A 57,671-nucleotide genomic window follows, 5' to 3' on the forward strand; every position below is an offset into this window, starting at 1 on the left:
GGCCGTCGAGCACGATGCCGGCGCCGATCCCGGTGGCCAGCTTGATGTACACCAGATCGGTGCAGCCGCGGCCCGCGCCCCACACGTACTCGCCGAGCGCGGCCAGGTTGGCGTCGTTGTCGACCCGCACGGGCAGGCCCAGCCGCGCGTTGAGCTCGTCGGCCGGGCGCAGGTCGGCCCAGCCGGGCAGCATCGGCGGCGACCCGATCCGCCAGTCGCGGGTGATCGGGGCCGGCACGCCGAGCCCGACGCCGACGACGTCGACCCGGGTCGCTCCGACGTCGCCGAGCGCGGCGTCGACGAGTGTCACGGCCAGCTCGAGCGCGTCGGCGGGCCGGTCGTCGATGTCGAAGTCGGTCCGGGCGGCCCGCTCGGCGATGACCGCGTGCCCGAGGTCGGCCACGGCGACCCGCACGTGCCGCCGCCCGATGTCCGCGCCGACCGCGACACCGGCCCGGCGGGTAAGTTGCACGACCGACGCCGGCCGCCCGCCGACCGGACGGGCCGCGGCGCCGACCTTCTCGCTGACGAGCCCGGCCCCGCCGAGGTCGGTGAGGACGGCGGACACGGTCGGCCGCGACAGCCCGCTGAGCGTGACGAGCTCGGCCCGGGTCCGCGGCCCGTAAAGCCGCAAGGTCTCGGCGACCCGCTTGGCGGTCCCGCCGAGATCGCGGCGCCACAGGTCGCGGGGATGCGTCTGCTGCGCCACCACGGCGCGAATCCTTCAGGGCGGTCAATAGTTATGTCAAGGGCTTACCGAACCCCGTCCCCCACAGGCGCCCTTTTGCCCCATGAAAAGGCGCCGCCGGAACCGTGTCGCGGTCCCGGCGGCGCAGCGTGCTGTCGGGTCAGGAGCTCCAGACCTGGAAGGTCGAGAGCTGCCCGGCCGGCCAGCCCGTGTTCGAGGTGAACGTCAGGCGGAAGTACCGCTGGGTGGTGGCCGTGAACGTGATGGTCACGGTGTTGTTGGAGCCCGGGGCGAAGCTGTAGTCGGTGGCCGCCTTCAGCTCCGTGAAGGACGAGCCGTTGGTGCTGCCCTGGACCTGGATGCGCTGCGTGCGGGCGCCCCAGCCGGCGGGGAGCTGCAGGACCACGCGGGACGCGCTCTGGGCCGAGCCGAGGTCGACCTGGACCCACTGCGGGAAGGCGTTGTTCGTGCTCTCCCAGTAGGTGTTCTGGTTGTTGTCGACCACGTTGCCCGACGGGTACACGTCGTTGTGGCTGGACTCGCTCGTCGCCTTGCCCGCGGCCAGGTCGGTCGGGGCACTGCCGGCGCCGGTGCCGCTCAGGGCCACGGTCGTCGGGCTGTTGTTGGCGTTGCTGGTGACGGTGAGCGTGCCGGTGCGCCCGCCCGAAGCGGTCGGGCGGAAGGTGACGCTGACGGAGCACGAGGCGCCGACCGCGATCGAGCCGCAGTTGTTTGTCTGCGCGAAGTCACCCGAGACGCTGACCCCGGAGACCGTGGCCGCCGCGGTGCCGGTGTTGGTGATTGTGACCGACTGGGCCGCGCTTGTGGTGTTGAGCGCCTGCGTGGCGTACGAGAGCGACGCCGGTGAAGCGCTGAGCACCGGGGCGTTCGGCGTGCCGCCGCCGCTGGGGTACACCTCCAGCTCGGACAGCTGCGCGGCCGGCCAGCCCGTGTTGGCGCTGACGTTCACGCGGACGTACCGCACCGAGCTCGCCGGCACCGTGATGGCGACAGTGTTGCCCGAGGCCGGGTTGAACGTGCGGGCGGCCGAGGCGGACAGGGTGCTGAAGTTGGTGCCGTCGGTGCTGCCGGTGACCGACAGCGTCTGCGTGCGGGTCGCCCACGCGGTGTCCGGCGGAAGCTTCAGCGTGACCTTGCCGATGCTCGTCGCGGCGCCGAGGTCGACCTGTACCCACTGCGGGAACGCGTTGTTGGCGCTCTCCCAGTAGGTCGCCGCGTTGCCGTCGGTCACGGTGGCCGGCGTCTGCGTGCCGTTCACCTGGCTGCTGGCGGTCGCGGCCCGGTTCAGCGCGATGTTGGTGTCGGTGCCGATGCCGCTGCCGGAGAGGCTGACGGTCGCCGGGCTGTTGTTGGCGCTGCTCGTGACCGTGAGCGTGCCGGTGCGCGAGCCCGAGGCCGTCGGGGTGAACCTGACGGTCACGGCGCAGGAGGCGCCGACGGCGATGCTGCTGCCGCAGGTGTTGGTCTGGCTGAAGTCGCCCGACGCCGCGATGGCCGAGACGGTGGCGGCGGTGGTGCCGGAGTTGTTCAGCGTGACCGTCTGGGTCGCGGCGGACGTGCCGACGACGGTACCGCCGAAGGTCAGACTGCCCGGGTTGGCGTTGACGATCGGGCCCGGCGCGACACCCGTGCCGGACAGGGGGACCGAGTTGGCGATGCCCGAGGCGGTGATGGACAGCGCGCCCGTGCGGCTGCCCGCGGCCGTGGGCTTGAACGTGACGCTCACGGTGCAGGACGCGCCCGCGGCCAGGCTGCTGCCGCAGGTGGTGGTCTGCGCGAAGTCACCGGTGACGGCGATCGTGCCGATCGGGGCCGACGCCGAGCCGGAGTTGGTCACCGTGACCGCCTGCGAGGCGCTGGTGGAGCCGGTGACGACCGAGCCGAAGCCGAGCGCGCTCGGGCTGATGTTGATGTTCGAGCCGTTGTCGGGCAGGTACGGCGGGAACGTCGGGTTCTGGATGTTGGAGCAGCCCGTGGTGGACAGGCCGCTGTTGCCGCCGCCGTCGGTGAGCGTGAAGCCGACGCCGCAGTTGTAGATCGCGGCCGGGGCCTGGACGCCGGTGGCGGTCGAGTTGCTGATCGTCGCCGAGCCGCCGACCTGCTCCTGGACGGCCCAGGTGCCGGTGTTCTGGATCGTCGCGTTGTTGATCTTCACGTTGGTGATGTTCGAGCCCGAGACGAACTGGATCGCCTCGAACGGGCTCTGCTGGATCAGGATGTTGTCGACGTTCGTCAGGCCGGTCATGCCGCCGTCGCGGGCGTCGAACCACAGCGCGCCCACGCCGAACTGCCAGTTGGGGTCGAGGCTGCCCGAGCGGATGACCGTGTTGCGCAGCACGTCGGTGCGGCCGAGTGTCGTGGAGGCGAAGCGCTGGGCGACGTGGATGCCGCCGCCCTGGGTGAGGCCGGAGTCCACGACCCGGTTGTCGGTCACGAAGTTGTCGTGGCCGCCGTAGATCGCGATGCCGTTGGCCAGGATGGGGTACTGCACCGTGTTGTGGTCGAACGAGTTGTTGGCGTCGGGGTTCTGCTCGGCCCACATCGCCAGGCCGTCGTCGCCGGCGTTGCGCACGTCGGAGTTGGTGACCTTCGAGTTCGTGACGCCGTTGTGGAAGTTGACGCCGTCCGCGGTGAAGTTGCGCAGCCGCAGCCCGCTCATCACCAGGTTGGTGAACGGCCCGTCCATCCAGGCGCCGACCTTGGTGTGCTCGATCCAGACCCGGTCCACGGTGGAGTCGGTGAGCGCGCCGCCGATGCCGTTGACCTGGTCGCCGTCGTTGCGCTCCTGGACGTTGCCGAAGATGGCGAAGTCGGCCAGGTGCACGTTGGTGCTCGGCGTCGGCGCGTAGTTGCCGTAGAAGCCGATGCGGTCACCGGTCGTGCGGGAGCGCCACATGCCGGCGCCCTTGATGGTGATGTTGTTGACCGCGATGTGGCCGAGGACCTTGAACGTGCCCTCGGGGATCCACACGGTGCCGCCGGAGCCGGCCTGGGCGATCGCCGCGTTCAGGGCGGAGGTGGAGTCCTGCACACCCGTCGGGTCGGCGCCCTTGCTGGTGATGGAGACCGAGCCGCTCGGCTGGGCGAGGGCCGGGCCGACGTTCTCGAAGTCGGCGAAGTCGATCGTGTACGACGACGCGGTCGAGTCGGAGTCGACCTGCAGCTTGAACTTGGTGCCGGCCGGGTAGGTCGTCGGGAAGAGCCGGTTGACCTCGTCGTAGAAGTGGTGCGCGTTGCTGCCCGGCTGGTTGGTGAACGGGTAGCCGCCGTAGTACCAGCTGTAGGCGTTGGTCAGCGTGAAGTTGGTGCTGCGGGTGCCGTTGACGTACAGCGAGATCGGCGCCGTGTACACCGAGCCGCTCGCGGTGTCGGGGATGCTGTAGCGAAACACCAGCGAGTTGGTCGCCACCGGCGTGGTGAACTCGACGTACTTGCCCTGGCCCTGCAGCGTGACGGCCTTGCGGTAGGACGCCTCGGCCGGCAGCGTGTTGTAGGCCGCGCTCGGCCCGATGACTGTGCCGTTGGTGGCCGCGTTCTCGGCCTGGACCTGGACGTAGGGCAGTGTCGCGCCGACGCCGCCGGTCGCGGCGGCCAGGGCCGGGGTCGCGACCCAGACGGCCACGCCGGCGGCGGCCAGCGTGGCCGCGGCGACAAGGGCCGCGGTGCGCGCTCTTGGTATGCGCATGGAGTGCCAACTTTCGAGGAGCCCGACGCGGTGGCGGTCGCGGCGGGGCCGGATCGGGGGCGCACCGGTCGGCGGATGGTCGGTGCATCAGGGACCGTAACCCGGCCGACACTCGTGCGCAATATCCAGACACATCTCCGCAAGAGCGTGACGGAACGCCGTCATCCTCCGGGCCGCACAAGCCCGCTTTCATAGGCCAGCACCACTAACTGCACGCGGTCGCGCAGATCGAGTTTGGTGAGGACCCGCCCGACGTGCGTCTTCACCGTGGTCTCGGCGACCCGGAGCCGCTCGCCGATCTCGGCGTTGGAGAGCCCCTCGGCGACGAGCAGCAGCACCTGCCGCTCGCGGTCGGTCAGCCGGTCGAGGCGCACGTCGAAGACCCGGGCCGCGGGGGCCGGCACGACGAACCGGTCGAGCAGGCGCTTGGTGACCCGCGGCGCCACGACCGCGTCGCCGGCCGCGATCACCCGGATCGCCGCGAGCAGGTCGCCCGGCGGCGCGTTCTTCAGCAGGAAGCCGCTGGCCCCGGCCTGGAGCGCGGCGAAGGCGTCCTCGTCGGTGTCGAACGTGGTCAGGACCAGCACCCGAGGGCCGTCGGGCCACGTGGCGATCTCGGCGGTCGCGGCCACCCCGTCCAGCACCGGCATCCGGATGTCCATGACCACCACGTCGGCGGCGAGGCCGCGCAGCAAGCCCAGCGCGACAGCGCCGTCCCCGGCTTCTCCCACGACCGTCATGTCGGGCTGCGCGGACAGGATCATCTTGAACCCGGCCCGGACCAGGTCCTGATCGTCGACGATGCAGACGCGGATCATCCGGACACCGGGATCGTGGCCCGCACCTGCCATCCGCCGCCGTCGACCGGCCCGGCGGCGAACGTCCCCCCGTGCATCGCCACCCGCTCCCGCATCCCGATCAGCCCGTGGCCTTCCGCCCCCGCGACCGATCCCGGGCCGTCGTCGGTGGCGGTGATCGCCAGCGTCCCGTCCGACCGTTCCAGGCGCACCAGCAGCGAGGCCCCGGCCCCGGCGTGACGCAGGGTGTTGGTCATCGACTCCTGCACGATCCGGAACACGGTCAGCTCCTCGGCCGCCCCCAGCTCTCCGGCCGACCCCTCGATCCGCAGGGCCAGCCCCGACTCGGCCAGGTCGGCCAGGCGCGGCCGGCGGCGCTCCTCCACCACCGCTGACGGTCCCCGCAGCACGGCCAGCACCCGCCGCATGTCCGTGAGCGCGGCCCGGCCGGTGGCGGCGATGGTGTCGAGGGCCTGGCGCGCCTCGGCCGGCGAGGTCTGCACGACGTAGGCCGCCCCGTCGGCCTGGACGATCATGACCGACAGGCTGTGGGCGATGACGTCGTGCAGCTCCCGCGCGATGGCGGCCCGCTCGTCGGCCGCCATCAGCCGGGCCAGCTGGTCCCGCTCCTCCTCCAGGGAGGCGATGTAGAGCCGGCGGGTGCGCACCGAGTAGGCGCTGGCCCACACCGTGGCGGTGACCGCGCCGACCACGCTGAACACGGTCCAGAAGCTGCCGGTGTCGCTGCGCCACTCGACGAGGGCCGCGATCAGCACACCGGCGGCCGCCCCGCCTCCGGCGACAATGCCCCAGAGCAGCCTGCGGTGGTACTTCACCACGGAGTACATCGCGATGAGCACACAGACGTCGACCATCCGCACCGCCGGGCGCACCGCCACCTGGACGACCGCCAGGCCGTAGACGGCGGCGGCCACCGGCACCGGGTAGGCCCGCCGCAGCAGCAGGCACAGGGCCATCGCGGTGCCGATGACCAGGATCGGCACCGGGGCCAGGTGCCGCTCGAGGTAGAGCAGCGCCAGGACGCACGCCACCCCCGCCGCGTCGAACAGCCTGGACCTCACGCCGTCCAGACTAGGCACGGGCCGCGCGCTGGGCCGGGAGCACCGCCGCCAGGACCGCGGCGAGGGCGGCCAGGGCCACGAACGCGGCCAGCTGCCCGACCGGCACGCGCAGCAGCGGGTGGATCGCGCCGAAGCCGGCAGTGGCGGTCAGCCAGCCGTAGAGCACGCCGAACGCGACCCCGCCGAGCGCCCCGGTCAGGGCCATGAGCAGCGCCTCGGTCAGCAGCATGCCGCGCAGCTGGCCCCGGGTCAGGCCGAGCGCCCGGACCAGGGCCGTCTCCTGGGCCCGCTCCAGCACCGAGAGTGACAGCGTGTTGCCGATCCCGATGACCGCGATGACGAGCGCAAACCCGAGCAGCGCGGCGATGATGGCGACGATCTGGTCGATCGTGGCGCTGCGCTCGTCGCGGACCTCGGCCAGGTCGGCCACCTGGACCAGCGGATGCTCGGCCAGCACCGCGTCGAGCTCCGGGCGGGTCTGCGCGGCCGCCCGGCCCGGCGCCGCCTTCACCAGCACCATCGCGTCGTTGTGGACGTCGGGGAACAGCGCGGCGAAGTCGGCCTCGGCCAGCACGACGTCGCCGACGAAGCTGGCGCTCTGGGCCACCTCGGCCACTGTCACGCTCAGCTGCCGGCCGCCCGCCACCAGGTCGATCCGCGAGCCGACCGCCCGGGCGCCGAGCGCGTCGGAGGCGGCGGGCACGACGGCCGTGCCGGGCCGCACGGGCATCAGCCCGGCCGCCGGGTCGAGCGTGCCGACCAGGAGGTCGCCGGACCGGCCCTGGCGGACGGGGGCGGCGATCGGGAAGCCGGCCGCGCGCACCTCGCCGGCGACGGCGGACGGCACGAGCTCGCCCGGGACCGACGGCGTGAGGATGTAGTCGACCGGGAAGGCGATGTTGAGCTGCTGCTCGGCCGTCCGGTTGACGGTGGCCGCGACGGTGCCGCCGCCGGCCATCAGCGCCACCCCGATGAGCAGCGTCGCGGTGGTGGCCGCGGTCCGGCCCGGGTTGCGGGAGGCGTTCGCCGCCGCCATCTTCGCCGGCACCCCGAACACCCGCCCCGGCAGCCACCCGAGCCCCCGCACCACCGGGCCGACCAGGCGCGGCGTCAGCAGCAGGAGGGCCAGGAAGTTGCCGATCCCGCCGACCATGACCAGCACCATCGCCTGCAGCGCCCCGCCGGTGCCGCGGACCCCGGCCACGGTCAGCGCGGTGCCGCCCAGCGCGGCCAGCGCCGCCAGGACGAGCGTGAGGCGGCGGAAGGCGCCCGACTCGGGCACCGCCGCCCGCAGCGCCGCCATGGGCCGGACCCGGGCCGCCCGCAGCGCCGGGGCGACAGCGGCGCCGACGGTGACGAGCAGGCCGAGCAGCGGGCCGGCGAGCAGCGGCAGCGGGGTCAGCACGACGTCGCCGGCGGGCAGCCCGACGAGCGAGGACAGCCGGGACAGGCTGAAGGCGACGAGCACGCCGAGGCCGGTGCCGAGCACGGACCCGGCCAGGCCGACCTTCGCCGCATCCGCGAGCACCATCCGGAACACCTGCCCGCGCCCGGCGCCGACACAGCGCAGCAGGGCGGTCTCGCGCAGCCGCTGGGCCATGACGATCGTGAACGTGTTGACAATGACGAACGCGGCGACGAGCACGGCCACCAGCGCGAACAGGCCGATGCCCACGAGCAGCCCGCTGAGCTGCCCGGACGCCTCCTTGGCCAGGTCCTTGCGGAGCTGCTCGCCGGTGCGGGCCAGCGCGGGCGATCCGGCCCCGGCCCGGTCGCGCACGGCCTTCGCATCGGCGCCCGGGCGCAGGGCGGCGACCACCTCGCGGTAGCCGGAGCCGCCGGTGAGCCGGGTCAGCTCGCTGTCCGTGACGACGACTGTCGAGGCCCGGCGGCCCTGGAAGCCGGTGACGTCGACCAGGCCGACGACCCGCACCTGCTGCCGCTGCTCCTGCGCGTCGACGACGGTGACCGCGTCGCCGACGGCCACGCCGATCCGGCCCGCGGTGCGGGTGTCGAGGGCGGCCTCCCCGCCCGCCTGCGGCAGCCGGCCGCTCGTGACGTCGAACGGGCGCAGCACCGCGACCGTGCCGGCGTTGATGCCGAAGCCGGGCTCGCCGAGGTCGGTGACGAGCCGGCCGCGCCGGTCGAGCAGCGGCAGCCGCTCGGCCCGGCGGCCGTCCGCGCCGTCGACGCCGGGATCGGTCCGCAGCGCGTCCAGTGTGGACGGTGGGAGGCGGGTGTCGCCCCGGGCGGTGACGGCGACGCCGACGTTGCGGGCGGCGCGGGCGTACTGGTCGTAGAGCGCGGCCTCGGCGGTGTCGCGGTAGATGAGCGTGCCCGCGACGAACGCGACGGCGAGCGCCACAGCGACGAGGGTCGGGATGAAACGGCGGGTGTTTCGCACGTCAGCCGCCCAGCCGTCGGAGCCCGGCGAGCACCAGATCCGGCGTGGGCTCCGGTATCTCGTCGACGATGCGGCCGTCGGCCAGCAGGACGGCCCGATCGGCGTGGCCGGCGGCCACGGGGTCGTGGGTCACCATGACGACCGTCTGGCCCATCTCCTTGACGCTGCGGCGCAGGAACTCCAGCACGCCGGCGCCGGTGCGCGAGTCGAGGTTGCCGGTCGGCTCGTCGGCGAAGACCACGTCGGGCCGGCTCAGCAGTGCCCGGGCGCAGGCGACCCGCTGCTGCTGGCCGCCGGAGAGCTCGGACGGCCGGTGCCGCAGCCGGTCGGCGATCCCGAGCGTCGTGACGAGCTCGTGCAGCCAGCCCGGGTCCGGCTTGCGACCGGCCAGGTCGAGGGGCAGCGTGATGTTCTGCTCGGCGGTGAGCGTCGGCAGCAGGTTGAACGACTGGAACACGAAGCCGACCCGGTCCCGCCGCAGCCGGGTCAGCGCCCGGTCGGACAGGCCCGTCAGCTCCGTGCCGCCGATGCGCACCGAACCGCCGTCCACCGTGTCCAGCCCGGCCAGGCAGTGCATGAGCGTCGACTTGCCGGAGCCGGACGGCCCCATGACCGCGGTGAACTCCCCCGCCGCGAACTCGACCCCGACGCCGTCGAGCGCGCGCACGGCGGTATCGCCGGAGCCGTACACCTTCACCACATCGGCGGCCCGCACCGCCACGTTGACTGTCACGGCAGTGACGCTAGGTTTCGCGACCGCCCGCGTCGTCTGCGCGAGGTTGTACTACCTGAGGAGGACGAGCGACTCGGCGACGGCGGCCGGGGACGGCATCGCGGCGATCTCGGCGGCCAGCTCGGCCGCGCGGATCTGGTACCCGTCGTCGCCGAGCAGCTTGCCCGCCTCGATGCGCACGGCCGCGGCGCACCGCTGCGGGAACGGGATGCTGCGGGCCGCACCGGCGGCGCTGAGCCGCTCGGCGATGGCGAACTGGTCGCACATCTGGGGCATGAGCAGCTGCGGGCGCCCGGCGGTAAGAGCGGCCATCGAGCTGCCGGAGCCGCCGTGGTGGACGAACAGCGCGCAGCCGGGCAGCAGCTGGTTGTGGGGGATCCAGCCGATGCGCTGCACGCCGGCGGGCAGGTCGGCGACGTTGTGCACGCCCGCGCCCGAGACCACCACCTCGACGTCGAGGTCGGCCAGGCCGTGGACGGCGGCGGTGAGCCCGTCGACGCCCTCGGGGATCGGTACGGTGCCCATCGACACGCAGACCCGCGGGCGGGTCGGCGGCTGCAGGAGCCAGTCCGGGATGGTGCAGGCGGCGTTGTACGGCACATAGCGCATCGGTGTCCCGCCCGGCACTCCCCCGAGGCTGGGCGGGCAGGTGTCGATCGTGAGCGCCGGCGGGTCCACGGCGACGCCGTCGTAGAGCGCATCGAGACGGTGCCGGACGTTGTGCAGGGCCCGCTCGTGCTCGGCGGGAGGAACCGGAAGCCCCCAGTGCTGCAGCACCCAGGGGATGCCGGCCTTCGTCGCGGCCAGCGGCCCGGAATACTCGACCGGCTCGGTGACGACGAGGTCGGGCCGCCAGGCGCGCACGAGCGCGTCGATGTCGTCGCGGGTGCGCTCGGCCAGGGCGACGAACACATCCAGGTCGAGCTCCTCGTTGCCGCCGAGGTCGCGGCCCGGCGGCCACAGCTCGAAGAACGAGGCGTCCCCGCCGACGACGGCCGCGGTCAGCCCGGCCCGGCGGACCTGCTGGTGCAGCGGCTGCGGTACGGCCACGAGCACCTGGTCGCCGCGCAGGTGCAGCGCCCAGGCCAGCGGCACCATCGAGAACAGGTGGCCGGGGGCCGGGTTCATGGTGAACAGGACGCGCATGTGCTCACACTCCAAGCGAGACGGGGAGGTCCTCGATGCCGCGCAGCATGGTGCCGGGCGCGCGGTAGCGGACCGGGCCGGCGATGCGCAGCGTCGGGAACCGGCGCAGCAGGCGGGGGAAGAGCACCTGGGCGTGCAGGCGGGACAGGGCGGCGCCGGGGCAGAAGTGCCGGCCGGCGCCGAAGCTCAGGGCGGCCCGGGGCGGGCGGCGCAGGACGTCGAAGCGGTCGGGGTTGGTGACGTACCCCGGGTCGCGGTTGGCCGCGCCGACGAGCCCGAGCACGGCCATGCCGGGCTGGACCTCGACGTCGCCGAAGCGGGCCGGGGCCATGGCGATGCGCACGGCGATCTGCACCGGCGGCTCGTAGCGCAGGATCTCCTCGACCGCGGGGCCGGCCGCGTCGTCGTCGCCGATGCGGACCAGGGCGGCCTCGTCGGGGTACGACAGGAGCAGCCGCGCACCGAGGGTGACCAGGCTGGCCGGTGAGTCGTAGCCGGCCCCGAAGAGCAGGACCAGGTCGCCGAGGTACTGCTCGCCCAGGTCGGGCCGCAGCCGCCGGACCATCGGCAGCAGCCCGGTCTCGCGCTGCGCGGCCAGGGCCTCGAGCGCGTCGATGAGCTCCTCGCCCGCGGTGGCCATCTCGCTGCGCTGGCGGGGCGTCATGAACGGCTCGAACGCGGCCGAGGCGACCCGGGCCGCCTCCCCCAGGCGCAGCGCGTCGGCGTCGGGGATGTCCAGCAGGCGGCCGGTCACCAGCGACGCGAACGGGATGGCCAGGGCCTCGACCAGGTTGACCGGGGAGCCGTCGGCCAGCCGGGCGGCGAACCGGTCCAGGCACGCCTCGGCGGTGGCGATCGTGTCCGCGCGCAGCTCCTCGGCCCGGCGCGGGACCAGCCGGCGCGCGAGGGCGGCCCGCAGCTCGGTGTGCACGGCGCCCTCGCGCCAGCCGAACGACTGATACAGGCAGCGCACGATCCGCACGTCCTGCCAGTTGTGGGTGAGCCGGGCCGGGTCCTCGCCGGGGCTGGCGAATATCGGCTCCTGGAGCAGCCGGGTCACGTCGGCGTGCCGGCTCAGGACCACCGCGGCCGCCTTGCCGGGCAGGTCGATGCGCAGGACCGGGGTGCGCTCGCGCAGGGTGCGGTAGTGGGCGTACGGGTCGGTCAGGGCCCGGGGCCGGACCAGGTCGACGAAGAGCCGCTCGGCGTGGCGGCGCTCGGCGTCGGCCCAGAACCGGGCCAGGGCGGCGACGGTCAGCCCGGGCTGCTCGAGGTTGGGGCTGTGCGACGCGTCGGGGATGATCTCGAGCTCGGCGCCCATCCGGCCGGCGTAGCCGGCGAAGTCCTGGGCCGACCACAGGCGCTGGTCGCGGTACCCGTGCATGAGCAGCACCGGCAGCCGGGTGGCCCGCAGGTCGGCGCCCCGGTCCGGCTCGGCGGTCAGCGAGCGCAGCGCGCCGTGCAGGAAGGCCAGCCGCATCCCGGCCAGGCGGCGGCGCCAGAACTCGCGGCGGTCGGTGTCCCGCTCGGGGACCAGCCGCCGCACGACCGGCCACATGACGGCCGCGCCCTGCAGGGCCAGGGTCTTGTCGAAGCCGGCCAGGAGCCTGCGGTGCTTGGCCCCGTCCATGCCGGGCCCGGCCCCGATGAGGGTGACGGAGAGCAGCAGCTCGGGCCGCATGAGGGCGGCCGCGCGGGCGACGAACCCGCCGTAGGAGTGCCCGACCAGGTGCACCGGCCGGCCCGCGCTCTCCACCACGGCGACCAGGTCCTCGGCGTGCTTCGCGATGGTGTGCGCCTCCGGCGACTCGTCGGCGAGCTCGGCGTAGTGGCCGTGGTAGTCGTAGGCGTACGCGTGGTAGCCGGCCCGGGCGATCGCCGGCAGCACCGGGAGGAAGTCCTCCTTCGACCCCACGACGCCGGCGCACAGCACCACCGCGGCATTGCGGTCCGTGCCCACCGGCGGGCGGGTCAGCAGCGCGGCGACCGGACCGCGGGCGGTGTCGAGGACGACTTCGGAGTCACTGAGCGTGAGCACAGTACCACAATAAAGGCTTTCGTCCGTTTTGTACGCTTACCCGCCGATCATTTTCCAGGCGCGCGCCCCGCCGAGGACCCCGGCGGTGCCGGCCGCGATCGTCACGTCGTCGCCGAGCCGGGCCACGGACTCGGCGTCGATGAGCGCCGCGTTCCCGCCGCCGATGTAGAGCCGGTCCCACCGGAACACCGGCCGCAGCCCGTCCACGACCCGCCGCACCCGCCGCGACCAGTGCGCGTTGCCCAGCTCCCGGCGCTGGATCTCGCCGATGTAGGTGTCGTAGGTCCTTCGGCGCCGGATCGGCCCGTGCGAGAGCTCCAGGTGCGGGGCGAGGACGCCGTCGTCGAAGAGCGCGTTGCCGAGCCCCGTGCCGAGCGTGATGACCAGCTCCAGGCCGGTGCCGACGACGAGCGCCGCCCCGTGCACCTCGGCGTCGTTGAGCACCAGGACCGGGCGGCCGAAGGCGTGGCTGAGGGCGGCCCGGGCGTCGTAGCCGGTCCAGGCCGCGTAGAGCTCGGGGTCGACGGGCGTGTACGGGCCGGCCCGGTTCACGTAGTGCGGGGTCGCCACCACCCGGCCGTGGCGGATCATGCCGGGCAGGCCGACGGTGACCCGCTCGGCCGGTGGGAGCTGGCGCTCGATGTCGAGCATCGTGCGGATGAACCGCTCGGGCGGGAACGGGTACGGCGTCGCGATCCGGATCGGGCCGCCGGCCAGCGCGTCGGAGTCGTCGACGACGGCCGCCTTCAGCCCGCCGCCGCCGCAGTCGATGGTCAGCGTGTCACCCACCGGTGAAGTGTGCCCCCGCTTGCCGGAAACCGCCGCTCCGATCACCGAAAAGCCACATTGATCACCGCGGCCGACCGCTCGGCGCAGTGGCCGACCGCTCGGCGCGCACGGGTTTACGTCGATTCTCACATCGTTGACAATCAATGCGCCGGCAAACCCCCGCAGACACCTGCACGCCGCCTCCGCCAGGGCGGCGTGCAGGCCATTCCCCCTTGAGGGAGGACTGCTGTGCGACGACTCCTGACCACCGCCGGCCTGATCACCGCCATGATCGCGGCCGCGCTGGGCGCCGCGACGCCCGCCTTCGCCGAGTCCAACGGCGGCGTCAAGGTGATGCCCCTCGGCGACTCGATCACCGACGGCTACAACGTGCCGGGCGGCTACCGCATCAACCTCTGGCAGCGCCTGGCCGCCGGCGGCTACACCGTGGACTTCGTCGGCTCCGGCTCCAACGGCCCGGCGAACCTCGGCGACCACGACCACGAGGGCCACTCCGGCTGGCGCATCGACCAGCTGGACGCCGCCATCGTGGGCTGGCTGCAGGCGTCCGCGCCGCGGACGATCCTGCTGCACATCGGCACGAACGACATGAACCAGGACTACGACGTAGCCAACGCGCCGGCCCGCCTGTCCGCGCTGATCGACAAGATCCGGGCCAACGACCCCGGCGTCGAGCTCTTCGTCGCCCAGATCACCCCGGAGAGCAATGCCACGTACGAGGCCCGGGTGCAGGCGTACAACGCGGCGATCCCCGGCATCGTCGCGCAGAAGGGCGCCAAGACCCATCTGGTCGACATGCACAGCGCCATCACCACCGCCGACCTGGCCGACGGCGTGCACCCCAACGCCGCCGGCTACGACAAGATGGGCCTTCGCTGGTACTCCGCGCTGCAGTCCGTCCCCGCCAGTCTCCAGGGCGGCGGCGTGCTCCCCACCGGCACCGCGGGCGGCGTGACGAACCCCCAGTCCGGCCGCTGCCTGGACGCCTACGGAGCCGCCACGGCCAACGGCACCCAGGTCATCATCTGGGACTGCCACACGGGCACCAACCAGTCCTGGACCCGCACCGCCGCCGGCGAGCTGCGCCTCTACGGCACCAAGTGCCTGGACGTGAACGCCAACGGCACCGCGAACGGCACGAAGATCCAGATCTGGGACTGCAACAACACGCCCGCCCAGAAGTTCACCTTCAACACCGACGGCACCGTCGTGGGCACCGGCTCGGGCAAGTGCCTCGACGTCAACGGCGGCGCCACCGCCAACGGCACCCTCGTGCAGCTCTACCAGTGCAACACCAGCGGCGCCCAGAAGTGGGCCCGCCGCTGACCTCCGGGACGGCGGATGCGGCACCGCTCAGTGCAGGACCGCATCCGCCGGCAGGGTCCACAGCCGCGCGGCACCGGCGAGAGGGGCGTGCTCGCCGAGGCGAGCCGGAAGCACCACCACGCGCTGGTACGTCAGCACCCGCGCGAGCGCCGCCTGCAGCAGCGGCCACAGCGCCGGACGGCCGAGCGCGACGGCGCCGCCGACGGCCACCGCCTCCAGCCCGGCGGCCAGGGCGAAGTTGGCCACGCCGAGCGCGAGGGACTCGGCGTACGCCGCCCAGAACGCCTGATCGTCGACCGACTCCAGCGGCCGGCCGAGGCGCCGCCGCAGCGCGCCGCCGCCGGTAAGCGTCTGCAGGCACCCGGTCTGCCCGCAGTCGCAGGGCAGCGGGTTGCCGGCCACGAGCTGGTGCCCGACCTCGGTGGTCAGCCATACGCCGCCCAGGCGCAGCGCCGCGCCGACGCCGGTGGACAGCGTCAGGTAGCCGCAGCGCTCGAAGCCCTGCAGCGCCCCGGCCAGCGCCTCGCCGACCAGGCCGCAGGTGGCGTCGTGGGCGACCCGCACCGCAACGCCGAGCAGTGCGGACAGGTCGGCGCCGAGGGGGCGGCCCTCGTAGTCGCGCAGGTTCAGCGCCACTCGGACCGTGCCCGCCGCCGTGACCCGGCCGCCGAACGAGACGCCGACCGGGGCGGTGGCGCGCGGCACCGCTTCGGCGAGGCGGGCGAGCTGGTTGTCGTACGACGGTTCCGTGCGCAGGCGCACCCCGGACGAGACACGCGTCCAGGTGCCGCCGATGTCCAAAGAAATCGACACGATTCAGTGTAGAGGCGTGTCGATATGTGTGGGAATCTGGTCGTGGTTCACCCCACCGCCATGGAGGACCACACATGAAACGACGTCCGACCCTCCTCGCCGCCGCCCTGCTCCTCGTCGCCACCCAGCTGATCAGCCCCGGCGCCGCGGCCGCCGCGACCACCGTCACCATCAACGGGACCGCCGCCGGGCGCACCTTCGACGGCGTCGGCGCCATCTCCGGGGGCGGGGGCAACAGCCGCCTGCTGTACGACTACCCGGAGCCGCAGCGCAGCCAGATCCTCGACTACCTGTTCAAGCCCGGCTACGGCGCCGCCATGCAGATCATGAAGGTCGAGGTCGGCGGCGACACCAACTCGACGAGCGGGGCCGAGCCCAGCCACCAGCACACCGCGGGCGATCTCAACTGCAACCGCGGCTACGAGTGGTGGATGGCCGAGCAGGCCCGGGCCCGCAACCCGCAGATCAAGCTCTACGCGCTCGCCTGGGGCGCGCCGGGCTGGATCGGCAACGGCAACTTCTGGTCCGACGACATGATCAACTACTACGTGAAGTTCCTGGACTGCGCGAAGAACAGCCACGGGCTGACGTTCGACTACATCGGCGGCTGGAACGAGCGCGGCTACGACAAGGGCTGGTACGAGCGGCTCAAGGCGTCCCTCACCAGCCACGGCTACGGCAACGTGCAGGTGGTCGCCGACGACACCAGCTGGGCCCCGGCCGACGACGTGGTGAGCGATCCGGCGTTCGCGGCCGCCGTCGACGTGCTCGGTTCGCACTATGTGTGCGGGTACCGCGGGTCGCAGTCGAACTGTCCCAGCAGTACCAATGCGATCAACAGTGGCAAGAAGGTCTGGGCGAGCGAGAACGGCTCCGACGACTACAACCTGGGTGCCGTCGCCCTGGCCCGCGGGATCAACCGCGGCTACCTCGACGGGAAGATGACCGCGTACATCAACTGGCCGGTCATCGCCGCTATCACGCCGAACATCCCGTTCCCGACGATGGGTGTCGCCCTGGCCGCGCAGCCGTGGTCGGGCAACTACTCGATCGGCCGGAACACGTGGGTCATGGCGCACACGACCCAGTTCACCGCACCCGGCTGGCGGTATCTGGACTCGGCGTCCGGATACCTGGGCGGGAACCGGGCCAACGGCTCCTACGTGACGATGCGCGATCCCGGCAGCGGCAACTACAGCGTCGTCATCGAGACCCTCGACGCGACGGCGGCGCAGCCGTTCACCGCGACCGTCACCGGCGGGCTGTCCACCGCAGCGGTCCACGTGTGGTCGTCGCTGCTGTCGAGCACCAGCCCGGCCGACTACTTCACGCAGGGCGCGGCCGTGACGCCGGTCAACGGCACCTTCTCGGTGACGCTGCAGCCGGGCCGGGTGTACACGCTCAGCACGACGACCGGCCAGGGCAAGGGCACCGCGAGCGCGCCGGCCGCCGGCTCCCTGGCGCTGCCGTACTCGGACAACTTCAACTCCTACTCGATCGGCCGCGAGGCGAAGTACCTGGCCGACATGCAGGGCGCGTTCGAGATTGCCCAGTGCGGCGGGACGCCGTGCGTGCGGCAGATGTCGCCGCGGGCCCCGATCACCTGGGACACCCTCAGCGACCCGTACGCGCTGCTGGGCGACCTGGGCTGGAGCAACTACCGGGTCTCGGCCGACGTGCGGCTGGAGCAGGCCGGATACGTCGAGGTGATCGGGCGGGCCGGCACCCAGCACGCCTTCGGGCCCGCGGGCCTCGACGCGTACTACTTCCGGCTCGCGGACACCGGAGCCTGGAGCGTGCTGCGCAACGACGTCAACAACACCATGACGACGCTGCGCAGCGGGACGGTGGCCGCGCCCGGGACCGGCACCTGGCACAACCTCGCGCTGAGCATGTCGGGCACCAGCCTCACCGCCCAGGTCGACGGCGCCACGGTGGCGACGCTCACCGACGCCGCCTGGTACACCGGGCAGGTCGGCATCGGCACCAGCCAGGGCGAGACCGCCCAGTTCGACAACCTTTCGGTCACCGCCGTGGCCGGCCCGCCCCCACCGGTCAGCGGCCAGTTGGTCGGCGCCCAGTCCGGCCGCTGCCTCGATGTGCCCAACCAGTCGACGACGAACGGCACCCAGCTCGCGATCTGGGACTGCAACGGCGGCGCCAACCAGCAGTGGACCCAAACCTCAGGGACGCTGCGGGTGTACTCGAACAAGTGCCTCGACGTGCTGAACAACGCGACGACGGCCGGGTCTCCCGTGGCGATCTGGGACTGCAACGGCGGCGCGAACCAGCAGTGGACCGTCGGCTCCGACGGCACCGTCAAGGGCGTCCAGTCCGGCCTGTGCCTGGACGTCACCGGCCAGGGCACCGCGAACGGCACCCCGGTCGAGCTGTGGACGTGCAACGGCGGCGCCAACCAGCGCTGGACCCGGTAGCGCTCCCCTAGGGCCGGGGCGGCTTCCACCCGGTCCGGTCCGGTCAGGGCTTCGCTATGACCGGGCCGGCCCGGGGCCCGGTTTCGCGGGCGCCCCGGCCAGGAAGCCGGCGACCAGGTCGGCGAGCGCGGGCCGCCCCCGGCACGGCTCGTTGTGCCCCGCGCCCGCCAGCACGTGCGTCCGCGCGTCGGGCATGGCCGCGGCCAGCCTGTCGTTCATCGTCCGGTAGTAGTGCCCGCTCCTGGCCCCGGCGATGAGCAGTGTCCGGGCGGTGACCCCCGAGTAGTCCGCCGCCGTCGTCGGTGTCGCCGCGACCTCCTCGGTCTCCAGCATCGTGCCCGGCAGGAGCCCGCCCATCATCTTGCCGACAGGCGTCTTCAGGAACAGCCGGCACATCGCCACCCGCACACCGAACGGCAGCCCGCCGAGGTTCAGCCCGCCGCTCATGACCGCGAGAGCCCGCGGGATGTCGCCGGCGTCGACGTACGCGCGCATCTGCGGGATGTAGGCCGTCGGGAACACGTTGTCCACGTTGACGGTCCCGTCGTACAGCACGATGGCGTCGAGCGGCAGCTCCAGCGCGGCCCGCATGACGACGAGCCCGCCGAAGCTGTGCCCGAGCACGCTGCGCGCCCCGGTCCGCTCCAGCACCGCGGCCAGGTCGGCGATCTCGTCGTCGACGGTGTAGCCGGGCGGCCGCGGCCCCGCCTCCTCGCGCCCGCGCCGGTTGTACAGGTGGACGTTCACCCGCCCGGCCAGCCGCTTGGCCAGCGGCTCGTAGTACCGCTTCGTGATCGCACCGCCGTGCACCACCACCAGGTCCATGAACCCTCCCATATCTGCGAACGCTGTTTGCAGTTTTAGGGTAGTGTCATGGGAACGCGAGGTCCAGTGCCAGGCTTCAGCCGCGAGCAGATCGTGACGGTGGCCGTCGCGCTCGCCGACGCCGAGGGCCTGCCGGCCGTCTCCATGCGCGCGATCGCCGGGACGCTGGGCACGGGCGCCGGCTCCCTGTACCGCTACTTCCCGTCCCGCGACGCCCTGCTGGACCGGATGGCCGACGCCGTCATCGGCGAGATCCCCCCGTTCCCGGCCGCCGCCGACCCGATCGACGCCCTGCTCCAGGTGGCCCGCCGCCAGCTGACCGTCTACAAGCGACACCCCTGGCTCATCGAGGCCATCCAGCACGTGCAGTCCCTGGGCCCGCACGGCCTGGCGTACTTCGACCACTGCCTCGGCGCCCTGGCCCCGATCCAGGCCACGACGACGGCCAAGTTCGAGGCGGTGGCCATGATCACCGGCGTGGTGGCGATGTTCGCCCGCCCCCAGCCCGCGGGCCTCTCCTTCGCCGGCGTCGACCTGGCGCGGTACCCCAACCTGGCCGCCGCGATCCAGGAGGCGTCGGCCGGGGCGATCACTCCCCCGCCGGACGTCCCCGACCTCTTCGAGCGGACGCTGCGCAGCCTCCTCTCGGGTCTGCTGGCCTGAGCCGGCCCGGCCGATCACTGCCGGCCGGCGCCGCGGGCATCGGGGTCATCCGGGCGGCGGGCCGGCGTGGCGCAGCAGGCGGCGGCCGAGGTCCGCGACCTCGGTGCGCAGCTCGGGCGGGCGCACGACGGTGAAGTCCCAGCCGAGGCCGGCAAGCATCTGGGCCATGCCGCTCAGGTGCTCGGCCCGGCAGGTCAGGCGGGTGGCGCCGCCGGGGGCCGGGGTCGCGGTGCCGGCGGTCGCCGGGACGCGGCGGCGGACGTCCGCGACCGGGGCGTGGAGGAGGACCTCGACCTCGTGGCGGTACGGGACGGCGGCCAGGGCGTCGACCACGTGCGCGGCCGGGTCGAAGGACGGCGGCGGCTCGAAGGTGTCGGCGGTCAGGGCGACGGCCTCGATGCGGTCCAGGCGCAGGGTGCGCAGTTCGCCGCTGCGGTGGTCCAGGCCCGTCGTGTACCAGCGGGCGTTGTGGAACACCACGCCGTAGGGGTCGAAGTCGCGGGTCGTCTCCTCGCCCCGCCACGAGCGGTAGGTGAGGCCGACCCGGCGACTGTCGCGGACCGCCTCGCCGATGGCCAGGAGGTGCTGGACGTCGAACAGGCCGGCCGCGCGGGGCGGCTGGGTGAAGCCGAGAGTCTCGCGGACGGCCCGGACCCGCTCGCGCAGGGCGGCCGGGAGGACCCGCTCGATCTTCGCCAGGGCCGACGCCCGGGCCGGGGCGCCGACACCCAGGCCGAGGCGTTCGGCGGCCAGCAGCCCGAGGACGACCGCGACGGCCTCGTCGTCGCCGAGCATGAGCGGCGGGAGCCGGAACCCGGGCGCGAGCCGGTAGCCGCCGTAGCGCCCGCGCCCGGCCGACACCGGCAGGCCCAGGCCGGCCAGGGCGGCGGCATAGCGGCGCACGGTGCGCTCGTCGATGCCGAGCCGCTCGGCCAGCTGCGGGCCGGTCAGCCCGGGCTGGGCCTGGAGCACCTCCAGCAGCGCGAGCACGCGCCCGGTGGACTGTGACACAGGCCACTCCAATGCCGACACCAATCAGGGCGGGATCCGCCCGGATGCCACTTTAGCGTCGAGCCATGACGAACTTGATCCTGGTCCCGGGCATGTGGCTCGGCGCATGGGCGTGGGACGCGGTGGCCGAGCCGCTGCGGGCGGCGGGGCACGGCGTGACAGCGGTGACGCTCGGCGGGCTGGCCGAGCGGTCGGGCGAGGCCGGCTCGGCGACCCTCGAGTCGCACATCGACGACGTGGTGGCCGCGGCCGGGCGGGCCGCCGGGCCGGTCACCCTCGTCGCGCACAGTTACGGCTGCTTCCCGGTGCGCGGGGCCGTCGAGCGGCTCGGAGACCGGGTGACCCGGGTCGTGTACGTGGACAGCGGCCCGGTGCCCGACGGCGCCTCCCAGGCCGAGTACGGCGGCAGCGAGCCGGACCCGAGCGGCGCCGACGTGCCGCCGCCCTCGTTCGACCCGGCCGACGATCCGCGCCTGTTCGCGGGCCTCGAGGGCCGCTCCGCGTGGATCCGCGAGCGGGCGACGCCGCACCCGCACGCCTCCGTAGCCGCGAAGCTGCACCTGAAACGGCCCGAGCAGCCCGCGACCGACCTGGTCATCTCCACGTTCACCAGGGAGAACGTGGAGCAGATGATCGCCGCCGGGCATCCGTTCTTCGCCGGGCTCGACCGCCGCGACTACCGGGTGCACGAGCTGCCGACCGGGCACTGGCCGATGTTCAGCCGCCCGGCCGACCTCGCCGCGCTGCTCGACCGGCTCGGCTAGTCGGCGCGGGTGTAGACGGTCGAGGCGTTCTCGTCGGTCAGGGACTTGGCGGTCCAGGAGTTCTTCGAGCACTCGTACGGCTGCGGGTTGTTGTGCGGCGCGACGGTGTCGGTCACCGGGTTGGCGCCGTCGATCTTGACGGTCATGGCCACCGTGCTGCCGGTCGAGGTGAAGAGGATCTGGTGGTCGGCCGTCTTGAGGTCCCACTCGTTCTTCCCGGTGAACGACACCTCGACCGCCTTGCCGGTGTCGGTCCGGCCCCGGTACACCGCCTTGCTGAAGTCCTCGGTGGCCTTGCCGTCGACGCCGATCTTCCAGGTCCGCCCGTCGCCGCTGACGACCACGTCGCCGAGCTTCCTGCCGTCGAGGGTGATGCTGCTCAGGTCGATCTCGGACCTGTAGGTCGTCTGCCGCCAGTTGCCGATCAGGCACGAGTCGACCGGGCCGACCTGGGCCGGGGTGGCGCTGGGCGCGGACGCGGCGCTCGTCGCGGCCGGGCCCTGCCCCTTCGGCTCACCGGCCGGCCCGTCCTTCTTCTGCACCACCACGACGATCACCACGGCGACGGCGACGATCGCCAGGACGCCGAGGCTGGCCAGGAGCACGATCAGGCTGCCGCTGCGCCGCGGCGGCCGGGGCGCGGGCGGCTGCGGCTGGGCGTACGGCGGCTGGTAGGGCGGCTGCTGCGGCGGGGCGGAGTACGGCTGGTTCGCGTACGGCGGCGCGGAGTACTGCTGCGGCGGCCCCGGGTAGGGCTGGCCGGAGTACGGCTGCTGCGGGTTGTACTGCCCGGTGTACTCCTCGCCGGCGGGCGAGACCTCGTAATGCTCGTACGGCGGCCCTGGCTGCGTCATGGTTCCTCCCCGTTGTCACACATGCGGATACGAGGATGTCACAGGGGTGCCCGCATCGATGACGGCCGCTCCGTGAAACGTTCAGGGCGCCCGCGCTGGTCCCCGGCCCACCATGCCGCGCGCCATTGAGCTGTATCGAAGCGCTTGCTCTAATCCGGCCAACCGGAAGCGGCGGAGGGAGCGACCATGCGGTGGCGGTTGACGTACGCGGTGGCGGCGGTGGCCGCGCTGCTGGCCGGGTCGGTCGCGCTCGCGCTGCCCGGGTCGGCGGCGGCCGCGGCGGCGGTGCGCATCATGCCCCTCGGCGACTCGATCACGGGCTCGCCGGGCTGCTGGCGGGCGCTGCTGTGGCAGCAGTTGCAGGCGAACGGGTACACCAACATCGATTTTGTCGGCACGCAGGCGCCGCAGGGCTGTTCGGTCCCGTATGACGGGGACGGCGAGGGCCACGGCGGCGCGCTCGTCACCGCCGTCGCCGACCAGGACCAGCTCCCCGGCTGGCTCGCCGCGTCCCGGCCGGACGTGGTGCTCATGCACTTCGGGACCAACGACGTGTGGAGCAACAAGAGCACCGACACGATCCTCGCCGCGTACTCCAAGCTTGTCGACCAGATGCGGGCCGCCAACCCCTCGATGCGCGTCCTGGTCGCACAGATCATCCCGATGAGCCCGCCGACGTGCCCGGAGTGCGCGCAGCGGGTTGTGGCGCTCAACGCGGCGATCCCGGGCTGGGCGGCCGGGAAGACGACGGCGGCGTCGCCCGTCATCGTCGTGGACCAGTGGACCGGCTTCAGCACCGCGACCGACACCGGCGACGGCGTCCACCCGAACGACACCGGCAACCAGAAGATGGCCGCCCGCTGGTATCCGCCGCTGGCCGGCGTCCTCGGCGGCGCACCCGCCAGCCCCGGCCCGTCGAGGAGCACGTCCGCCGGGCCGAGCCCCTCGAAGAGCACGTCGCCGAGTGCCTCCTCGGCTCCCGGCGGCTGCGCGGCGACCTACACGGTGACGAACCAGTGGCCCGGCGGGTTCCAGGGCGAGGTGACGGTGCGCAACACCGGCACCGCCGCGATCGCGGGCTGGACGACCCGGTTCACGTTCACCGGCGGCGCGACGGTGTCGCAGGCGTGGAACGCGACGCTCACCCAGTCCGGGGCCGTCGTCACCGGCACCAACGTGAGCTGGAACGGCGCCCTGGCCGCGAACGGCACGGCGACCTACGGTTTCCTCGGCAACGGCACCGGCGGCACCCCGGCCGTGATCTGCAGCGCGGGCTAGGAGGCCAGGGCGAAGGCGCCCCGGGTCAGCAGCTGCGCGAACTCGCGCTCCGGCACCGCGCGGGAGAAGTGGAAGCCCTGGCCGATCGGGCAGCCCAGGCGGGCGAGCTCGCGCGCCTGGGCCGCGTCCTCGATGCCCTCGGCCACGACCTGCAGATCGAGCGCCTGGGCCAGGTCGAGGATGGCGCGGGCCAGGGCCGAGTGCTCGGGCCCGCGGGCCACGCCGTCGACGAACGGCTTCGGGATCTTCAGGATGTCGATGGGGAAGGCGTGGAGGCGGGACAGGGAGGAGTACCCGGTGCCGAAGTCGTCGACCGCGAGGCGCACCCCGAGCGCCTTGAGCTCGGCCAGGCGGCTCGCGGCGACGTCGGCGTCCTCGCTCAGGAGGGACTCGGTGATCTCGAGCGTGAGCCGGTCCGGGTCCAGTCCGCTGTGGCGGAGGGTCTGCTGGACGTACAGCGTGACAGCCGGGTCCTGCACCTGGCGCGGTGACAGGTTGACGCTGATCTTCTTGTCCAGCGCGGCGGCGGCCCGGCAGGCGATCTCGAGCACCTCGTAGCCCAGCGGCAGGATCAGCCCGGTCTCCTCGGCGAGCGGGATGAACCGGTCCGGCGGGATGAGCCCCTTGGTCGGATGGTGCCAGCGGACCAGGGCCTCGGCGCCGACGATCGAGCCGTCCTGGAGGTCGACGAACGGCTGGTAGTACACGACGAACTCGTGCCGTTCGATCGCGCCGCGCAGGTCCTCGACCAGGTCCAGCTTCTCCAGGAGCCCGGCCTGCATGCTCGGGGCGAAGTACGCGTAACGGTTGCGGCCCTGGCGCTTGGCCATGTGCATGGCGACGTCGGCGTTGCGCAGCAGCTCGTCGGCGTCCGGCGGCCGGTCCGGATCGGGCAGCGCGATGCCGACGCTGGCCTGCGGCTGGATCTCCCGGCCGCCGACGGTGATCGGCCGGCGCACGGCGTTGAGCACCCGCTCGGCCACCCGCGCCGCCTCGGCCGCGTCGTCGAGGTGCTCCAGCAGCATCGCGAACTCGTCCCCGCCGAGCCGGGCCGCGGTATCGGCCGAGCGCAGGCACGAGCGCAGGCGGTCGGCGGTGGTCCGCAGCAGCGCGTCGCCGGCCGCCCGCCCGAGGGAGTCGTTGACCGTCTTGAAGTCGTCCAGGTCGACGATGAGCAGGGCGATGTGGCGGTACGGGGTGCCCCGGCGCTCCAGCGCGTGGTGGATGCGGTCGGCCAGCAGCGCCCGGTTGGCCAGCCCCGTCAGCCCGTCGTGGAACGCCTGGTGCGTGAGCTGCCCCTCGAGCAGCTTGCGCTCGGTGATGTCGCGCGTGGTCAGCAGGTATCCGCTGCCGTCGCCGTCGTCGACCGCGCGCCCGGTGGTCTCGGTGATCACGTACCGCCCGTCGGCCCGGCGCAGCCGGCACTCGACCGGGCCCACCAGCGCCGGGTCCGGGTCGGCCGGCGCGGAGCCCGTCGAGCCGGACCCGGCGATGCCCTCGTCGCGGGTGGCCAGCAGGAGCTGTACCCGGTCGCGATCATCCGGGTGGACCAGTTCGAGCAGCGACCGCCCCTCGACGTCCGCGGCGGTCAGGCCCAGCAGCGACTCGATCGAGGGCGTGACGTACTGGATGACGCCGTCGGGCCGGCAGATCGACACCAGATCGGTGACATGCTCGGTGAGCCGGCGGAAGCGGCCCTCCGCCCGCTGCCGCTGGACCTCGCGCAGGACGTTGACGATGTCGGCCAGGCGGATCAGGACGAGCACGAACAGGACACACGACGCGGTCAGGAAGACGGCGAGCTCGGTCGACGCGGCGGACTTGATGGTGATGACGACCGGGATGAGCAGCGCCGCCACCGCCAGCAGCACCGCGACCCGCCCGCTGGACAGCCGCGGCGGGGCGGCCGGCAGCCGCTCGTCGACGTTGCGCATGTCCGGGTGCAGCGCGGCGCACCCGATGCACACGTAGAACGCGGCCCAGGTCGCGTCGACCCAGCTCCCGGCGTGGAAGTCACCGCGCAGCGCCTGCCAGGTGTACGCGGTGTCGGAGGTGAGCAGGCAGGCGAGCCCCGCGAACAGCAGCCGCAGGGGCGCACCGCGGCTGGTCCGCCCGCCGCCGAGCCGCGCCATCACCGCCAGGACCAGCACGTCACCGAACGGGTAGGCGACCGCCTGCACCCGCTCGGCGACGGTGGTGGGCTGCGTCAGGAAGGGCTCGATCAGAAAGACCCAGGTCAGCAGCGCGAACCCGATCGTCACGATCGTGCCGTCGAGCACCGCGGCCCGGTCACCGCCGGGATTCTGCCGCCGCACGAAAATCGCCAGTGCCGCGGCGAGGCACGGGTACAGCACGAGGTAGAACGCGTCGGCGATCCCCAGCGAGGGTGCGGGCTGCCCGTCGACGAGCTGCGGCCAGTAGAACAGCCACTCGCCGATGCTGTACGACCCCAGCCCGGCCGCCGCGATCCACCACGGCAACGGCCGCGCGGGCCGGTGCACGAGGATCCCGGTGACGATCGCCCCCACCGACGACGTGGCGATGGCGCCCCAGAGCACGGTGCGCAGCGGCGAGTCGGGTGTCGCGAAGTAGACCCCGCCCAGCAGCACACCGATCGCCGCATAAGCCCGCAGCAGCACCCGGCCCCCTTCGTCCCGATCCCGGGAGCCAAATCGGCCGCTTACGGCGCTCCTTTACTGTTCTGCCGGATTCCGGGAGGCCGACGCAGCCCACCGCCGGCCGGCCCGTCACCGGGGCGCCGGCGGTGCTCCCGCTGCCGAGGCGCGGTACGAGACGCCGTGCGGGTCCTCGCAGTGCGGGTCGGCGCCGTCGGGATGGTCCGGCGCGGCAAGCGCGTCGGCGTGGTCCACCTGCAGGGTGCTGTGCGTGATGCGGTAGTCCCGCCGCAGCAGATCCTGGATGCCCGCGCGAACGGCGTGGCAGTCGCGGCCCTCGGCGACGAGCACGTGGGCGGACAGGGCCGGCTCGCCCGAGGTGATCTCCCAGACGTGCAGGTCGTGCACCTCGACCACGTCCGGCACCCCGGCCAGCTGGGCCCCGAGCGCCGGCGGGTCGATGCCGGTGGGGGCCGCCTCCAGGAAGATCCGCCCGGAGGCCCGGATCAGCCCGTACCCCGCCTTGAACATCAGCGCCACCACGACAAGCGTGGCGATGGGGTCGGCCCGGCTGAAGCCGGTCAGCAGGATGACGAGGCCGGCGAGGGCCGCGGCGATGAACGCGAACAGGTCGTTGACGACGTGCTGGAACGCTCCCTCGACGTTGAGGCTGGCCCGGTTGGCCCTGGACATCGCCCAGGCCGCGGCCAGGTTGACCGCGATCCCGGCCAGCGCCGTGGCCAGGACCAGGCCGCCGGCCACCGCGGGCGGGTCGATGAGCCGCCGGACCGCCTCGACCGTGAGCCAGACCCCGAGCAGGATCATCGTGAGCCCGTTGGCCTGGGCGGAGAGGATCTCGGCCCGCTTCAGCCCGAACGTGTACCCGCCCTTCGGCGGCCGGGCGGCCAGCCGCATGGCCACCAGCGCGAGCGCGATGGCCCCGGCGTCGGTCAGCATGTGGGCGGCGTCGGAGAGCAGCGCGAGGGACCTGGCGATCAGGCCGACGACGACCTCGCCGGCCATGAACACGCCGATCAGGCCCAGGGCGAGCGTGAGCCAGCGGCGGTCGGCGTCGGCCGACACACCGTGCCCCGCGTGCCCGTGGTCGTCGTGCCCGTGGTCGTGCCCGTGACCGTCGCCCATGTCGCGACCTTCCCGCCGCCCGACTTATGCGTACTCACGCATATGTTACTACACCCGGGCCCGTCACTCGCGGATCGCGGCCATCCGGGCGGCCGGCGTGCGCAGGGCCAGCGCGGCCGGGATCAGCGCGGCGACGAGCGCGACCACCGCGCACACCCCCGCGATGCCGAGCACCTGGTCCCACGGCACCGCCGGCGTCACCGACGAGCCGTAGGTGCGCAGGTTGGGCACCATCGTGAGCAGCATCAGGCCGGTCACGACCGCGGCCAGGATCAGCCCGGCCGCGGTGGCCAGCAGCGCCTCCAGGCCGATCATGCCGAGCACCTGGCGGGGCGTGGTGCCGGCCAGGCGCAGCACGGCGAGGTCGCGCGAGCGGTCCGCGGTGGCCATGACAAGCGTATTGGCGATGGCGATCGTCGTGTAGAGCAGCGCCATCCCCAGCACCGTGAGCAGCGACAGGTCGTTCATGCGGCGCTGGCCCGACTCCTGGCCGGCGAAGTATCCGGCCGGCGTCAGCACTGTGCCCGCCGCCTCCGGGGCCGGGCCGGTGAGCAGGACGGCGTCCGGGTAGCCGGGGCCGAGCGACCACGGCAGCAGCAGCGAGTCGTCGAGGTCGACCGACGGGTCGAGCACGCCGGCGACGCGCAGGTGCACCGGTGTCGAGTCGCTGAGCCAGAAGTCGGCGGTGCTGCCGGCCTGCCAGTGCATCGCCCCGGCCAGGCCGCTGCCGACGACGACTGTGCCCTCGGCCGGCTCGGCGTCGAGCCGCATCACCCGGCCGAGGCCGGGGCCGGAGAAGACCGCGTTGAACTGCTCGGGGGTCTCGTCGGCGTTGACGTACACCAGGCCGTTGGCCACCGGTACTCCCTCGTCGGGCACGCCCACCGGATCGACGACGACACCGGTGGCGGTGAGCCGGGCGGCGGCCGCGTCGGTCTGGGCCCGCCAGATCGTGGCGGTGACGGTGAGCGTGGACGCGGCGATGCCGACGGTGATGAAGATCGGGGCGACGGTCGAGGCGGTGCGGCGCACGGCCGTGCGGGCGCCGTCGCGGGCCAGGGCCGCCGTCACTCCCGGGAGCAGGCGGCCGGCCAGCCAGGCGGCCCCGGGGGCCAGCAGGGGCGCGAACATCGCCACCGCCGTGATCGCCAGGAGCGCGTCGAGCAGTACCAGCGCGATGCCTTCGGGTCCGCGGACGGGGACCCAGATCAGCATGGCCGCGGTGCCGCCCAGGAACGCCAGGCCGAACACCCAGCGCCCGGCGGTCATGACCCGCGTCTCGACGGCCGCGTCGCGCAGGGCCTCGATGGGGCGGACCCGCCCGGCCCGCCGCGCCGCGACCGCCGCACCGGCGAGCGCGACGAGCAGCCCGGTGCCGAACGCGGCAAGCAGCGGCCACCACACGAACCCGGCCGTGAACCCGGGTGGTGCGAAGCCGTTGTCGGCCATGGAGTGCGCGAACGCGGGCGCCGCCCACAGGCCGGCGGCGCAGCCGACGACCCCGGCGATGGAGCCGACGACGACCGCCTCGCCGAGCACCAGCCGGCGGACCTGGCGCGGCGTGGCCCCGGCCGCCCGCAGCAGCGCCAGCTCCCGCCGCCGCTGCTGCACGGCGAACGCGAACGTCCCGGCGACGACGAACACGGCCACGAACGCGGCGACGCCGGCCGTGGTGCCCATGATCGAAGCGGCCACGGCGAGCAGGTCGGCGTCGCCCTGGACCTCGGCCTCGGCCCGCTTGTCGCCGGTGAGCACGCGCGGCCCCGCGCCGACCGCGGCCCGCACCTGCTCGGCCGTCATGCCGCGGACCGCGATGGCGTCGATGCGGCCCTTGGACAGCTCCTCGGCGGCGTGGTCGGTGAGGTAGACGGCCTCGGGGCCGCCGACGGTACGGGACACCGTGAACTCCCGGCCCATGAGGGCGAACCGCTCGCCGGGCCGGTGCGCGCCGCCGGAGACGACGACCTGGGAATCGCTCGGCGGGCCCGAGTCGGCCGGGATGCCGTGCAGCGCGGCCGCGGACCAGGGGTGGGCGCCGCCGGGCAGCCAGCGGTCGACGATCGCGCCGGGCAGCCCGGCCGCCAGGCCGGCCGGCAGCGGCTGGGAGCGCGGGGTGGCGGTGGTGTCGGAGTGCTCGTCCTCGGTGCCCGGCTCGACCTGCACCGTGATGGTGTTGGGGCCGGCCACCACGACGTCGGCAGTGTCGTACCAGACCGGCTTGCGGTCGCCGCCGACGCTCGAGGCGAGCGTGAGGCCGGTGGTGGTCAGCAGGGTGACGCCGAGCGCGACGGCGATGAAGACACCCGCGAACGAGGTCCAGCGGGCCCTTGCCGTCTGCAGCGCGATACCGAACATGGCCGTCACGCCTCCGCAGCGGTCTCGAACGCGGTCTCCAGGGCGGTCATCCGCTCGGCCACCGCCTGCGCGGTCGGCGCCTTCATCTCGGCGACCAGGCGGCCGTCGCCCAGGAACACCACGCGGTCGGCGTGCGAGGCGGCGAACGGGTCGTGGGTGACCATCACGACCGTCTGCCCCTGGGTGTCCACCATGGACCGCAGCAGGGCCAGGACCTCCCGGCCGGTCCGCGAGTCCAGGGCGCCGGTCGGCTCGTCGGCGAAGAGCACGTCGGGCTTGGTGATGATGGCCCGGGCGATCGCGACCCGCTGCTGCTGGCCGCCGGAGAGCTCGGCCGGGCGGTGCCGGGCCCGGTCGGCCAGCCCGACGGTCTGCAGCACGGCCCGCACGTCCTTGCGCGACGGCTTGCGCCCGGCCAGCCGCAGCGGCAGGGCCACGTTCTGCTCGGCGGTCAGCGACGAGAGCAGGTTGAAGGACTGGAACACGAAGCCGATGCGCTCCCGGCGCAGCAGCGTCAGCCCGGTCTCGCTCAGCGTGCCCAGGTCGGTGTCGCCGACCCGGACCGTGCCGGCGGTGGGCCGCTCGAGCCCGGCGGCCGTCTGCAGCAGCGTGGACTTGCCGGACCCGGACGGCCCCATCACGGCCGTGAACGTGCCCCGCGCGAACCCCAGCGTCACCGAGTCCAGCGCGACGACGCTGCCGAACCGCTTCTGTACTCCTTCGAGCGACACGACGTCCTCGGCCGCGCCCCGTGCTTCGGTCATGCATTGATGAAACCGCGTGCGTCAACCCCCTAGCACGCCCGCCGGCGGGCGTCCTTGGGGTAGGGGTAGCCCTACTGCGAGGGCCTGCGGATCAGCCCGGTACGGGGTACACGGTCCACGGGGCCGACTTGATGCCGCCGCGCGAGTCCATGCCGGTCTTGAGCCGCTCGCTCGTCTCGTGCGAGATGCCCGGCGACTCGAACGTGGGGACCTCGACCGCCGTCGCGGTGAACTTCTGCTTGTCGGTCCCCTTGTAGTCCAGCCGCACCACGGCCGGCCCCTGCACGGTCTCGACCAGGAGGAACACGTGGCCCGGCCCGGCGAGCGGCGGTGTGCGGCGGCCGAGGTCGATGCAGCTGCTGACCTGACCGTACGGCGACGACTGGGCGAACAGCGCGCACGCCTGCTGCTCCTGGTCGGCCAGGAACGACGAGCGCTGCGGGAAGCCCACGGCGAACGGTCCACCGCCACACACCAGCACCACCGCCGCGGCCGTGACCGCCGCCCACCCGAGTCGATTCATGTCGACATTGTTAGCAGATATCCGTGCATCCGTAACGCCGTGGGAGGACCTCGGGTCCGAGTCGTACGGCGAGCTGTGGTCGCGCGGGCCGGGCGACCCGCAGCCGTCGGTGACATTCGATCTCGCCGGCTTCTTCGCCGGCACTGAAGATTTCACGATGGGTACCACCGGCGACCCGTGGGCGCAGACGCCGCAGGCCCACGAAAGCGTGACGGGCGGGCCGCGCGGCTCACGGGCCGGTGGCCGCCAGCAGCCCGCCGGTGGGGTCGGCGGCGCCCAGGAGCACCTCGACCGGCACGCCGAGGTCGTCGGCGGCGTCGATGGTGGCCAGGATGGCGCCGACCACGCGCGGATCGAGGCGGGTCGCCCCGCGCAGGTCGATGACTATCGGGTCGGGGCGGTGGTCCAGGAGCGCGGCGACGAGGCTGTGCTGGGCGGCGGGGGCCCAGGAGGCGTCGATCTCGCCCTGGAATCGGATGGCGACGGGGCTGCTGGGGTCGTGCCGCAGGCTGACCGGGGAACTGACGATTGGGGAACTGCTGACCGTTGAACTCTCGTGCGGCACGCCCGCCTCCGAGGTGTCGGTATCTGATGCACCCGCCGCCACATTAACGAACCGGCACAGCCCTGTGAACAACCAATCTGGTAGCGCTCCCATACCGGGCGTCTGACCTGCGGCGGTAATCGTCAGACCTCACGGTCGGCCACATTTCCATCACGCCGTGATAAAAGGTCCCCCGTTCGGCGCCGGTAAGTGACCGATCGACGCTGGGTAGCAGCTCAAGGTTCCATCAACAAGCACTACAGACGCGCATACCGTCCCCACGGTCGTCGAGGATCGCAGGAGGGGTTTGGCGTGTGGAAGGGTCGGTTCGCGATCCTGGCCATTGTCGTGGTCTCACTGATCTGCGGGCTGTCGATGTTCGCGGTACGGGGCGCGAGCAACGACCAGCTCGAGGTGTACTCGTGGTGGACCGGACCCGGTGAGGAGGAGGGCCTGGCCGCGATGGCCAAGTCCTTCGAGGGCACGAATCCGGGCGTGCGGTTCGTCAACGCGGCCGTGTCCGGCGGTGCCGGCTCCAACGCCAAGGCGATCCTGGCCAGCCGCCTGCTGGCCAACGACCCGCCGGACTCCTACCAGCGCCACGCCGGGCTCGAACTGCTCGACGACGTGCGCTCGGGCAAGGTCCAGGACCTCACCGACCTGTACCGCCGGCAGGGCTGGATGAAGGTCTTCCCCAAGGGGCTCATCGACAACCTCACGATCGACGACAAGATCTACGCGGTGCCGGTCAACATCCACAGGGCCAATCTGCTGTGGTACCTGCCCAAGACGCTCCAGGACCTGGGGCTCTCCGGGCCGCCGAAGACCTGGTCCGAGTTCCTGCAGCAGGCCGAGCAGATCAAGGCCAAGGGCAAGGTGGCGCTCGCGGTCGGCCCGGAGTGGACGCAGAAGCACCTCCTGGAGACGGTGCTGCTCGGCGAGCTCGGCGCGGACAAGTACGAGAAGCTCTGGGAGGGGCAGATCAGCTGGCTCTCGCCGGACGTCTCGCGCGCCCTGGACATGTACGCGAAGGTGCTCGCCGTGTCCGACGTGAAGTCCGCGGCCGGGGACTGGCAGCCGCAGCTCGACCGGGTGGTGTCGGGCTCCGCCGTGTACGCGGTGATGGGCGACTGGACCTCGTCGTACCTCGAGCAGACCAAGAACCTGCGCTGGCCGACCGGCTACAGTGCGGCCGCCTCACCCGGCAGCGACGGCGTGTACGACTTCCTGTCCGACACGTTCACGCTGCCCACTGGCGCCCGCCGGCCCGACCTGGCCAAGCAGTGGCTCATCGAGTGCGGCTCGACCGACGGGCAGAACCTGTTCAACCCGCTGAAGGGCTCGATCCCGGCGCGCACCGACGCCGACGCGGGCCTCTACAAGGACTACCTGGCCTGGGCGCTGCAGCAGTGGCGCGACCCGAAGACCCGGATCGTCGGGTCCCTCGCGCACGGCGTGGTGGCGAACAACGCGTACAACGCGGAGATCGACTCGGCGCTGGGCCTGTTCGTGCAGGACGGCGACCAGGGCAAGTTCGCCCGGACCGCCGACGCGCAGTACCGGGAGACGCAATGAACGGCCCCTCCGCTTCGCTCCGTCAATGGGCGCAGCGTCCGGCCCTGTCACCGGAGGTAGTTGCGTGAGCGGTACGGAGCGCAGCGGAGTGGCCGCTCATCAGTGTTACAGCCCGGGGCTCAGGCCGTCACCGGAGCTTGCGGAGGTGGCGGCATGAGCGGTACGGAGCGCAGCGGAGTGGCCGCTCATCAGTGTTACAGCCCGGGGCTCAGGCCGTCACCGGAGCTTGCGGAGGTGGCGGCATGAGCGGTACGGAGCGCAGCGGAGTGGCCGCTCATCAGTGTTACAGCCCGGGGCTCAGGCCGACACCGGAGCTTGCGGAGGTGGCGGCATGAGCCAGCAGGTTGTGCACCGGGCTCGGCACTCCTCCGAGCCGGATCGGCCCGATTTCCGGCCGAAGCAGCGCCGCCCCCGCAAGCAGCGCGGGCCCCGCTGGCTGCCGGGCCTGGTGCTGGTCTCCCCCTCGCTGATCCTCATCGGCGTGTTCGTCTACGGATTCCTGGGCTGGAACGTGCGCGTCTCGTTCACGAACTGGCGCGGGCTGTCCCCGAAGTACCACTTCGTCGGCCTGGACAACTACTTCGGGCTGCTGCGCGACGAGCGGTTCCGGGCCGACATGCGCAACCTGGTCATCTTCACGTTCGTGTTCGTGACGGGCGCGCTGCTGCTCGGGTTCCTGATGGCGATGCTGCTCGACCGGGGCGTGCGCGGCGAGGGCTTCCTGCGCGGCGTGTTCCTGTTCCCGATGGCCATCTCGTTCATCGCCACCGCGATCGTCTGGCGCTGGCTGCTGGACAACGGCGCCGGCGGGGACACGGCCGGGCTCAACAAGCTGCTCGCCGACCTCGGGCTCGGGTTCCTGCGCAGCGACTGGCACAAGTCCGACTCGGTCTGGGCCATCGCGGCCGTGGCGCTGCCGGCGGGGTGGGCGCTGTCGGGGTACGTCATGGCGCTCTTCCTGGCGGGTATGCGCGGCGTCAACGAGACCCTGCGCGAGTCGGCCCGCATGGACGGGGCGAGCGAGACCCAGGTCTTCTGGCACGTCGTGCGCCCGGCCCTGCGCCCGGTCACGTTCAGCGCCCTGTTGATCATGATTCACATCTCGCTGAAGACGTTCGACCTGCTCTACGCGCTCGACCAGGGCAACCTGCGCATCGACACGCCGTCGCTGTACATGTGGTTCACCACGTTCGACGGCGGCTTCTACGACCGCGGCGCCACGATCGCCACGGTCCTGCTCCTCGGGGTGGCCCTGGTGGTCGGCCCCTACGTCTGGTACAGCCTGCGCTCGGAACGGCGGTAACCGGCCCATGAGTCGTCCGATGGTGCGCGCCACCGCCGTCATCCCCCAGGCCGCCCGGCCCACCCGGCTGCCCCAGCCCGGCGAGACGCCCGAGCGGGAGATGCCGCGCTGGCAGCGCCCGGGGCCGGTGCGCACGACGCTGCGGTACATCATCCTGTGGGCGCTTGCCGCGTTCTTCCTCATGCCCGTCTACGTGCTGATCGTGACAAGCTTCAAGAACCCGGCCGACGTCTCGGTCACCCGGATCTGGGAGCTGCCGACGAGCCTCTCGTTCGACAACTTCGGCGCGGTGCTGCCGAAGCTCTCCTCCGGCTTCCGCAACTCGCTGGCCCTGTCGATCCCGGCCAGCCTCATCTCGGCCCTGCTCGGCTGCGCCAACGGGTTCGTGCTGTCGAAGTTTCGCTTCCCGCTGTCGAACGTGGTGTTCCCGCTGATCCTGTTCGGCATCTTCGTGCCCTACCAGGCCGTGATCATCCCGGTCTCGCAGACCATGACCGGCCTCGGCCTGCGCGGCTCCGGCGACGCGACAGGCGGCCTGCTCGGCCTGATGCTGATCCACATCATCTACGGCCTGCCGATCACGACCCTGATCTTCCGCAACCACTTCGTCTCGCTGCCCGACGCCCTGCTGGAGTCGGCCCGCCTGGACGGCGCGGGGGTCCTGCGGACCTGGGTGGATCTGGCGGTACCGCTGGCGAAGCCGGCCTTCGCGGTCGCCGTCATCTGGCAGTTCACGTCGACCTGGAACGACTTCATGTTCGGCGCGATGATGACCAACCGCGACTCCTGGCCGGTCACCATCGCCCTGAACAACGTGGCCGGCGGCCAGTCGGTCCCCTTCGGCCAGGCCATGGCCGGCGCCCTGCTGGTGAGCCTGCCGACCCTGGCCATCTACGTGCTCCTGGGCCGCTTCTTCATGCGCGGCCTGCTGGCCGGCACCCTGCAGGAGCGTTAGTACTGCAACGGCACTTCGGGTGGGGTTTGTCCGCGTCGGTGGTAGTGGCTGACGCGGGCTTGCCATTGGCGGTGTCGGCGGTGGTAGGACCAGGCCAGGACGTGGTCGGGGTTGGTGCGGCGCGTCAGGGTGAATGCCAGGAGCAGGCGTCGTACCTCGGGTACGGTCAGCGCGATCAGCATGTCTGTTGCGGGGTTGGGTTTGCTTGTGCGGCGAGGGTTCCGGCGGCGGTGAGCAGGGCGTGGGTGGCCATGGACAGGGTGATGTGGGCGTACCAGGCGCGCCAGTCCCGGACTTGGTGCTGATCCAGGCCGGCTTGGTTCTTGGCTTGTTGGAAGCATTCCGCGACCGGCCAGCGGTGCCCGGCGATCTGCGCGAGGCGGGTGAGGGTGGTGCGGGCCGGGGCGTAGCAGTGGTAGTAGGCGATGTCGGTGGGGTCGCTGATCGAACGGCGGGCCAGGACCCAGTGCCCGAACCCGTACGACCATTCGGGTCGCACGTCGAGGCGGGCCCAGTCGTAGAACCGCTGCCCGTGCGCGCCCGGGCCGCAGCTGATCCGTTTCCACTTTGCCGCCGGGAGCGTGGCGAGATCTGCCACGCACACAACCTCGCGCCAGTCCCGGCCGGGTGCTGTGTCATCGCAGCGGGTCGCCAGGACATAGGCGATCTGCTGGTCTTCCAGCCACAGCCGCAGATACGGCACCTGGCCGTTCAGGATGCGGGCGCGGCCGAAGAGTTGGGCGCCGCGGCTGCTGGCCAGGCTTACCAGTGGGGCGAAGACGCCGATGGAGACGCGGGGGTCGGTGGCGATGTTGCGCATCTTCGGGGAGCGGAGAGCGGCGGTGAAGCAGACGGCGAGGCCCTGCGGGTAGTAGCGCACGGGGGTTCGCCAGGGGACCGTCGGGGCCGGTCGTCGCCAGGACGCACATGTTCTGCGAGGACAGCAGGTTGAGGATGCGCTCCTCGAGGCGGCCGCGGTCCAGGGGTTGCTGCGGGGCCGGGCCGGTCAGCCAGGGGTTGGTCAGCGCCATGCCCGACCCGAAGTCAGCGCAGGGTCAGGCGCAGCACGCGGTCGTCGTCCGGGGCCGGGCCCTTGTCGTTGCGGCCGTCGCGGTTCGAGGTGGTGATCCAGACGCTGCCGTCCGGGGCGGTCACCGCGGCTCGCAGGCGGCCGTACCGCTCGGTCAGCGCCTCCATCGGCCGTGCGGCCACGCCCACGCCGGTGCGCCACTGGACGGGGGTGGCGGACGAGGTGGTGGGGGAGGCGGCCGGTGCGGGGGTCCGCCCCAGCGGCACGAGGTAGATGCGCTGGCCGCGCAGGCAGGTCACGACCGCTGTCGAGCCGACCACGGCCACGCCGGCGCTCACGCCGACCTCCGGGTGCCAGGCGACGACCGGGTCCACGTAGCGCGGGTTGCCGCCGATGCCCTCGACCGCCGGCCAGCCGTAGTCGGCGCCGGGGCGGATGATGTTCAGTTCGTCCCACACCGCTTCGCCGATCTCCGCCGAATACAGCGTGCCGTTGGCGTCCCAGGCCAGGCCCTCCGGATTGCGGTGGCCGTAGGACCACACGAGCGAGTGCGGGAACGGGTTGCCGCGGGCCGGCTTGCCGTCCGGCGTCATCCGCAGGATCTTGCCGCCCAGGCTGTCCAGGCGCTGCGCCTCCTCCGTGTGGGAGGCGTCGCCGGTCGTCGCGTACAGGTAGCCGTCGGGCCCGAAGGCCAGGCGGCCGCCGTCGTGGATGCCGCCCTTGGGGATGCCCGTGACGATGGGCTGGGGGCGGGAGTGGCCGTCCAGGCGCAGCCGCGCGATCCGGTTGTCGATCGACGTCGTGTAGAAGACGAAGACCGTCTTGTTCACCTTGTACTGCGGGGAGACCGCGATCCCGAGGAGTCCTCCCTCGTTGTCGGCGGTGGCCTCGGTGATGCGCGTCAGCGGCGAGACGGTGCCGGTGGGCGCCACGCGCACGATCCGCCGCGTCCGGCGCTCGGTCACCAGCGCGCTGCCGTCGGGCAGGAACGCGAGGCCCCACGGAATGTCCAGGTGCCGTGCGATCGTCGCCACGCCCACCAGGCCGTCGGCGCGGCCCGAGGGGTCGGCCGGGGCGTGGCGGAAGTCGGTCGGGTCGGCGACGGGCCGGTCGCGGCCCGCCGCCCGGGCCGGTGAACACCCGGCCAGCAGGCACATCGTCAGCAGCGCAATCCCGGTTCGGCGCACGCAGGCCATCGTGCACCGAACCGGGGTGAGCCGGCCTCACGTCACGAGGAGTACACCTCCAGCTCCGACAGCTGCCCCGCGGGCCATCCGGTGTTGCCGGTGACGGTGATCCGCAGGTTGCGCACCCCGGCCGCGGGGAACGTCAGCGTGACGGTGTTGCCGGTGGCGGGGTCGAAGGCGCAGGCGCGGCTCGCGACGAGGGTGGCTCCGGAGGTGAAGTCGGTGACGGTGACGGTCTCGGTGCGGGCCGCCCACGCGGTGGCGGGCGGCAGGCGCAGGACCACCCGGCTCACCGCGGTCGTCGCGCCCAGGTCGACCTGGATCCACTGCGGGAACGCGTTGTTCGCGCTCTCCCAGTAGGTGTCGGCGCTGCCGTCCACCGCGTTGCCGGCCCCGTAGTTCTGCGTGTTCGACGACTGCGTCACCGGTTTACGCAGCGCCAGGTTGGTGGCGGTGACCGCCACGCCGGTCCCGGAGAGGGCCGATGTCACCTCGGCGTTGGCGGCGGTACTGCGAACGCTGAGCGTCCCCGTGCGGCTCCCGGCCGCGCTGGGGTGGAACGTGACGGTGGCCGTGCAGTTGGCGCCCGCGGCGATGGTGGTGCCGCAGGTCGTGGTGACGGTGAAGTCACCGGTCGCCGTGACGGACTGGACAGTGGCCGGTGCGCTGCCGGTGTTGGTGACAGTGACCGTCTGCCAGTCGCTGTTCGTGTTGACGGCCGTGTCGGCGAAGTGCACCGACGTGGGGCTCAGCGCCAGCGTGGCCGTCCCGCCGCCGGTGCCGTACACCTCGAAGGAGGACAGCTGCCCGGCCGGCCAGCCGGTGTTGCCGGTGATGCTCAGCCGCACATAGCGGGCCGTGACCGTGGCGAAGGAGGCGCTCGCCGTGTTGCCGGTGGCCGGGTCGAACAGGTAGTCGGCGGCCCCGGCCGCGGTGCTCCACTGCGCACCGTCCACACTCGACAGTACGGTCAGGGTCTCCCGGCGGGCGGCCCAGGCGGCCTGGGGCGGGAGGCGCAGCGTTACCTTGCCGACGCTCGCCGCCGCGCCCAGGTCGACCTGGATCCACTGCGGGAACGCGTTGTTGGCGCTCTCCCAGTAGGAGTTCGCGTCGGTGTCGGTCACGTTCGCGGCCGGGTAGCCGCCCTGGGTGGACTGGGCGGTCACGGGGCGGCCGGCGGCCAGGTCGGTGGAGCTGACCGGGGGTACGCCGGTGCCCGTGAGCTGCACCGCGACCGCCCCCTGACCGTCGTCGCCGGTGATGGAGTACACCGCCGACTGGGCGCCCTGGGCGGTCGGGGAGAACGTGACGGTCTGGTGGATGACGTCACCGGGCGACAGCTGCTGGCCCTCGGAGACGGGGGTCGCCGTGTTGAACGCACCGACCGGCGGCGCCGCCTTCGTCAACGTCAGCGTGATGTTGCCCGTGTTGGCGATGTCGAAGGTCTGGGTCGCGGTGGTACCGACCGTCACGGACCCGAACGCGACCGGATTCGGCGTGATGGTGAGGTGGGCGGCCCCGACGACGGCCGTACCGCTGAGCGGCACCGTCACCGGCCCGGCCGAGCTGGTGACCGTGAGCGAGCCGGACTGGGTGCCGGCCGCGGTCGGGGCGTACTGCACGGACACGGCGACCGACGCGCCGGCCGCGATCGTCGTGCCGTTGGCGGGCATCCCGGTGACGGTGAACGGCGCCGCGGGCGGTGTCGAGCCGGTGACGGTGACAGCGCTCGTGCCCGTGTTGGTGATGCTGATGCCGAGGGTCTTCGCCGCCCCCGTCGGGACGGTGCCGAACGACAGCGACGCCGGGGTGGCGCCGAGGCCGGGCCGGGTGCCGGTGCCGTGCAGGTCGAGCGCGACGGTGCCCGCGTCGGTGGTGAACGTCAGGCTGCCGGTCGCGCCGCCGGTCGCCGACGGCGTGAACCGGACCGGGACGGCCAGGGTCTGGCCCGCGCTCAGGCTCACCGGCAGCGCGGGCGGCGTGGTGGCGAACGGCGCGGCCGCGGTGACCGCGGTGATCCGCACGGCCCTGGTCGCGGTGACGGTGACCGTCGCGCTCGCGGTGCTGCCGACGGCGACGCTGCCGAAGTCGGTCGGCGGTGCGCTCAGCGCGGCGGTCGTCGGGCGGCCGAAGCCGAGGATCCGCCCGTCGCGGTTGCCGACGTACACCCGGCCGTTGTCGCTCGCGGGCACCGCGAACTTCGCGGCCGTGCCGATCGGGGCCGAGTACCGAAGATGCAGCTGTCCGCCTGCCGGCAGGGCGTCGTAGGCCCGCAGCTGCCCGTTGGCGCCGGTGGAGCCGTCGCTGTAGACGGCCCAGACGATCGCCGAGCCCGAGGTCGTGCCGGAGGAGGTGACGATCGGCGATCCGGAGGTGTACCCGAAGGTCGCCGGACTCGTCGCGGCGGCGGTCAGGGTGGGCAGGCCGGAGCCGTTGACGCCGTACTTGAAGGCGCGCAGGAAGCCCTGGTTCTCGACCTGGTACACGTAGCCGCCGTCGCCGCCCCACACCGCGGGGTGGCCCCAGACGCCGCTGTAGGGCCCGGCCGGCGGGACGAGGGAGGCGTCGGTGCCCCCCGGCCCCTGGGCCATCCCGCCCAGATTGTCGCGGTCGAGCAGGTACACCCGGCCGTCTTTCCCGGTCTGGACGAGCAGGTGCGGGTGGGCGGCGGTGCCGAAGGCGGCGGGGAGGGCGACCGGGCCGCCGGAGCCGAAGTCGGTGTCGTCCTGGTCGAGCTTGCCGTTGTTGGCCGGGCTGAAGAAGTCGCGGGCGGCGAGCGAGCCGTCGCCGTTGACCTGCAGGCGGATCACGGACTCGGCGAGGGTGCCGGGCGGGCTGGTCCCCGGGCCGGGCGCCGGTGACACGCCGTTGCCGGTGGCCACGATGATCCGGCCGGAGCCGTCGGAGACCAGGCCGCCCCCGGACTGCCAGATGCCGCCCATGCCTGTCGAGCGGCCGGCCTCGGTGGACCACAGCGTCGACATGGCGGGCGTGGTCGTCCTGACGCCGGCGACGTACCCGACGTACGGCCCGTAGTCACAGTGGCTCGCGAACCCCGCGTACACGACGCCGTCGAGCAGCAGCAGGCCCGGCCGCTGCGCGGCGGTCTTCGGGTTGAACGTATTGGACGGGTCGTTCGTCGGCGTCCCCTGGATCGTCACCGGCCAGCCGGAGCGCTCGGCCCCGGTCGCCGGGTTGATGGAGTGCATGTAGAAGTGCGGATGGTTGGCGTCCGCGCCGTCGTTGACCTTCGCCGTGAAGAACACCGACTGGGTCGCCGGGTCGTACACGGGCGTGCTGGTGATCCCGATGTTCGGCACCAGGTCCCCGCAGCCGATGGCCGACGCCGGCCAGGCCGGTCCGACACTGCGTGACCAGACGATCGCCCCGGTCTGCGGGTTGAGCCCGTAGATCCAGTTGTTCTCGGTCGCGGCGATGAGCGTGCCGCCCGCGACGATCGGCTGGGCGTAGACCTGCCCGTTGAGGTCGGTGGCGAAGAGCTGCCCGAAGTCGGCCGCGGAGACCGCCGACGGCCCGAGCGCGGGCTCATTGGCATCCCAGCCGGTGCGCAGGTTGTCGACGGACGCGGTCGTGACGTCCGCACCCGCCGGCCCGGCGACAAGCGTGACGGCGCCGATGGCCAGCAGCGGCGAGAGGAGGGCGGTGACCAGGCGGCGGCGCGCGAGGCCGGCGGGCCGGGCGCCGGCGCGCAACGGCGGGGCGGCGCCGTCGGCCGGGCGGTTCGCGGCGGCGGTGTGCCGGGCGCCGGTGCTGCGCGACATATCGGATTTTTCGCCCGACGGGGTATTCGCGGCTTGTAGGAGCTTTGCCATGACGGCTCCAGGGAGGGGTGGGGGTGGCGCCAGGGGCTGATCCGCAGGGGTCGATTGGATCAGCACCGTAACGCCATCGACATCTGTGCGCAAGATGCCAACGAATGCCAGAAATATTTGCAAGCATGGCTGCAAAAGCCGCCGGACTCGCGTTGTGACAGTCCACCGTCCGTGCGGGTTACAGATCGTTACCCGTATGTGCCGGATGGGTATGACACTCGAACAGAGCACGGCCTTCACCGGAAGGGGACGGAGCGATGACCAGTCCGGCCAGGCGCCCCGGAGTACGCGACAACCGCACCGCGGTCGCCGCCGGCGGGGCCGCGCTCATCGTGATGCTGCTGGCACTGCTGGCGTACTGCCAGTACAACGGCTCGGGCTCCGACAGCGCCGCCCCGGCCGTCTCGGCCTCGGTGTCGGCGTCCGTCTCGGCCTCGGCCAGCCGCTCGGCCGCCGCTTCCCGCTCGGCTGATGCATCCCGTTCGGCTGATGCATCCCGCGCGGCCGCGGCCGCCGCCGACGCATCCCGCTCGGCCGCCGCCGCCCGGTCCGCCTCGGCCGCCGCTTCGGCCGCGGCAGGCTCGGACGACGGCACCGCGGGCGTCGGTGAGGGCGGCGCGGGCGCCGGCGTGACCCCGAGCGGCGCCCCGCACACCGGCGGCGGCGACGGCCTGGGCATGCGCAGCCCGCTCCTGGCCGGCGGCGGCATCGTGCTGCTGCTGACCGCGGCGGCGCTTGTGGTCTTCCGGATGCGCCCGGCCACGGCCCGCCGCTGATGGTCCGGCCGCGCCTGCCCCTGCCGCGGCTGCCCCTGCCGCGGGCGCCCCGGCCCCGCCGGCTGGTCGTCGACGGCCTGACCGCGCTGCTGGCCGCGGGCGGCCTGACCCTGCTCGTCATCGGCGCCTCGCCCGCACCGCCACCGCCGGAGCGCCCGGCCGCGCTCGCGCCCTCCTACGCGCCGCCGGGCTCACCCGTGCCGATCGCCAGCTCCGCCGCCCCGGGGCCGAAGGTGACGCGCGGCCTGGGCGCCTCGACCCCGGTCCGGCTGGCGATCCCGGCCATCGGCGTGGACACGCCCCTCATGTCGCTCGGCCTCAACCCGGACGGCACCGTGGAGGTCCCGCCGGTGGCGGCCGACGCCCCCGCCGGCTGGTACCGCAACCTGCGCACTCCCGGTGAGGTCGGACCCGCTGTCGTCCTGGGCCACGTCGACACCGCCCACGACGGCCCCGCGGTCTTCTACCGCCTGCGCGAGCTCCGGCCGGGCGACCCGATCTCGGTCCGCCGCGCCGACGGCAGCGTGGCGGTCTTCGTGGTGGAGCGGGTGGTGGAGGTGCCGAAGAGCGACTTCCCCACCGAGGACGTCTACGGCCCCGTGGACTACCCCGCCCTGCGCCTGGTGACGTGCGGCGGGACCTTCGACCACCTCCGCCACACGTACAAGGGCAACACGCTCGTCTACGCCCGCCTCCAGCCGCCGGCGGGCTGAGCGCCGCAGCGGGTTCCCCGATACCTTCGCAGCCGATATATTGCCGGGGTGGAGACCCCGCTGCGTGAACCCACGTTCCTGATCCTCACCGCCCTCGCCGGTGAGCCGATGCACGGCTACGGCCTGATCGCCGAGGTGGCCCAGCTGTCCGACGGGCGCATCGCGCTGCGGCCCGGCACCCTCTACGGCGCGCTCGACCGGCTCGTGGACGCCGGCCTGGTGGCCGTCGACCGCGAGGAGACCGTCGACGGCCGGCTGCGCCGCTACTACCGGCTCACGGAGCCGGGCGGCGAGATCCTGACCGCCGAGACCGAACGCATGCGCCGCAACGTCAAGGCGGCGACCACCCGGCTGCGGGCCGCCCGGCTGGGCCCGGGCCTCGCGTGAGCCGCCCGGATCTGGCCCGGCGCTACGCGCGCTGGGTGGCGCTGCTGTATCCGGCCCCCGACCGGCACCGACGCGGCGCGGAGCTGGTCGACACCTACCTGGCCCTGGCTCCGCCCGGCCGTCGGCACCCCACCGCGGCCGACATCGCCGACCTGGCGGCCGGTGGGCTGCGCCGGCACCTGCGGGCCGTGCCCGGGTTCGGCCCCGGTCTGCGCCTCGCCGGGCTTATCGCGCTGACGACCGCGGCCGCGTTCGGGAGCGGGTGGGCGGCCTTCGAGATGCTGGCACTGCACGGCCCGCGGCCCTCCGTGTCCCTCGCCCCGGCGGCGTGGGTGGCCTGGCTGCTGACCGCCGCCGCGTACGCCGCCGCGCCCGGCCGCTGGTGGCGCCGCTCGGCCGTCGCCGCCCTGCTCGTCACCGCGGCCCTCCAGCCGGCCGCACTGCTGACCGGGCGGCCGGGCGCGCCGCTGACCGTCCTGGTGCCCCAGTGCGTCCTCGGCCTCGTCGCGCTCGGCGCCGATGTCCGGCCCGGCCGCCGGACCCGGCTGCTGCCGCTGGCCGCCGCGCTGGTGACCGCGCCGGTCACCGTGGCCGCCGCGCCGCCCGAGGGCGTCTTCGGCAACTACTACGAGCCCGCCGAGACCGTCCTGCCGGTCGTCGGCGTGACGCTCCTGATCACCGCGGTGCTGCTCGCGCTCGCCCTGGCCGTCGTCCGGCCCGACTCCCGCGGCGTCTGGACACTGCTGATCCTGCTCACGCCGATCGGCATGCTCGCACTGAACCGGCTCGGCGGGCTGCTCGACGGCGCGCCCGGCCGGCCGCTCCTGGACACCTGGCCGCTCGTGCCGACCTGGCCGTCGATGGCGGCCGCGGCGGCCGCGGTCGCCACGGTGGGCCCGGCCCTGCTGCTCCTGGCATTGGCCCTGGCCGCCCGGTCCCACCACCGGCCGCCGCCCGGGGCCGGTGGGTGTGCAGGAGTGCGGGAGGAGTTGTGAGTATTTGCAGGTTCCCGAAAACGGGTCATCAGAACTCGATCACGGTTGATACCTTCAGCCCCGCCGCACAAGCGGCTGTCGGCCACCCCCACGGGGTGGCAGAACGGGGGAGGGATGAAGGTTCGCTCGAGGCTGCGCTCGTTCGGGGTCCTGGCGGTCGCGGCGCTCATCGGGATGCTCGGCGGGGTGGTGCCGGCTACCGGCGCCTTTGCGGCCGGCAGCGGGTTCGACGGCACCGTGACCGACGCGCTCACGGGTGCGCCGGTGGCCGGGGCCGGGGTGGTGATCCAGTTCCCGGACGGGTCGCACTGGGCGTTCACCAATGCGGATCAGGCCGGACACTTCGCGTTCCCGGACGCGGCCGCGGGGCAGTACATCGTGCAGATCCAGCGCGGTGACTACATCGAGCAGTGGCTCAACGGCAAGCCCGACCGCTACTCGGCCGACCTGATCACGGTGCCGGGCACTGTCAGCGTCGCGCTCATGCCGATCCAATACGGGGCCATCGCGGGCAAGGTGACCGGCAAGGCCGGCGGCGCGGGACTCGCGAACGTCGCCGTCGAGCTGCGGCGCGGCAGCAACTCGGCCGGCTACACGGCCACCGACGCCCAGGGCAACTACCACTTCGACCACCTGCAGACCGGCACCTACACGGCGAGGTTCACCTACCCCAGCGGGCAGGTGGTCTGGTACGACAACACCGACGAGTGGCACGCGACGCCGATCACCGTCGCGCCCGACGCCACGACCACTGTCAACGCCGTGCGCCCGCCGGTGGGCACGCTCAAGATCAAGGCGCTGGACCGGACGACGAAGGCGCCGATCGCCAACTACTGTTGGTACGTCCAGACGGCCCCGTTCCAGTTCCCGACGACGTGCACCGACGCCAACGGGGTGGCCACGCTGACGGACGTCCCGGTCGGCGACTACTCCGGCGGCGGCTACGACCAGACCAACACCTACGTCAACGGGCTCTTCGGCCCCGTGGCGGTCACCGCCGGCCACACCACGACCACCACCGTGAAGCTGGACAAGACCTCGAAGCTGCACGTCGACTTCGTGGACAGCGCGACCGGTGCTGCGGTCAGCGCCTGCTTCTCGATGACCGACCCGGTCCGCAACGACGTCGGGTACAGCAACCAGTGCGGCACCTCGATCGACATGCCGAACCTGTTCCCGCACGAGAAGTTCCGGCTCTTCGCCGCGCCGTACGACGGCGTGCACGGCGCCCAGTGGGTCGGCCGCAACGGGCTCGGCACCGGCGACCCGGACAAGGCAAAGGTCTACAACCTCAACCCGGGCGAGCAGGCCCAGGTGACGATCAAGCTCGACGGCGCCGGCTCGGTGACCGGCACGGTCAAGGACGCGACCACCGGCGCGGCGTTCTCCGGCAGCATCTGCGCCACCGCCACCGCGCCCGGGTTCAACTACGGCTCCAACAGCCAGTCCGACTGCACGTACCAGAGCAGCGCGTACACCATCCGCAACCTCGGGCCGTACCAGTGGAAGCTGGCGTTCCCGGACTTCAGCGGCGGGCACGCGTGGGTCTGGTCGGGCGGCGCGGTCAACCGGGCCCAGGCCACCTCGGTGAAGATCGTCGCGGGGCAGACGAAGACGCTGGACGTGACCGCCCCGGCCGCCGGCATCATCACCGGCCAGGTCACCGGCCCGGCCGACGCCTGCATCAGGTGCACGACCATCACCGTGGTCGACGCGACGACCGGGGACTACGCGGCCGCCTCGCCGTACGTGAACCCGGACGGCACGTTCACCATCAAGGGCGTCAACACGCAGGACGTCAAGCTGTACTACTCGTACAACGGCGCCACGGTGCAGTACCCGGCAGTGCTGCGCACCACCGCCGGCGCCACCCAGTCCGGCATCACCATCGCGCTGCCGTAACGGCTGACGAGTAGCCGACAGATCACGGCTCCTCCCTCCGGATCTGTCAGGTGTGGGCGACCGCTCCACAGGCTCGACGAGGGAGGAACAATGTCCAGCATGCGACGGATCCTGGTGCTGGTGGCCGCGATGGTGGCCACCAGCACCGGGCTCGCGTTGGCCGGTGCGTCGCCGGCGAGCGCGTGGACCTGGACCAACGGCTCGACCGTGTACAACAGCGGCAACCTGTGCGGGCAGGGTGACGCCGGCATCGACCACGTGGGCGCGACGTTCTCCGGCAACCTGGCCTACGCCAACGTCTACGCCCGGGGCGCGGGCTGCGGCGCCGGCCTGGTCAACAGCTACGCGGCGGTCCGGCTCGACGTGCTCAAGTGGAACGGCTCGGCCTGGTACCTGTGCCGCAACACGGACTGGCTCTACGGCTACACCGGCGTGAACCAGTGGGGCCCGTACGGCCCGTCCCAGGTCTACAACTACGGCGGCAAGGCGTCGTGCGGCGTCGGCTGGTACGCGACCCGCGCCTACGCCTACGTCTCGGACGGCACCGCCTGGCGGGGCGGCACCGTCTGGGCGCAGGAGTACGTCGCCTGACCACCGCCGCTACGGCCCCCCGCCGGATCCGGTGCAGCCGCCGGCGATGCTCCACCAGCGGCTGGACCGGGTCATCGACGGCCCGGTCTCGGCGTCAGCCGGGGACGCGCCGGTCAGCCGCTCAGGTCGAGCTCGGTGCCGGTCAGGAGGCGGGCCCGGTCGGAGGCGGCGAACGCGGCAAGCTCGCCGACCTCGGCCAGGGTCGCCAGGCGGCCGGTGAGCGTCTGCTCGGCGAGCGTCCTGACGAGCTCGTCGCGGCCCTCGAAGTCGGCCGGGATGGTCTCGGGCAGGCCGCTGGTGCGCAGGGTGACGACGCGGACGCCGCGGCGGCCCAGCTCGGCGGCGAGCTGCTTGCGCATCGACTCGACGGCGTCGAAGGTGACGCCCATGCCGCCCACGCTGAACCGGCGGGCCACCGACCAGTCGAAGGAGCCGCCGAAGTACAGGATCAGGCCGCTGCCCTGCGCGACCATGACGCGGGCCGCGGCCCGGGCGGTGATGAACTTCGCGGTGACCGAGGTGACGATCGGGCGCAGGTAGTCGGCGACGGCCATCTCGGCCATCGGGGTGCCCTGGACGTCCCCGTCGCCTATCACGTTCACCGACACGTCGAGGCGCCCGGAGCGCTCCATGACCGCGGCCGTGTGCGCGTCGACGGCCCGCTCGTCGAGGGCGTCGACGACGTCGGCGTAGGCGGTGCCGCCGGCCGCCGCGATGTCGTCGGCCACCGCCCGCAGCGTCTCCCGGGTGCGCCCGGCCAGGTGCACGGTGGCCCCGTGGCGGGCGAACGCCCTGGCCATCGCGCCGCCGACGTTGCCGCCGCCCCCATAGACCACCGCGGTCCGGCCCTCCAGCATCATGCGCCCCAACATAGCGGGGATCGCCACCGTCGCTGCGGCTAATACTGCAACGGCACTTGGGTAGTGTCGTTTCTGCTGGTTAGCGTTGGATGGTTGTGGGTGTGGTCGATCAGTGGCTGGCTGAGCTTGATCGGTTTTGTGTGCGGATCGGGCCGCGGTTCGGTCGTGTCGAGCCGCGGTCGCGGGCTGCGCGGTATATGTGCGGGCTGGCCGCTGGGTTGGATCGGCGCAACGGGTGGACGATTGCTGAACATGCCGGTGAGGTGAGCCCGGACGGGATGCAGCGGTTGCTGCGCCGGGCGGAGTTCGACGTCGACGGAGTCCGTGATGACGTGCGTGACCTCGTGGTGGGACACCTGGCCGATCCGGACGCGGTGCTGGTCATCGATGACACCGGGTTTTTGAAGAAGGGCCGCCGGTCGGCCGGGGTGCAGCGGCAGTACTCCGGGACGGCGGGACGGACTGAGAACTGCCAGATCGGGGTGTTCATGGCCTACGTCGCCGCGGCCGGTCATGCCCTGATCGACCGGGACCTGTATCTGCCCGAGTCGTGGATGGGGACCGGGCTCGCTGCCGGCAGGCCGGGATTCCCGACGAGGTCGGGTTCGCGACGAAGCCGCGGATGGCCATCACGATGCTGCAACGGGCGGTCGATGCCGGGGTGCCGTTCGGGTGGGTCGCCGCCGACGAGGTCTACCCCGGCGACCCGGACCGCCCCCACTACTGGGAGGCCTTCCGCTGGGAGAACGAGCACGCCGAACGCGGCCGCCCCCTGGCGGACCCGCCCCAGGACCCGCTCGTCGTCGTAGTGCCCGACCGCATCGTCTACACCGAACACTGGCTGCGCCGCGACGGCTACAACCCTCGCCAATTCTGGCACCGCACCTGACCGGCCAGGGGCCCGGCAGCGCTCACGGGCGTCCGGCGCCGGGCGCTCGAACCGGTCGCCGGCGACGGTCGGGTCGAGAGACGGGTTGGCCGGGCGATCCGGCCCGGGGCGCAACGCTCAGCCGGTCCGCGGTGTCAGGTGAGGTGGGCGAGGACGTCGGCGGTGGTGGGGGTGGCGGCGCAGGCTTTGGCGGCATAGTGCAGGGCCATGGCGTGGTCGGCGGCGGTGAAGTCGGCTACCGCGTCGGCGATCAGGAAGGGCTCGATGTCGTGGGCGTAGGCGTCGGCGGCGCTCAGGAGGCAGCCCAGGTGGGCGAAGACGCCGCAGATGAGGAGTTGGCTGCGGTTCAGGGAGCGCAGCCTCGTGGCCAGTGGGGTGCGGAAGAAGGCGCTGTACCGCCACTTCGTCACCACCTGCGCCCCGTCGGACGGGAACACCAGGCCGCGGCTCCCCGGGTCGTCGGTCATGCCCTCGCCCCAGAAGTCCTGGAGCAGGCCGCGGTCGGCTCTGGTCATCCGGCCGGGCTGCGCGGAGTACACGATCGGGATCTGCTGCCGCAGGCACGCTTCGCGCAGGGCTGTGACGTTCTCGAACAGCGCGCGGCCCGGGGAGGTGGTGCGATCGAAGCGGTCCACGAAGTAGTGCTGCATGTCGTGGATCAGCAGGGCGCAGCGGGTCGGGTCGGGCTTCCAGGGGGCCGGGCCCTCGCGGGGCGGGGCGGGGATCGGGTAGGCGATAGCGGGCGGCATCATGTGAACAACCAGTCCTGTCCGGAGAGTGATGCGGCGGCGATGTGTTCGTCCCGTCGGCGCTGGCGCGGACCGTCCGGGAGGTGGTACTCCACCCCGCCCGCCGCGCTCGCCCCGGCCACCCGGTCCGTGCGCGGGCGGCGAAGGGCCTCGAAGGCGGCGAGGTCGTGCAGATACGACGGCAGGGCGAACGCGTCCTCGATCGCCTGCGCCGCCCCCTGCGCCAGGAACGGCGGCATCGGATGGGCGGCGTCGCCGATGACGACCGACCCGTCGCTGTGCCACGCCGGCAGCGGCGGCCGGGTGAACAGCGGGAACCCGCGCAGCGGCCCGGCCGCCCGGACCAGGTCCCGCACCGGCGCGTGCCAGCCGTCGAGCGACGGGCGCCCGACGAGCACCAGGTTGAGGCCGCCGGGCACGGGGTAGGCGACCACGTGCGCACCCGGCCCGAGCCACACCGTCACCACGGGCGGGAAGCCGGTGACGGGCGGCAGCACGGCCCGGTAGGCGGTGAAGCCGATCGGCTCCGGCGCGTCGGGTGCCATCAGGCCCCGCACCGCCGAGTGCAGGCCGTCGGCGCCGATCACCGGACACTCACCGGCCCACGACCGTCCGAAGCGGACCGGGCCGGCCGCGTCGAGCAGCACCCGCAGCAGATCGGCCCGGCGCAGCGTCAGGTACGGCGCCCCGTAGCGCTCCACCACCGCGGAGCCGAGCGGAACCCGGCCGATCAGGGCGCCGTCCGACCATCGGCGGATCTCGCGGGCCTCCGGCCGGAGCGAGACGGCGTCCAGCGACACCCCGAGGTCGTGCAGGATCCGGGTGGCGTTGGGCGGGAGCTGGATGCCGTAGCCGGACGCGGCAGGCGCGGGCGAGCGCTCCACCACCGAGCACGGGACCCCGTGCGCGGCCAGGGCGACGGCGGCTGTGAGACCGCCGATGCCGGCGCCCGCGACGACGAGCGACTCAGTAGTACCGGAGGGCACGGTCCCAGTCCTCGCCGGCGCGGAACAGGCCCCGGGGCTTCATGACCTCGGCCGGTGCGGTGAGCAGCCGGTGCGGCACCAGCCCGCCCGGCGGCACCGGCACCACGACCGGCGCGAAGCCCGGCAGCGCGGTGCGCAGCGCGGCCGTGAGCGTGGTCGTGGCCGCGGCCCGCCAGCGGTCGGCCACCTCGATCTCCACGCGGAGCGCGTCGCCGTCCACCAGCGCGCGCCAGAACCAGACGCCGAAGTCGTCGGGCAGGCTGAAGACGAGCTCCTCCAGGCCGAGTTGGGTCGGGCCGTCACCGCCGGCGCGGCCCAGCACCCGCACCGCCGGCAGCTGCCAGCCGCACGGGCAGTCCCGGTAGGCGACCTCCACCTCGTCCTCGATGGCGTAGCGGAGCAGGGGCATCGCCTCGCGGTACAGCGGCGTCACGACAAGCGTCCCGCGGCCGGACGGGCGCAGCTCCCCCGTCGCCGGGTCCTGCACCTCGAAGACGGCCCGGTCGGCCCACAGGTGCATGGTGCCGTGCTCGCACTCGCCCGCGAGGGTGCCGGTCTCGGTGGCGCCGTACTCCTCCACGACGGGGGCGCCCCACAGGCGCGCGATTCGCGCCTTTTTCGGCGGCGAGACCGGCTCGCCGCCGACGAACAGCGCGCGCAGCGAGGGGAAGTCCCGGTAGCCGCCGACCTGCGCGGCCGCCGCCCACAGCAGCGCGTCGGTCGGCAGCGACCAGGTGAGCGTGACGCCGAGGTCGTGCAGGAGGCGCACGACGCGGCTGTACGGCGTGGCCAGCGAACGGTTGTCCGCCGGCACGACCGTCGCGCCGCGGAGCCGGGCCGCGCGGTGCGCGAGGTGGCCGGTGATCATCAGGGCGTAGGGGGTGCGGACCAGCATCGTGTCCTCGGGCGTGATGCCCGTCCACTTGCGGGCGAAGCGCTCGGCCAGGTCGAGCCAGTCGGACTCGGTGTAGTACGAGGCCGTCGGCTCGCCGCTGCTGCCGCTCGACTCGTGATACGTGGCCAGGTCCGCGCGGTCGCAGGCGAGGAGGCCGAAGGGGTACCCCTCGCGAAGGTCCTGCTTGGTGGTCAGCGGCTGATCAGCGAGGTCCACGACGCCGCGCTTGCGGTAGAACGGCGAGCGCTCGGCCGCGGCCAGGACGGCCGGGAGCCGCGCCTGCTGCAGTCGCGAAAGCTCCGCGAAGGAGGACCAGTCGCCGATCTGGGGCAGTTCCATCAGCACTCCAAAATCCGGTTGGCGTTGCCCGCGGCGACGAGCGCCAGCTCGTCCGGGGGCAGGCCGAGAGCGCGCAGCTTGGCGACCTCGACCGTCGGGTGCTGCAGCGGGTGCTCGGTGCCGAACAGCACCCGGTGCGCACCGAGTCTTCTGACGGCCAGGCGGGCCACGGCGGTGAAGCAGCCGGAGAGCTCGACAGCGATGTTCGGCAGCGGGGCGACGAGGCTCAGGCCGGCCGCGTCGAGGCCGGTGTGGCCGCAGTGGCCGCTGACGAACGTGACGTCCGGGTGGCGGCCGGCGAGGACGACGAGGTCCTCGGTGCGGGTGCCGGCCCGGCCGAGGCACACCACGTACACGGGGTGGCGGTGCCGGGCGGCGATGCGCACGAGCGCGTCGACCCGCGGGTCGTCGAGCCGGAAGCCGTGCACGGCCGGGGAGATCTCCAGGCCGCGGTACCGGTCCGCGGCCTGCGCGTAGCCGGCGGCGTCGCGGTAGGGGTCGGCGAAGAAGAACGGGACCAGCCGGCCGCCGGACGCCTCGCACGCCCGCAGGACGCCCGCGTTGTCGGCCAGGGCCTTGCTGCGCCCGCCGTCGACGATCTGCACCGAGAGCCGGTCGAGCCCGACGACACCGCCGGCGCAGACCGCGGCCCGCTCGACGCCGGCCTCGTCGAGCGCGCCCAGCAGCGCTTCGGCCGCGCCCGGGCCGGGGGTCAGGCGCGCGTGGAAGTCGAACATGGCGTCACTGCTCGAAACAGAACTCGTCGATGGGGTACCCGACGTGGCGCTCCCGCCGCGGGAGGTACCCGAGGATCTTGTCGCCGGGCCGCAGCGCCGTCGAGTTGAGGACCTTCCCGCCCGGGCCGAGGATGCGCACGTGCCAGTCGTCCTGGACGATCACGTTGACCGCCTCGCCGCGGCCGCCGTCCGCGGTGGGGGCGACGGCCTCGATCGACAGCAGCGGCCGGGTCTCGATCTTCACCCGGCCGACGACCGCGGGGCGGGTGCGCCCGTCGACGCCCACGGCCAGGACGGTGCTGCCGGCCTTGAGCTCGCTGAGGTACCGCGTGTGCTCGGCGTCGGCGAGCGTGTAGGACATGAGCGCGCCGGCGTTGACCCGGAACGGGCGGGTCGGCATGTACGGCAGCGGGTGGGTCTCGCTCACGCACAGCACGAGCGCCTTGGCCCGCGAGCCGACCAGGATGCCCTCGTCCTGGGCCAGGTACGTGCACGTGTCGACGCAGGCCCGCTCCCCCATCCCGGCGTGCGTGATCGCGGTGACGGTCAGCTCGGTCAGCTCCAGGTCGGGGGTGCGCTGCTCGACCGCGTCCTTCAGCCGGCCGGCCTCACCGGGCGCCTGCGGTGCGAGCAGCACGCCGTCCGGGCCGCGCTCGAGGCAGCCGAGGTACACCGGCGCGTCGGCGGCCTTCTCGATGGTGGTGATGACGACACCGTTGCCGTCGCCGCCCCGGCCGGCGGCGGCCGCGAGCACGATCTCCAGGGGGATGTTCGTCGGGTCGGTGAAGCGCAGCACCGTGTACGGGTCGCGGCGCACGCTGGCGCAGGCCAGCTCCAGGGTCGCCGCGTCGGAGACCTCGATGTAGGTCCCGGCCGCGACGCCGGCCGGCAGGGCGGGGTGCACGGCCGGGTCGACCAGGACGAGATCGGCGTCGCCGAACGTCTCCGGCAGCTCGGGGCCGGGCAGCAGCACCCGTAGCACCGTCGGCGGGAGGCCGGCCAGATCGGCCGGGTCGGCGGCGACGATAGCGTCGAAGCGCCGGTGGATCGCCTCCTGGCAGAGCGCGGACTTGAGCGAGTCGGCGGAGCGGATGTCGAGCCAGCACTGCTTCATGTGGGGGTACTCCCTGTCACCGGCTGTGCGCCGGAATGCGGTCGTGGACGAGGGCGGCGAGCCGGCGCACCATCGCGCCGGGGTCCGCGGCGTTGAAGACGAGCCGGCCGGCGGCGACACCGCCGGCGCCGGCCCGCATCGCGTCGGCGAGATGGGCGAGGGCGGCCGTGGGGTCCCGGGCGTCGCCGCCCGCCGCGAGCACCGGGATCGGGCTCGCCGCGGTGAGCTCGGCCAGGTCGGCCAGGGCCCGCGGCATCGCCGTCTTGACGATGTCGGCGCCGAGCTCGGCGGCGATGGCGGCGGCCTGCGCGACCAGGTGCGGGGCGCGCCCGTCGGCGATGTCGGGCCCGCGGGCGTACACCATCGCCAGCAGCGGCACACCCCACCGGGCGCACGATCCGGCGACGGCGGCCAGGTCGGCCAGCTGCCGGGACTCGGTGCGGGAGCCGGCGTTGACGTGCACGCTCACCCCGTCCGCGCCCGTGCGCAGCGCCTCCTCGACGGAGCAGACGAGCACCTTGGCGTCGGGGTCGCCGGAGAGCCCGGTGCCGGCCGAGAGGTGGACGATGAGGCACATGTCGCGCAGCCGCTGCGGGTCCAGCTGCCGCACGGCGCCCTTGTGCAGCACCACGGCGTCGGCCCCGTTGGCCGCGAGCGCACCGACGAGCCGGTCGAGGCCGCCCCGCGCTCCACTGTGGAGGATCGGGTCGCCGCTGATCGGATGGTCGAGCGGCACCACCAGCAGTCCACCGGAGCCGTTGCGGTGCAACCGTTCCAGCCGGACCCGGCGGGCGAAGCTGTCATTGAGAACCACGTCACGAACGCTAAACGCGGCCGGGTACACGCCCCACTACCTCAATGGGTAGTGGCCGCCCTGACCCGCGCGTTGCGACGGTGACCAGCATGACGCATCCATGGCTGTCGCGCATAGCCGGCGCCGAATCCTTCGCCCTCGTGTGCCGCGGCGACCGGGTCGAGCTGCGCACCGGACCGGCCCTCGACGAACTCCCCGAGTGCATCGACGGCGAGGTGGTGGCCGCGCTGCCGTACCGGACCATCGCCGAGCGCGGTCTGGCCTGCATCGACGACGGGGCGCCGCTGCTGGCCTTCGCGGTCACCCGGTCGGCGTCGCTGCCGGTGGAGGAGGTCCTCGAGCTGCTCCCGTCGGCCGAGACGCGGATGACCGGCGACTTCGACCTCGACGACCACGCCTACGAGAAGATCGTCCGGGCCGTCGTCGAGGAGGACATCGGCGGCGGGACCGGCTCCAACTTCGTGATCCGGCGGACCTACCGGGCGACGATCGCGGACCACGGCCCCGAGACCGCGCTGGCGGCCTACCGGCGGCTGCTGCGGGCCGAGCGCGGCGCCTACTGGACCTTCCTGCTGCACTGCCGTGGCCGCACCCTCCTCGGCGCGACCCCCGAGTCCCAGGCCCGGCTCGACAGCGGGATCGCCGCGATGAACCCGATAAGCGGCACCTACCGCTACCCGCCCGGCGGCCCGACCGGCCGCGGCCTGCGCCGGTTCCTCGCCGATCGCAAGGAGACCGAGGAGCTCTACATGGTCGCCGACGAGGAGCTCAAGACCATGGCCCGGATCTGCGACGGCGGCGGCCGGCTCCGCGGTCCCTGGCTGCGGCCGATGTCACGGCTCGCGCACACCGAGTACATCATCGACGGCCCCACGCGGCTCGGCCCGGTCGCGGTACTCCGCGCTACCCTGCCGGCACCGACCGTGACGGGCAGCCCCATCGCGGCCGCCTGCCGCACGATCGCCGATCGCGAGGACACCGGGCGCGGCTACTACGGCGGGGCGATCGCGCTGCTCGGCCCGGACACCTTGGACTCGGCGCTGCTCATCCGCACCGCGGAGATCGGCCCGGACGGCTCGGTCACCATCAGTGTCGGCTCGACGCTCGTGCGTCACTGCGACCCGGCGGCCGAGGCGGCGGAGACCCGGGCCAAGGCGGCGGCACTCCTGGCCGCGCTCAAGGGCGAGCACGCGGCGACCGCACCGCCCCGGCTCCCCGCGCTCGACCGGGCCCTCGCACGGCGCAATGCCGGACTGTCCCCGTTCTGGCTCGGCGCACCGGTCCGGGTGCCGCCGCTGGCCGGGCGAATCCTGATCATCGACAACGAGGACGACTTCACGGCGATGCTGGCCCGGCTCGTCGAGGCCATCGGCCTCCAGGTCGACATCGGCACCGACCTGCCCGCCGGGCCGGACCCCCGCGGCGGCTACGACGCGATAGTGCTCGGCCCGGGGCCGGGCGACCCCCGCGACCGCAGCGACCCCCGCATCGACCGGCTGCACGCGATCGCCCGGCGGCTCCTGGCCGAGCGGACCCCGACCCTCGCCGTCTGCCTCGGCCACCAGGTCCTGGCCGACGAGGTCGGGCTGGCGATCCGGAGGCTGGACCGGCCGGCCCAGGGCGAGCCGCGCCATGTCCCCGGATTCGGCCGGGTCGGCTTCTACAACACGTTCGCCGCGGTGTGCGAGACTGCTCCGGATGATCCGAGACATCGAATGAATTCTATTCATGTGACAACCGTGAGTGATCGATCATCCCAACCAATCGGGATATTGCGGGATGCACGCACCGGCGTGGTGCACGCAATGCGTATCGGACGAGCGCGGTCAATACAGTTCCATGTCGAATCGGTGCTGACCGCACACGGCCCGGCAATACTGCGGCGACTGCTGGCCGAAATCCTGGTGGCCCCGCCGGGCGGCCCGGGAGCAGGACCGTATCCGTCCGGCGGATGATGCCGTCCGGGTTCGTCCGGGTCCCCCGAATGGCTGTTCAAGTCGATCTTCAATGGCCGCGAGAATCACCGCAGGCCGAAATCGGGAACCACGCCGTTCCCCGCAAAACATCCGACATCTTGAGGTGATTTCGCTGACGACCGGAACCTTCGGACGCGATCGTGAACTGGCCGCACTGCACGCGGCGGTGGCCGGTGCGGCTAGGGGTTTCGGCGGCTGCACGATCGTGACCGGGGCGGCCGGGATCGGCAAGTCCCACCTCATGCGGGCGGCGACGGAGTATCGGGCGACGGCGGGGGTGTCCATCGCCTTCCGGGCCGCGTTCGAGCTCGACCGGGCCGCACCGCTGATCACCCTCGCCTCCACGCTGCAGCAGCTGCGCCCGCCGGAGCCGGCGATCGACTGGCTCTCCGGCGACCCGGGATCCGGAGGCGGCGCGTTCGGCCGGCGGCTGCGGGAGGAGGACGCGCAGTACCGGACCCTGGAGCGGCTCGGGGCGGCGCTGGAGGACTACGCGGCGCGGCAGCCCCTCGTGATCGCGATCGACGACGCCCAGTGGATGGACGAGCTGTCCGCCCTGGCCATCGCCGAGCTCGTCCCGGCCCTGGCCTCGTCACCGGTCCGCTGGCTCTTCGCGCATCGGCCGGCTCCGGCCGGTACCCCCGGACTGCAGTTGATGGAGCGGCTCGCCCGGGACGGCCACGAGCAGATCCTGCTCGGCGCCCTCGACGACGACGCCGTGCGCCGGCTGTGCGCGCAGGTCGTCGGGGCCGACGTGGACAACACGGTCCTCGCCGTGGCCGGGGTCTGCGACGGCAACCCGCTGCAGGTCGAGCAGCTCGTCCGCACGCTGCACCTGACCGGGCAGCTGCTCGTGGCCGACGGCGTCGGCACCGTCGTCGGCGAGGAGCTGCCGTCGAGCTTCATCACGATCGTCGACCAGATGCTGCACGGGCTGTCCAGCGACACCCAGGAGCTGCTCCAGGCCGGGGCGGTGTTCGGCCGCCCGTTCTCGATCGAGGCCGTCGCCGAGCTGCTCGACCGGCGGCCGGGGGCGCTGCTGAAGCCGGTCAAGGAGGCGACCACCGCCGGGGTGCTCGTCGAGCAGGACGGCGAGCTCAGGTTCGTGCACGACCTGGTCCGGCTGGCCGTCTACGGCACCCTCGGCGGGGCGGTCGCCACGGTGCTGCACCGGCAGGCGGCGGCGATCGCCCGGGAGGAGGGCCGCCCGCCGGTCGAGGTGGCCGAGCACCTGCTCAAGACCGGGCGGACGGGGCGGCGGGAGGCGGTGACGATCCTGCACGAGTCGGCCCTGGAGGTCGCGCCGGCCGCGCCGAGCACCGCGGCGGATCTGATCGTGCACGCCCTGGAGGTGATCGGCGAGGGGGACCCGGGGCGGGTCTCGCTCGTCGCCGACGCGGTCGGGCTGCTGGCCTCGGCCGGGCGCCTGGAGAAGGCGCAGGACCTCGGGGAGACCGCGCTGCGGGCCGGGCTCGACCCGCGCACCGAGGCCATGCTCATGCTCGGCCTCGCCGAGGCGTTCAAGCACGCCGGGCACAACGGGATCGCGGTGGAGTACGCCGACCAGGGCCTCGCCGTCACCGACGTGCCCGAATCCGTGCGGGCCAGGCTGCACGCGATCCGCGCCCACGCCCGCTTCTACCACGGCGACCTGGCCGGCGCCGACACCGACGGGCAGGCCGCGACCGCCGCGGGCCTGGCCACCGGCGAATACGCCGCCTCGGTCTTCGGGCTCACCGGCCGCAGCCTCGTCGCGCAGGCCCAGGGGC

The 57,671-nt window shown here is 73.1% G+C and carries 44 protein-coding genes and 4 pseudogenes (2 of these 48 cut by a window edge); 18 read left to right on the top strand and 30 right to left on the bottom strand.

The window, feature by feature from the left end; genetic code table 11:
• The 9 genes from Dvina_RS40130 to Dvina_RS40170 form a co-directional block, all read right to left on the bottom strand.
• Positions 1 to 712 carry the 5' portion of an ROK family transcriptional regulator gene (locus Dvina_RS40130; protein ID WP_223095231.1) on the bottom strand. The gene continues 488 nt to the left of window position 1, outside the view, so the window shows 712 of its 1,200 coding nt (coding positions 1-712); it begins with the start codon at positions 710 to 712; the stop codon falls past the left edge of the window.
• A gap of 136 nt (positions 713 to 848) precedes the next feature.
• Positions 849 to 4,394 (bottom strand): choice-of-anchor D domain-containing protein, encoded by a 3,546-nt coding sequence (locus Dvina_RS40135; protein ID WP_223095233.1) that lies wholly within the window; start codon positions 4,392 to 4,394, stop codon positions 849 to 851.
• A 161-nt stretch (positions 4,395 to 4,555) separates the two neighbouring features.
• Positions 4,556 to 5,212 carry a response regulator gene (locus Dvina_RS40140; RefSeq protein WP_223095235.1) on the bottom strand — a complete coding sequence of 219 codons (657 nt, stop codon included), beginning with the start codon at positions 5,210 to 5,212 and terminating at the stop codon, positions 4,556 to 4,558.
• A complete protein-coding gene (locus Dvina_RS40145) occupies positions 5,209 to 6,273 on the bottom strand; it encodes a sensor histidine kinase (RefSeq protein ID WP_223095237.1) in 1,065 nt (354 codons plus the stop codon). Before Dvina_RS40145 ends, Dvina_RS40140 begins: the two co-directional genes overlap by 4 nt.
• A gap of 10 nt (positions 6,274 to 6,283) precedes the next feature.
• Positions 6,284 to 8,677 (bottom strand): ABC transporter permease, encoded by a 2,394-nt coding sequence (locus Dvina_RS40150; protein WP_223095239.1) that lies wholly within the window; start codon positions 8,675 to 8,677, stop codon positions 6,284 to 6,286.
• Between the two features lies 1 nt (position 8,678).
• Positions 8,679 to 9,410: an ABC transporter ATP-binding protein gene (locus tag Dvina_RS40155; protein ID WP_223095242.1), complete on the bottom strand. Its 732-nt coding sequence runs from the start codon at positions 9,408 to 9,410 to the stop codon at positions 8,679 to 8,681.
• Between the two features lie 51 nt (positions 9,411 to 9,461).
• On the bottom strand, positions 9,462 to 10,556 hold the full coding sequence (locus Dvina_RS40160; protein WP_223095244.1) for a nucleotide disphospho-sugar-binding domain-containing protein: 1,095 nt from the start codon (positions 10,554 to 10,556) through the stop codon (positions 9,462 to 9,464).
• A gap of 4 nt (positions 10,557 to 10,560) precedes the next feature.
• The gene (locus Dvina_RS40165; RefSeq protein WP_223095246.1) at positions 10,561 to 12,594 is read right to left on the bottom strand and encodes an alpha/beta fold hydrolase; all 2,034 of its coding nucleotides are present in this window, start codon (positions 12,592 to 12,594) and stop codon (positions 10,561 to 10,563) included.
• 36 nt (positions 12,595 to 12,630) lie between these two features.
• Positions 12,631 to 13,383, bottom strand: a complete 753-nt coding sequence (locus Dvina_RS40170; RefSeq protein ID WP_223095248.1) for an ROK family protein — start codon at positions 13,381 to 13,383, stop codon at positions 12,631 to 12,633.
• Between the two features lie 228 nt (positions 13,384 to 13,611).
• On the opposite strand from Dvina_RS40170, the gene Dvina_RS40175 reads away from it, so the two are divergent.
• The gene (locus tag Dvina_RS40175) at positions 13,612 to 14,709 is read left to right on the top strand and encodes an RICIN domain-containing protein (protein ID WP_343217058.1); all 1,098 of its coding nucleotides are present in this window, start codon (positions 13,612 to 13,614) and stop codon (positions 14,707 to 14,709) included.
• A 27-nt stretch (positions 14,710 to 14,736) separates the two neighbouring features.
• Here the strand turns inward: Dvina_RS40175 and Dvina_RS40180 are convergent, their stop codons facing one another.
• The gene (locus tag Dvina_RS40180) at positions 14,737 to 15,522 is read right to left on the bottom strand and encodes an ROK family protein (RefSeq protein ID WP_223095250.1); all 786 of its coding nucleotides are present in this window, start codon (positions 15,520 to 15,522) and stop codon (positions 14,737 to 14,739) included.
• Positions 15,523 to 15,596: 74 nt separating this feature from the next.
• Between Dvina_RS40180 and Dvina_RS40185 the strand changes: the two genes are divergently transcribed.
• Positions 15,597 to 17,957 carry an RICIN domain-containing protein gene (locus Dvina_RS40185; RefSeq protein WP_223095252.1) on the top strand — a complete coding sequence of 787 codons (2,361 nt, stop codon included), beginning with the start codon at positions 15,597 to 15,599 and terminating at the stop codon, positions 17,955 to 17,957.
• Between the two features lie 54 nt (positions 17,958 to 18,011).
• On the opposite strand, the gene Dvina_RS40190 is transcribed toward Dvina_RS40185, so the two are convergent.
• Positions 18,012 to 18,782, bottom strand: a complete 771-nt coding sequence (locus Dvina_RS40190; RefSeq protein WP_223095255.1) for an alpha/beta fold hydrolase — start codon at positions 18,780 to 18,782, stop codon at positions 18,012 to 18,014.
• Positions 18,783 to 18,830: 48 nt separating this feature from the next.
• On the opposite strand from Dvina_RS40190, the gene Dvina_RS40195 reads away from it, so the two are divergent.
• Complete coding sequence (locus tag Dvina_RS40195) at positions 18,831 to 19,445, top strand: TetR/AcrR family transcriptional regulator (protein WP_223095257.1); 615 nt, start codon at positions 18,831 to 18,833, stop codon at positions 19,443 to 19,445.
• Between the two features lie 45 nt (positions 19,446 to 19,490).
• On the opposite strand, the gene Dvina_RS40200 is transcribed toward Dvina_RS40195, so the two are convergent.
• A complete protein-coding gene (locus tag Dvina_RS40200; RefSeq protein ID WP_223095259.1) occupies positions 19,491 to 20,456 on the bottom strand; it encodes a helix-turn-helix transcriptional regulator in 966 nt (321 codons plus the stop codon).
• A 65-nt stretch (positions 20,457 to 20,521) separates the two neighbouring features.
• Here Dvina_RS40200 and Dvina_RS40205 point away from each other — a divergent pair, with 65 nt between their 5' ends.
• Positions 20,522 to 21,220, top strand: a complete 699-nt coding sequence (locus Dvina_RS40205) for an alpha/beta fold hydrolase (RefSeq protein WP_223095261.1) — start codon at positions 20,522 to 20,524, stop codon at positions 21,218 to 21,220.
• Here Dvina_RS40205 and Dvina_RS40210 read toward each other — a convergent pair.
• Positions 21,217 to 22,074 (bottom strand): hypothetical protein, encoded by an 858-nt coding sequence (locus Dvina_RS40210; RefSeq protein ID WP_223095263.1) that lies wholly within the window; start codon positions 22,072 to 22,074, stop codon positions 21,217 to 21,219. The genes Dvina_RS40205 and Dvina_RS40210 overlap by 4 nt on opposite strands.
• Positions 22,075 to 22,260: 186 nt before the next feature.
• On the opposite strand from Dvina_RS40210, the gene Dvina_RS40215 reads away from it, so the two are divergent.
• Entirely contained in the window at positions 22,261 to 23,352 is a 1,092-nt protein-coding gene (locus Dvina_RS40215; RefSeq protein WP_223095265.1) for a cellulose binding domain-containing protein, read from the top strand.
• On the opposite strand, the gene Dvina_RS40220 is transcribed toward Dvina_RS40215, so the two are convergent.
• The 6 genes from Dvina_RS40220 to Dvina_RS40245 all read right to left on the bottom strand — a co-directional run bounded on the left by Dvina_RS40220 (position 23,349) and on the right by Dvina_RS40245 (position 31,317).
• Entirely contained in the window at positions 23,349 to 25,991 is a 2,643-nt protein-coding gene (locus Dvina_RS40220; protein WP_223095267.1) for a putative bifunctional diguanylate cyclase/phosphodiesterase, read from the bottom strand. The two genes, Dvina_RS40215 and Dvina_RS40220, sit on opposite strands and share 4 nt — an antisense overlap.
• A gap of 108 nt (positions 25,992 to 26,099) precedes the next feature.
• Positions 26,100 to 27,110 (bottom strand): cation diffusion facilitator family transporter, encoded by a 1,011-nt coding sequence (locus Dvina_RS40225; protein ID WP_223095269.1) that lies wholly within the window; start codon positions 27,108 to 27,110, stop codon positions 26,100 to 26,102.
• A gap of 63 nt (positions 27,111 to 27,173) precedes the next feature.
• Positions 27,174 to 29,465 carry an ABC transporter permease gene (locus tag Dvina_RS40230; protein ID WP_223095271.1) on the bottom strand — a complete coding sequence of 764 codons (2,292 nt, stop codon included), beginning with the start codon at positions 29,463 to 29,465 and terminating at the stop codon, positions 27,174 to 27,176.
• A 5-nt stretch (positions 29,466 to 29,470) separates the two neighbouring features.
• Positions 29,471 to 30,229, bottom strand: a complete 759-nt coding sequence (locus Dvina_RS40235) for an ABC transporter ATP-binding protein (RefSeq protein ID WP_223095273.1) — start codon at positions 30,227 to 30,229, stop codon at positions 29,471 to 29,473.
• Between the two features lie 91 nt (positions 30,230 to 30,320).
• Positions 30,321 to 30,752, bottom strand: a complete 432-nt coding sequence (locus Dvina_RS40240) for a hypothetical protein (protein WP_223095274.1) — start codon at positions 30,750 to 30,752, stop codon at positions 30,321 to 30,323.
• Between the two features lie 229 nt (positions 30,753 to 30,981).
• Complete coding sequence (locus tag Dvina_RS40245; protein ID WP_223095276.1) at positions 30,982 to 31,317, bottom strand: STAS domain-containing protein; 336 nt, start codon at positions 31,315 to 31,317, stop codon at positions 30,982 to 30,984.
• 291 nt (positions 31,318 to 31,608) lie between these two features.
• Here Dvina_RS40245 and Dvina_RS40250 point away from each other — a divergent pair, with 291 nt between their 5' ends.
• The 3 genes from Dvina_RS40250 (at position 31,609) to Dvina_RS40260 (ending at position 35,129) form a co-directional block, all read left to right on the top strand.
• On the top strand, positions 31,609 to 32,871 hold the full coding sequence (locus Dvina_RS40250; protein WP_223095278.1) for an ABC transporter substrate-binding protein: 1,263 nt from the start codon (positions 31,609 to 31,611) through the stop codon (positions 32,869 to 32,871).
• A 331-nt stretch (positions 32,872 to 33,202) separates the two neighbouring features.
• Positions 33,203 to 34,174: a carbohydrate ABC transporter permease gene (locus Dvina_RS40255; RefSeq protein WP_223095280.1), complete on the top strand. Its 972-nt coding sequence runs from the start codon at positions 33,203 to 33,205 to the stop codon at positions 34,172 to 34,174.
• Between the two features lie 7 nt (positions 34,175 to 34,181).
• A complete protein-coding gene (locus Dvina_RS40260) occupies positions 34,182 to 35,129 on the top strand; it encodes a carbohydrate ABC transporter permease (RefSeq protein ID WP_246655625.1) in 948 nt (315 codons plus the stop codon).
• Between the two features lie 175 nt (positions 35,130 to 35,304).
• On the opposite strand, the pseudogene Dvina_RS54805 reads toward Dvina_RS40260, so the two are convergent.
• From Dvina_RS54805 to Dvina_RS40275, 4 genes and pseudogenes are all read right to left on the bottom strand, one after another.
• Positions 35,305 to 35,838: pseudogene (locus Dvina_RS54805) on the bottom strand (IS701 family transposase); the annotation flags it as partial.
• Positions 35,827 to 36,160 (bottom strand): annotated as a pseudogene (locus tag Dvina_RS40265) (pyridoxamine 5'-phosphate oxidase family protein); the annotation flags it as partial. The pseudogenes Dvina_RS54805 and Dvina_RS40265, both read right to left, overlap by 12 nt.
• Positions 36,161 to 36,173: 13 nt before the next feature.
• Positions 36,174 to 37,355, bottom strand: a complete 1,182-nt coding sequence (locus tag Dvina_RS40270; protein WP_223095282.1) for a PQQ-dependent sugar dehydrogenase — start codon at positions 37,353 to 37,355, stop codon at positions 36,174 to 36,176.
• Positions 37,356 to 37,387: 32 nt separating this feature from the next.
• Positions 37,388 to 41,128 carry a choice-of-anchor D domain-containing protein gene (locus Dvina_RS40275; protein ID WP_223095284.1) on the bottom strand — a complete coding sequence of 1,247 codons (3,741 nt, stop codon included), beginning with the start codon at positions 41,126 to 41,128 and terminating at the stop codon, positions 37,388 to 37,390.
• A 308-nt stretch (positions 41,129 to 41,436) separates the two neighbouring features.
• Here Dvina_RS40275 and Dvina_RS40280 point away from each other — a divergent pair, with 308 nt between their 5' ends.
• The 6 genes from Dvina_RS40280 to Dvina_RS40305 all read left to right on the top strand — a co-directional run bounded on the left by Dvina_RS40280 (position 41,437) and on the right by Dvina_RS40305 (position 46,543).
• Positions 41,437 to 41,955, top strand: a complete 519-nt coding sequence (locus tag Dvina_RS40280) for a hypothetical protein (RefSeq protein ID WP_223095286.1) — start codon at positions 41,437 to 41,439, stop codon at positions 41,953 to 41,955.
• On the top strand, positions 41,955 to 42,668 hold the full coding sequence (locus Dvina_RS40285) for a class F sortase (RefSeq protein WP_223095288.1): 714 nt from the start codon (positions 41,955 to 41,957) through the stop codon (positions 42,666 to 42,668). Before Dvina_RS40280 ends, Dvina_RS40285 begins: the two co-directional genes overlap by 1 nt.
• Positions 42,669 to 42,716: 48 nt before the next feature.
• Positions 42,717 to 43,055, top strand: a complete 339-nt coding sequence (locus Dvina_RS40290; protein WP_223095290.1) for a PadR family transcriptional regulator — start codon at positions 42,717 to 42,719, stop codon at positions 43,053 to 43,055.
• The gene (locus tag Dvina_RS40295) at positions 43,052 to 44,050 is read left to right on the top strand and encodes a hypothetical protein (protein ID WP_223095292.1); all 999 of its coding nucleotides are present in this window, start codon (positions 43,052 to 43,054) and stop codon (positions 44,048 to 44,050) included. The genes Dvina_RS40290 and Dvina_RS40295 overlap by 4 nt, the downstream gene beginning before the upstream one ends.
• 114 nt (positions 44,051 to 44,164) lie before the next feature.
• On the top strand, positions 44,165 to 45,952 hold the full coding sequence (locus Dvina_RS40300) for an MSCRAMM family protein (RefSeq protein ID WP_223095294.1): 1,788 nt from the start codon (positions 44,165 to 44,167) through the stop codon (positions 45,950 to 45,952).
• Positions 45,953 to 46,051: 99 nt separating this feature from the next.
• Positions 46,052 to 46,543, top strand: coding sequence for a hypothetical protein (locus Dvina_RS40305; protein ID WP_223095295.1), 492 nt, complete (start codon positions 46,052 to 46,054; stop codon positions 46,541 to 46,543).
• Between the two features lie 113 nt (positions 46,544 to 46,656).
• On the opposite strand, the gene Dvina_RS40310 is transcribed toward Dvina_RS40305, so the two are convergent.
• The gene (locus tag Dvina_RS40310; protein WP_223095297.1) at positions 46,657 to 47,403 is read right to left on the bottom strand and encodes an SDR family NAD(P)-dependent oxidoreductase; all 747 of its coding nucleotides are present in this window, start codon (positions 47,401 to 47,403) and stop codon (positions 46,657 to 46,659) included.
• An 89-nt stretch (positions 47,404 to 47,492) separates the two neighbouring features.
• On the opposite strand from Dvina_RS40310, the pseudogene Dvina_RS40315 reads away from it, so the two are divergent.
• A pseudogene (locus Dvina_RS40315) lies at positions 47,493 to 48,100 on the top strand (IS701 family transposase); the annotation flags it as partial.
• Positions 48,101 to 48,292: pseudogene (locus Dvina_RS40320) on the top strand (pyridoxamine 5'-phosphate oxidase family protein); the annotation flags it as partial.
• A gap of 134 nt (positions 48,293 to 48,426) precedes the next feature.
• On the opposite strand, the gene Dvina_RS40325 reads toward Dvina_RS40320, so the two are convergent.
• From Dvina_RS40325 to Dvina_RS40350, 6 genes are read right to left on the bottom strand one after another with little or no spacing between them, the layout of a single operon-like run.
• Positions 48,427 to 49,044, bottom strand: coding sequence for an isochorismatase family protein (locus Dvina_RS40325; RefSeq protein ID WP_223095299.1), 618 nt, complete (start codon positions 49,042 to 49,044; stop codon positions 48,427 to 48,429).
• Positions 49,041 to 50,027: an FAD-dependent monooxygenase gene (locus Dvina_RS40330; RefSeq protein WP_223095301.1), complete on the bottom strand. Its 987-nt coding sequence runs from the start codon at positions 50,025 to 50,027 to the stop codon at positions 49,041 to 49,043. The genes Dvina_RS40325 and Dvina_RS40330 overlap by 4 nt, the downstream gene beginning before the upstream one ends.
• Positions 50,008 to 51,261, bottom strand: coding sequence for an AMP-binding protein (locus tag Dvina_RS40335; RefSeq protein WP_223095303.1), 1,254 nt, complete (start codon positions 51,259 to 51,261; stop codon positions 50,008 to 50,010). The genes Dvina_RS40330 and Dvina_RS40335 overlap by 20 nt, the downstream gene beginning before the upstream one ends.
• Positions 51,261 to 51,998, bottom strand: coding sequence for an amidohydrolase family protein (locus Dvina_RS40340; protein ID WP_223095305.1), 738 nt, complete (start codon positions 51,996 to 51,998; stop codon positions 51,261 to 51,263). Before Dvina_RS40340 ends, Dvina_RS40335 begins: the two co-directional genes overlap by 1 nt.
• A 4-nt stretch (positions 51,999 to 52,002) precedes the next feature.
• A complete protein-coding gene (locus tag Dvina_RS40345) occupies positions 52,003 to 53,112 on the bottom strand; it encodes a 3-dehydroquinate synthase II family protein (RefSeq protein WP_223095307.1) in 1,110 nt (369 codons plus the stop codon).
• 16 nt (positions 53,113 to 53,128) lie between these two features.
• The gene (locus tag Dvina_RS40350) at positions 53,129 to 53,926 is read right to left on the bottom strand and encodes a 2-amino-3,7-dideoxy-D-threo-hept-6-ulosonate synthase (protein ID WP_223095309.1); all 798 of its coding nucleotides are present in this window, start codon (positions 53,924 to 53,926) and stop codon (positions 53,129 to 53,131) included.
• An 89-nt stretch (positions 53,927 to 54,015) separates the two neighbouring features.
• On the opposite strand from Dvina_RS40350, the gene Dvina_RS40355 reads away from it, so the two are divergent.
• Together Dvina_RS40355 and Dvina_RS40360 are read left to right on the top strand one after the other, a co-directional pair.
• Positions 54,016 to 55,881 carry an anthranilate synthase family protein gene (locus Dvina_RS40355; protein ID WP_223095311.1) on the top strand — a complete coding sequence of 622 codons (1,866 nt, stop codon included), beginning with the start codon at positions 54,016 to 54,018 and terminating at the stop codon, positions 55,879 to 55,881.
• 124 nt (positions 55,882 to 56,005) lie between these two features.
• A protein-coding gene (locus Dvina_RS40360; RefSeq protein ID WP_246655626.1) for a helix-turn-helix transcriptional regulator crosses the window boundary here: on the top strand, positions 56,006 to 57,671 show its 5' portion. It continues 1,157 nt past the right edge of the window; only the first 1,666 of its 2,823 coding nucleotides appear in the window; the start codon lies at positions 56,006 to 56,008; the stop codon falls past the right edge of the window.

This window comes from Dactylosporangium vinaceum (assembly GCF_019904175.1).
Classification (GTDB): Bacteria; Actinomycetota; Actinomycetes; order Mycobacteriales; family Micromonosporaceae; genus Dactylosporangium; species Dactylosporangium vinaceum.

Excerpts from the sequence above, each read along its gene's own strand:
- Dvina_RS40340 (WP_223095305.1), bottom strand. The coding sequence starts at position 51,998 with ATGTTCGACTTCCACGCGCGCCTGACCCCCGGCCCGGGCGCGGCCGAA.
- Dvina_RS40275 (WP_223095284.1), bottom strand. The coding sequence starts at position 41,128 with ATGTCGCGCAGCACCGGCGCCCGGCACACCGCCGCCGCGAACCGCCCG.
- Dvina_RS40140 (WP_223095235.1), bottom strand. The coding sequence starts at position 5,212 with ATGATCCGCGTCTGCATCGTCGACGATCAGGACCTGGTCCGGGCCGGG.
- Dvina_RS40310 (WP_223095297.1), bottom strand. The coding sequence starts at position 47,403 with ATGATGCTGGAGGGCCGGACCGCGGTGGTCTATGGGGGCGGCGGCAAC.
- Dvina_RS40285 (WP_223095288.1), top strand. The coding sequence starts at position 41,955 with ATGGTCCGGCCGCGCCTGCCCCTGCCGCGGCTGCCCCTGCCGCGGGCG.
- Dvina_RS40185 (WP_223095252.1), top strand. The coding sequence starts at position 15,597 with ATGAAACGACGTCCGACCCTCCTCGCCGCCGCCCTGCTCCTCGTCGCC.
- Dvina_RS40345 (WP_223095307.1), bottom strand. The coding sequence starts at position 53,112 with ATGAAGCAGTGCTGGCTCGACATCCGCTCCGCCGACTCGCTCAAGTCC.
- Dvina_RS40230 (WP_223095271.1), bottom strand. The coding sequence starts at position 29,465 with ATGTTCGGTATCGCGCTGCAGACGGCAAGGGCCCGCTGGACCTCGTTC.
- Dvina_RS40255 (WP_223095280.1), top strand. The coding sequence starts at position 33,203 with ATGAGCCAGCAGGTTGTGCACCGGGCTCGGCACTCCTCCGAGCCGGAT.
- Dvina_RS40240 (WP_223095274.1), bottom strand. The coding sequence starts at position 30,752 with ATGAATCGACTCGGGTGGGCGGCGGTCACGGCCGCGGCGGTGGTGCTG.
- Dvina_RS40280 (WP_223095286.1), top strand. The coding sequence starts at position 41,437 with ATGACCAGTCCGGCCAGGCGCCCCGGAGTACGCGACAACCGCACCGCG.
- Dvina_RS40325 (WP_223095299.1), bottom strand. The coding sequence starts at position 49,044 with ATGATGCCGCCCGCTATCGCCTACCCGATCCCCGCCCCGCCCCGCGAG.
- Dvina_RS40135 (WP_223095233.1), bottom strand. The coding sequence starts at position 4,394 with ATGCGCATACCAAGAGCGCGCACCGCGGCCCTTGTCGCCGCGGCCACG.
- Dvina_RS40190 (WP_223095255.1), bottom strand. The coding sequence starts at position 18,782 with ATGGACCTGGTGGTGGTGCACGGCGGTGCGATCACGAAGCGGTACTAC.
- Dvina_RS40305 (WP_223095295.1), top strand. The coding sequence starts at position 46,052 with ATGCGACGGATCCTGGTGCTGGTGGCCGCGATGGTGGCCACCAGCACC.
- Dvina_RS40205 (WP_223095261.1), top strand. The coding sequence starts at position 20,522 with ATGACGAACTTGATCCTGGTCCCGGGCATGTGGCTCGGCGCATGGGCG.
- Dvina_RS40210 (WP_223095263.1), bottom strand. The coding sequence starts at position 22,074 with ATGACGCAGCCAGGGCCGCCGTACGAGCATTACGAGGTCTCGCCCGCC.
- Dvina_RS40260 (WP_246655625.1), top strand. The coding sequence starts at position 34,182 with ATGAGTCGTCCGATGGTGCGCGCCACCGCCGTCATCCCCCAGGCCGCC.
- Dvina_RS40215 (WP_223095265.1), top strand. The coding sequence starts at position 22,261 with ATGCGGTGGCGGTTGACGTACGCGGTGGCGGCGGTGGCCGCGCTGCTG.
- Dvina_RS40225 (WP_223095269.1), bottom strand. The coding sequence starts at position 27,110 with ATGGGCGACGGTCACGGGCACGACCACGGGCACGACGACCACGGGCAC.
- Dvina_RS40195 (WP_223095257.1), top strand. The coding sequence starts at position 18,831 with ATGGGAACGCGAGGTCCAGTGCCAGGCTTCAGCCGCGAGCAGATCGTG.
- Dvina_RS40300 (WP_223095294.1), top strand. The coding sequence starts at position 44,165 with ATGAAGGTTCGCTCGAGGCTGCGCTCGTTCGGGGTCCTGGCGGTCGCG.
- Dvina_RS40235 (WP_223095273.1), bottom strand. The coding sequence starts at position 30,229 with ATGACCGAAGCACGGGGCGCGGCCGAGGACGTCGTGTCGCTCGAAGGA.
- Dvina_RS40335 (WP_223095303.1), bottom strand. The coding sequence starts at position 51,261 with ATGGAACTGCCCCAGATCGGCGACTGGTCCTCCTTCGCGGAGCTTTCG.
- Dvina_RS40355 (WP_223095311.1), top strand. The coding sequence starts at position 54,016 with ATGACGCATCCATGGCTGTCGCGCATAGCCGGCGCCGAATCCTTCGCC.
- Dvina_RS40160 (WP_223095244.1), bottom strand. The coding sequence starts at position 10,556 with ATGCGCGTCCTGTTCACCATGAACCCGGCCCCCGGCCACCTGTTCTCG.
- Dvina_RS40270 (WP_223095282.1), bottom strand. The coding sequence starts at position 37,355 with ATGGCCTGCGTGCGCCGAACCGGGATTGCGCTGCTGACGATGTGCCTG.